The 56,464-nt window shown below is 64.9% G+C and carries 60 protein-coding genes and 1 pseudogene (1 of these 61 cut by a window edge); 10 read left to right on the forward strand and 51 right to left on the reverse strand.

All coding sequences use genetic code 11. From position 1 onward, the window contains the following. Together ACLL97_RS06675 and ggt are read left to right on the forward strand one after the other, a co-directional pair. A pseudogene (locus ACLL97_RS06675) lies at positions 1-832 on the forward strand (hypothetical protein); the annotation flags it as partial. 39 nt (positions 833-871) lie between these two features. After that, entirely contained in the window at positions 872-2,665 is a 1,794-nt protein-coding gene (gene ggt / locus ACLL97_RS06680) for a gamma-glutamyltransferase (protein WP_411279703.1), read from the forward strand. Between the two features lie 268 nt (positions 2,666-2,933). On the opposite strand, the gene ACLL97_RS06685 is transcribed toward ggt, so the two are convergent. After that, complete coding sequence (locus ACLL97_RS06685; RefSeq protein WP_411279704.1) at positions 2,934-3,776, reverse strand: hypothetical protein; 843 nt, start codon at positions 3,774-3,776, stop codon at positions 2,934-2,936. 85 nt (positions 3,777-3,861) lie between these two features. On the opposite strand from ACLL97_RS06685, the gene ACLL97_RS06690 reads away from it, so the two are divergent. The 3 genes from ACLL97_RS06690 (at position 3,862) to ACLL97_RS06700 (ending at position 7,516) form a co-directional block, all read left to right on the forward strand. Further along, the gene (locus ACLL97_RS06690) at positions 3,862-5,805 is read left to right on the forward strand and encodes an ABC transporter ATP-binding protein (protein WP_411279705.1); all 1,944 of its coding nucleotides are present in this window, start codon (positions 3,862-3,864) and stop codon (positions 5,803-5,805) included. Between the two features lie 122 nt (positions 5,806-5,927). After that, complete coding sequence (locus ACLL97_RS06695; protein ID WP_411279706.1) at positions 5,928-6,680, forward strand: ferritin-like domain-containing protein; 753 nt, start codon at positions 5,928-5,930, stop codon at positions 6,678-6,680. 8 nt (positions 6,681-6,688) lie between these two features. Beyond that, on the forward strand, positions 6,689-7,516 hold the full coding sequence (locus tag ACLL97_RS06700) for a ferritin-like domain-containing protein (RefSeq protein WP_411279707.1): 828 nt from the start codon (positions 6,689-6,691) through the stop codon (positions 7,514-7,516). An 18-nt stretch (positions 7,517-7,534) separates the two neighbouring features. Here ACLL97_RS06700 and ACLL97_RS06705 read toward each other — a convergent pair whose 3' ends face one another. Genes ACLL97_RS06705 through ACLL97_RS06720 form a run of 4 tightly spaced genes read right to left on the reverse strand, consistent with a single transcriptional unit; the run spans position 7,535 to position 10,694 of the window. Next, a complete protein-coding gene (locus ACLL97_RS06705) occupies positions 7,535-8,260 on the reverse strand; it encodes a cytochrome c biogenesis CcdA family protein (protein ID WP_411279708.1) in 726 nt (241 codons plus the stop codon). Next, positions 8,250-8,756 carry a Fur family transcriptional regulator gene (locus ACLL97_RS06710; RefSeq protein WP_411279709.1) on the reverse strand — a complete coding sequence of 169 codons (507 nt, stop codon included), beginning with the start codon at positions 8,754-8,756 and terminating at the stop codon, positions 8,250-8,252. The genes ACLL97_RS06705 and ACLL97_RS06710 overlap by 11 nt, the downstream gene beginning before the upstream one ends. A 22-nt stretch (positions 8,757-8,778) precedes the next feature. Beyond that, positions 8,779-9,528: a hypothetical protein gene (locus ACLL97_RS06715; protein WP_411279710.1), complete on the reverse strand. Its 750-nt coding sequence runs from the start codon at positions 9,526-9,528 to the stop codon at positions 8,779-8,781. A gap of 8 nt (positions 9,529-9,536) precedes the next feature. Then, positions 9,537-10,694, reverse strand: a complete 1,158-nt coding sequence (locus ACLL97_RS06720) for a hypothetical protein (RefSeq protein WP_411279711.1) — start codon at positions 10,692-10,694, stop codon at positions 9,537-9,539. 131 nt (positions 10,695-10,825) lie between these two features. Between ACLL97_RS06720 and ACLL97_RS06725 the strand changes: the two genes are divergently transcribed. Further along, entirely contained in the window at positions 10,826-11,446 is a 621-nt protein-coding gene (locus tag ACLL97_RS06725; RefSeq protein WP_411279712.1) for a YceI family protein, read from the forward strand. An 8-nt stretch (positions 11,447-11,454) separates the two neighbouring features. Here ACLL97_RS06725 and ACLL97_RS06730 read toward each other — a convergent pair whose 3' ends face one another. From ACLL97_RS06730 to ACLL97_RS06810, 17 genes are all read right to left on the reverse strand, one after another. After that, entirely contained in the window at positions 11,455-12,621 is a 1,167-nt protein-coding gene (locus ACLL97_RS06730; RefSeq protein ID WP_411279713.1) for an aminotransferase class I/II-fold pyridoxal phosphate-dependent enzyme, read from the reverse strand. A gap of 36 nt (positions 12,622-12,657) precedes the next feature. Then, positions 12,658-14,952: a primosomal protein N' gene (gene priA / locus ACLL97_RS06735; protein ID WP_411279714.1), complete on the reverse strand. Its 2,295-nt coding sequence runs from the start codon at positions 14,950-14,952 to the stop codon at positions 12,658-12,660. An 86-nt stretch (positions 14,953-15,038) separates the two neighbouring features. After that, positions 15,039-16,061: a dipeptide epimerase gene (locus tag ACLL97_RS06740; RefSeq protein ID WP_411279715.1), complete on the reverse strand. Its 1,023-nt coding sequence runs from the start codon at positions 16,059-16,061 to the stop codon at positions 15,039-15,041. 26 nt (positions 16,062-16,087) lie between these two features. After that, positions 16,088-17,023, reverse strand: a complete 936-nt coding sequence (locus tag ACLL97_RS06745) for a serine/threonine-protein kinase (RefSeq protein ID WP_411279716.1) — start codon at positions 17,021-17,023, stop codon at positions 16,088-16,090. A 109-nt stretch (positions 17,024-17,132) separates the two neighbouring features. Then, the gene (gene corA / locus ACLL97_RS06750; protein WP_411279717.1) at positions 17,133-18,158 is read right to left on the reverse strand and encodes a magnesium/cobalt transporter CorA; all 1,026 of its coding nucleotides are present in this window, start codon (positions 18,156-18,158) and stop codon (positions 17,133-17,135) included. 30 nt (positions 18,159-18,188) lie between these two features. Beyond that, complete coding sequence (locus ACLL97_RS06755) at positions 18,189-19,121, reverse strand: histone deacetylase (protein ID WP_411279718.1); 933 nt, start codon at positions 19,119-19,121, stop codon at positions 18,189-18,191. A 25-nt stretch (positions 19,122-19,146) separates the two neighbouring features. After that, positions 19,147-20,574: a hypothetical protein gene (locus tag ACLL97_RS06760; protein WP_411279719.1), complete on the reverse strand. Its 1,428-nt coding sequence runs from the start codon at positions 20,572-20,574 to the stop codon at positions 19,147-19,149. Next, positions 20,571-21,212 carry a DUF4159 domain-containing protein gene (locus ACLL97_RS06765; protein WP_411279720.1) on the reverse strand — a complete coding sequence of 214 codons (642 nt, stop codon included), beginning with the start codon at positions 21,210-21,212 and terminating at the stop codon, positions 20,571-20,573. Before ACLL97_RS06765 ends, ACLL97_RS06760 begins: the two co-directional genes overlap by 4 nt. After that, the gene (locus ACLL97_RS06770; RefSeq protein WP_411279721.1) at positions 21,209-23,410 is read right to left on the reverse strand and encodes a hypothetical protein; all 2,202 of its coding nucleotides are present in this window, start codon (positions 23,408-23,410) and stop codon (positions 21,209-21,211) included. Before ACLL97_RS06770 ends, ACLL97_RS06765 begins: the two co-directional genes overlap by 4 nt. Continuing rightward, positions 23,407-24,777 (reverse strand): hypothetical protein, encoded by a 1,371-nt coding sequence (locus ACLL97_RS06775; RefSeq protein WP_411279722.1) that lies wholly within the window; start codon positions 24,775-24,777, stop codon positions 23,407-23,409. Before ACLL97_RS06775 ends, ACLL97_RS06770 begins: the two co-directional genes overlap by 4 nt. A gap of 19 nt (positions 24,778-24,796) precedes the next feature. Then, entirely contained in the window at positions 24,797-25,663 is an 867-nt protein-coding gene (locus ACLL97_RS06780; RefSeq protein ID WP_411279723.1) for a DUF58 domain-containing protein, read from the reverse strand. 24 nt (positions 25,664-25,687) lie between these two features. Then, on the reverse strand, positions 25,688-26,659 hold the full coding sequence (locus ACLL97_RS06785; protein ID WP_411279724.1) for an AAA family ATPase: 972 nt from the start codon (positions 26,657-26,659) through the stop codon (positions 25,688-25,690). Positions 26,660-26,682: 23 nt separating this feature from the next. After that, positions 26,683-27,021, reverse strand: coding sequence for a hypothetical protein (locus tag ACLL97_RS06790; protein ID WP_411279725.1), 339 nt, complete (start codon positions 27,019-27,021; stop codon positions 26,683-26,685). Beyond that, the gene (locus tag ACLL97_RS06795; protein ID WP_411279726.1) at positions 27,018-27,353 is read right to left on the reverse strand and encodes a hypothetical protein; all 336 of its coding nucleotides are present in this window, start codon (positions 27,351-27,353) and stop codon (positions 27,018-27,020) included. Before ACLL97_RS06795 ends, ACLL97_RS06790 begins: the two co-directional genes overlap by 4 nt. 48 nt (positions 27,354-27,401) lie before the next feature. Next, the gene (locus ACLL97_RS06800; protein ID WP_411279727.1) at positions 27,402-28,658 is read right to left on the reverse strand and encodes a GAF domain-containing protein; all 1,257 of its coding nucleotides are present in this window, start codon (positions 28,656-28,658) and stop codon (positions 27,402-27,404) included. A 1-nt stretch (position 28,659) separates the two neighbouring features. After that, entirely contained in the window at positions 28,660-29,370 is a 711-nt protein-coding gene (locus ACLL97_RS06805; RefSeq protein WP_411279728.1) for an SDR family oxidoreductase, read from the reverse strand. A gap of 715 nt (positions 29,371-30,085) precedes the next feature. After that, on the reverse strand, positions 30,086-33,301 hold the full coding sequence (locus tag ACLL97_RS06810) for a VPS10 domain-containing protein (RefSeq protein WP_411279729.1): 3,216 nt from the start codon (positions 33,299-33,301) through the stop codon (positions 30,086-30,088). 127 nt (positions 33,302-33,428) lie between these two features. Between ACLL97_RS06810 and ACLL97_RS06815 the strand changes: the two genes are divergently transcribed. Next, complete coding sequence (locus tag ACLL97_RS06815; protein WP_411279730.1) at positions 33,429-33,821, forward strand: GxxExxY protein; 393 nt, start codon at positions 33,429-33,431, stop codon at positions 33,819-33,821. 305 nt (positions 33,822-34,126) lie between these two features. On the opposite strand, the gene ACLL97_RS06820 is transcribed toward ACLL97_RS06815, so the two are convergent. The 8 genes from ACLL97_RS06820 to trpS form a co-directional block, all read right to left on the reverse strand. Next, a complete protein-coding gene (locus tag ACLL97_RS06820; RefSeq protein ID WP_411279731.1) occupies positions 34,127-35,473 on the reverse strand; it encodes a glycine--tRNA ligase in 1,347 nt (448 codons plus the stop codon). Positions 35,474-35,494: 21 nt separating this feature from the next. Next, positions 35,495-36,508, reverse strand: a complete 1,014-nt coding sequence (locus tag ACLL97_RS06825) for a YpdA family putative bacillithiol disulfide reductase (protein ID WP_411279732.1) — start codon at positions 36,506-36,508, stop codon at positions 35,495-35,497. Continuing rightward, the gene (locus ACLL97_RS06830; RefSeq protein ID WP_411279733.1) at positions 36,505-37,800 is read right to left on the reverse strand and encodes an adenylosuccinate synthase; all 1,296 of its coding nucleotides are present in this window, start codon (positions 37,798-37,800) and stop codon (positions 36,505-36,507) included. The genes ACLL97_RS06825 and ACLL97_RS06830 overlap by 4 nt, the downstream gene beginning before the upstream one ends. A 76-nt stretch (positions 37,801-37,876) precedes the next feature. Next, positions 37,877-38,380: a DUF456 domain-containing protein gene (locus ACLL97_RS06835; protein ID WP_411279734.1), complete on the reverse strand. Its 504-nt coding sequence runs from the start codon at positions 38,378-38,380 to the stop codon at positions 37,877-37,879. Positions 38,381-38,388: 8 nt separating this feature from the next. Beyond that, complete coding sequence (locus ACLL97_RS06840; protein WP_411279735.1) at positions 38,389-39,288, reverse strand: dihydrodipicolinate synthase family protein; 900 nt, start codon at positions 39,286-39,288, stop codon at positions 38,389-38,391. A gap of 50 nt (positions 39,289-39,338) precedes the next feature. Continuing rightward, entirely contained in the window at positions 39,339-40,649 is a 1,311-nt protein-coding gene (locus ACLL97_RS06845) for a PilT/PilU family type 4a pilus ATPase (RefSeq protein WP_411279736.1), read from the reverse strand. 42 nt (positions 40,650-40,691) lie between these two features. Beyond that, positions 40,692-41,690, reverse strand: coding sequence for a D-2-hydroxyacid dehydrogenase (locus ACLL97_RS06850; RefSeq protein ID WP_411279737.1), 999 nt, complete (start codon positions 41,688-41,690; stop codon positions 40,692-40,694). 56 nt (positions 41,691-41,746) lie between these two features. Further along, positions 41,747-42,754, reverse strand: coding sequence for a tryptophan--tRNA ligase (gene trpS, locus ACLL97_RS06855; RefSeq protein ID WP_411279738.1), 1,008 nt, complete (start codon positions 42,752-42,754; stop codon positions 41,747-41,749). A 50-nt stretch (positions 42,755-42,804) separates the two neighbouring features. Here trpS and ACLL97_RS06860 point away from each other — a divergent pair, with 50 nt between their 5' ends. Genes ACLL97_RS06860 through ACLL97_RS06870 form a run of 3 tightly spaced genes read left to right on the forward strand, consistent with a single transcriptional unit; the run spans position 42,805 to position 45,529 of the window. Further along, the gene (locus tag ACLL97_RS06860) at positions 42,805-43,635 is read left to right on the forward strand and encodes an inositol monophosphatase family protein (protein WP_411279739.1); all 831 of its coding nucleotides are present in this window, start codon (positions 42,805-42,807) and stop codon (positions 43,633-43,635) included. 2 nt (positions 43,636-43,637) lie between these two features. Continuing rightward, a complete protein-coding gene (ftcD, locus tag ACLL97_RS06865; RefSeq protein WP_411279740.1) occupies positions 43,638-45,167 on the forward strand; it encodes a glutamate formimidoyltransferase in 1,530 nt (509 codons plus the stop codon). Then, positions 45,164-45,529, forward strand: coding sequence for a hypothetical protein (locus ACLL97_RS06870; RefSeq protein WP_411279741.1), 366 nt, complete (start codon positions 45,164-45,166; stop codon positions 45,527-45,529). Before ftcD ends, ACLL97_RS06870 begins: the two co-directional genes overlap by 4 nt. An 11-nt stretch (positions 45,530-45,540) precedes the next feature. Here ACLL97_RS06870 and map read toward each other — a convergent pair whose 3' ends face one another. From map to ACLL97_RS06975, 21 genes are all read right to left on the reverse strand, one after another. Next, positions 45,541-46,323 carry a type I methionyl aminopeptidase gene (map, locus tag ACLL97_RS06875; RefSeq protein ID WP_411279742.1) on the reverse strand — a complete coding sequence of 261 codons (783 nt, stop codon included), beginning with the start codon at positions 46,321-46,323 and terminating at the stop codon, positions 45,541-45,543. After that, positions 46,323-46,964, reverse strand: a complete 642-nt coding sequence (locus ACLL97_RS06880; protein ID WP_411279743.1) for an adenylate kinase — start codon at positions 46,962-46,964, stop codon at positions 46,323-46,325. The genes map and ACLL97_RS06880 overlap by 1 nt, the downstream gene beginning before the upstream one ends. A gap of 8 nt (positions 46,965-46,972) precedes the next feature. Continuing rightward, positions 46,973-48,319: a preprotein translocase subunit SecY gene (secY, locus tag ACLL97_RS06885; protein WP_411279744.1), complete on the reverse strand. Its 1,347-nt coding sequence runs from the start codon at positions 48,317-48,319 to the stop codon at positions 46,973-46,975. A gap of 17 nt (positions 48,320-48,336) precedes the next feature. Continuing rightward, complete coding sequence (gene rplO, locus ACLL97_RS06890) at positions 48,337-48,783, reverse strand: 50S ribosomal protein L15 (protein WP_411279765.1); 447 nt, start codon at positions 48,781-48,783, stop codon at positions 48,337-48,339. Between the two features lie 39 nt (positions 48,784-48,822). Further along, the gene (gene rpmD, locus ACLL97_RS06895; RefSeq protein ID WP_411279745.1) at positions 48,823-49,077 is read right to left on the reverse strand and encodes a 50S ribosomal protein L30; all 255 of its coding nucleotides are present in this window, start codon (positions 49,075-49,077) and stop codon (positions 48,823-48,825) included. Further along, positions 49,077-49,634, reverse strand: coding sequence for a 30S ribosomal protein S5 (gene rpsE, locus ACLL97_RS06900; protein ID WP_411279766.1), 558 nt, complete (start codon positions 49,632-49,634; stop codon positions 49,077-49,079). The genes rpmD and rpsE overlap by 1 nt, the downstream gene beginning before the upstream one ends. 272 nt (positions 49,635-49,906) lie before the next feature. Next, on the reverse strand, positions 49,907-50,263 hold the full coding sequence (rplR, locus tag ACLL97_RS06905) for a 50S ribosomal protein L18 (RefSeq protein WP_411279746.1): 357 nt from the start codon (positions 50,261-50,263) through the stop codon (positions 49,907-49,909). Then, on the reverse strand, positions 50,263-50,802 hold the full coding sequence (gene rplF, locus ACLL97_RS06910) for a 50S ribosomal protein L6 (protein ID WP_411279747.1): 540 nt from the start codon (positions 50,800-50,802) through the stop codon (positions 50,263-50,265). The genes rplR and rplF overlap by 1 nt, the downstream gene beginning before the upstream one ends. 12 nt (positions 50,803-50,814) lie before the next feature. Beyond that, positions 50,815-51,216 carry a 30S ribosomal protein S8 gene (rpsH, locus tag ACLL97_RS06915; RefSeq protein WP_411279748.1) on the reverse strand — a complete coding sequence of 134 codons (402 nt, stop codon included), beginning with the start codon at positions 51,214-51,216 and terminating at the stop codon, positions 50,815-50,817. A 154-nt stretch (positions 51,217-51,370) separates the two neighbouring features. Beyond that, positions 51,371-51,676, reverse strand: coding sequence for a 30S ribosomal protein S14 (gene rpsN, locus ACLL97_RS06920; RefSeq protein WP_411279749.1), 306 nt, complete (start codon positions 51,674-51,676; stop codon positions 51,371-51,373). 15 nt (positions 51,677-51,691) lie between these two features. Beyond that, positions 51,692-52,300, reverse strand: a complete 609-nt coding sequence (rplE, locus tag ACLL97_RS06925) for a 50S ribosomal protein L5 (RefSeq protein ID WP_411279767.1) — start codon at positions 52,298-52,300, stop codon at positions 51,692-51,694. Positions 52,301-52,518: 218 nt separating this feature from the next. Next, entirely contained in the window at positions 52,519-52,839 is a 321-nt protein-coding gene (rplX, locus tag ACLL97_RS06930; protein WP_411279768.1) for a 50S ribosomal protein L24, read from the reverse strand. 85 nt (positions 52,840-52,924) lie between these two features. Then, positions 52,925-53,293 (reverse strand): 50S ribosomal protein L14, encoded by a 369-nt coding sequence (gene rplN, locus ACLL97_RS06935; protein ID WP_373062421.1) that lies wholly within the window; start codon positions 53,291-53,293, stop codon positions 52,925-52,927. Between the two features lie 13 nt (positions 53,294-53,306). Then, positions 53,307-53,603 carry a 30S ribosomal protein S17 gene (gene rpsQ, locus ACLL97_RS06940; RefSeq protein ID WP_411279750.1) on the reverse strand — a complete coding sequence of 99 codons (297 nt, stop codon included), beginning with the start codon at positions 53,601-53,603 and terminating at the stop codon, positions 53,307-53,309. A 14-nt stretch (positions 53,604-53,617) separates the two neighbouring features. After that, on the reverse strand, positions 53,618-53,821 hold the full coding sequence (rpmC, locus tag ACLL97_RS06945; protein WP_309672956.1) for a 50S ribosomal protein L29: 204 nt from the start codon (positions 53,819-53,821) through the stop codon (positions 53,618-53,620). Beyond that, on the reverse strand, positions 53,818-54,240 hold the full coding sequence (gene rplP / locus ACLL97_RS06950) for a 50S ribosomal protein L16 (protein ID WP_171225334.1): 423 nt from the start codon (positions 54,238-54,240) through the stop codon (positions 53,818-53,820). Before rplP ends, rpmC begins: the two co-directional genes overlap by 4 nt. 11 nt (positions 54,241-54,251) lie before the next feature. Then, positions 54,252-54,911: a 30S ribosomal protein S3 gene (gene rpsC / locus ACLL97_RS06955; RefSeq protein ID WP_373062417.1), complete on the reverse strand. Its 660-nt coding sequence runs from the start codon at positions 54,909-54,911 to the stop codon at positions 54,252-54,254. Continuing rightward, positions 54,911-55,288, reverse strand: a complete 378-nt coding sequence (gene rplV, locus ACLL97_RS06960) for a 50S ribosomal protein L22 (protein WP_396220428.1) — start codon at positions 55,286-55,288, stop codon at positions 54,911-54,913. Before rplV ends, rpsC begins: the two co-directional genes overlap by 1 nt. Before the next feature lie 3 nt (positions 55,289-55,291). Next, positions 55,292-55,591, reverse strand: a complete 300-nt coding sequence (gene rpsS, locus ACLL97_RS06965) for a 30S ribosomal protein S19 (protein ID WP_411279751.1) — start codon at positions 55,589-55,591, stop codon at positions 55,292-55,294. A 24-nt stretch (positions 55,592-55,615) separates the two neighbouring features. Next, the gene (gene rplB / locus ACLL97_RS06970; RefSeq protein ID WP_411279752.1) at positions 55,616-56,446 is read right to left on the reverse strand and encodes a 50S ribosomal protein L2; all 831 of its coding nucleotides are present in this window, start codon (positions 56,444-56,446) and stop codon (positions 55,616-55,618) included. 5 nt (positions 56,447-56,451) lie between these two features. Continuing rightward, positions 56,452-56,464, reverse strand: the final stretch of a protein-coding gene (locus ACLL97_RS06975) for a 50S ribosomal protein L23 (protein ID WP_373062409.1). It continues 275 nt past the right edge of the window; the window shows 13 of its 288 coding nt (coding positions 276-288); its start codon lies off the right edge, out of view — the gene reads right to left on this strand; it ends in the stop codon at positions 56,452-56,454.

A 56,464-nucleotide genomic window follows, 5' to 3' on the forward strand; every position in this document is an offset into this window, starting at 1 on the left:
ACGGCACGATGGTGCACGGCACGATGGTGCACGGCACGATGGTGCACGGCACGATGGTGCACGGCACGATGGTGCACGGCACGATGGTGCACGGCACGATGGTCGGCGTCGGTTCGCGCGTACCGTTTGCGCGGCCGCGATCGCCACGAGTCTCTGCGCGACCACGCTCGCGGCGCAGATCCGCGGACGCCCGGCGGCGCGAGCTCCCGATGCCGGCTGGTGGTTCTCAGGCGGTGCCGCGGCCGTGATTCTGAACGACATCAGCGATGGCGCGACGCGTTCCACCTGGAAGTTCGGTAGCGATCCGCTGTGGCAGATGCGTGGCACGCTCGAGAAGGCGCTCGACGAGGCTACCACGATCGGCCTTTCGGCTGGCTACGGTGTGGTCGACCTCACGCTCTCGCCATTGATCTACACCGCCGCCACGCCACCCACGTCGCCCGAGTTACCGACGCAGTGCGCGATCGGCTGTGACGCGCAGACGCAGTTGTGGACCCTCATGGGTCAATTCCGCAGCGGCGGCAGCGGCGGCTTTCACACGTTGTTTGAAGCGGCCGGCGGCATGACGGGCTTTCGTGGTCTGCGCGTACGTGCCGACAGCGCCGGTGTTGCCGGCGTCGCCCTCGGACCCAAGAAGGGCCAGTACGACATTTCCGGTACACTCGGCGCCGGCTTCGGCTACGGGCTGTCCAGCAATCTGCACCTTGCGCTCGTGCAGGAGTTCGGCATTGGCTGGCACGCCAAGTCCGATCTCCCCGATGGGGTCGGTCGCACATGGCGCGTGCGCACCACGCGCGCCTCCCTGCGCTTCGGATTCGGATCACATCGCTGACGCATTCGCCGTTACACCATGTCACTTCACCATGCCCGCATGACCGTCATGACCATTTCGAGAGTCGTCTCGCTCCCCGTGGCACTCGCCCTGTTCGGTGCAGGCATTGGCGCGTGCGCACAAAACACGACGCCGGCCGCGATGGCGAACGCCAACACCAGCGCGGAACCCGCCCGACAGTCCGCGCAGTTCCCCGACGGGTGGCGCCTCCCCGCCGGTACGCCGGCAACGTTCGCGTCGCACGCGATGGCGGTCAGCAACAGTCCACATGCGAGCGGCGCGGCCGCGGACATCATGAAGGCCGGGGGCAACGCGGTCGATGCGGCCGTCGCACTCAGCTTTGCGTTGGCCGTCACCTGGCCGGAGGCCGGCAACATCGGCGGCGGCGGATATTCCATCGTACATATGGCTGACGGTCGTTCAGCGGCCATCGACTATCGCGAAGTCGCGCCGCTGGCCGCCACCCGCAACATGTATCTCGACGCAAACGGCAAGGTCACCGACCGCAGCATCGAGGGTCATCTCGCGAGTGGCGTTCCAGGAGCCGTCGCCGGGCTGAAGATGCTGTTGGAGCAGTACGGCACGATGCCGTTGTCACGCGTGATGCAACCCGCCATCACGCTGGCGCGCGAGGGCTTCGTGATCGACACGGCGTTGGCCGGTTCAATGGCTCGCGCTGCCACAATGGTGTCGCGCAACAGCCCGGTCACGCCGTATTTCCCGAATGGTAAGGCGCTTCCCGCGGGCGCACGGCTAGTGCAGCCGGACCTCGCGCGCACGCTGCAAGCGATCGCCGACAACGGTGCGAAGGCGTTCTACGAGGGATGGATCGCCGACTCACTGGTCGCCGAGCAGAAGCGCGGTGGCGGTGTCATCACGCGCGCCGATCTCAAGGCGTACACGCCGGTGTCGCGCAATGCGATCGCCAGCGCGTATCGCGGCTATCGTTTGCTGGCCATGCCGCCCTCGTCATCGGGCGGCGTGACGATGACGGAAGCCCTCAACATTCTCGAGCAGTACAGCACCGTTCCGGCGTATGGCAGCACGCGCTGGTTTCATCTGGTCGGCAGCGCGTTTCAACGCGCGTTCATCGATCGCAACAGCAAGCTGGGCGACCCCGCGTTCGTGAAGGTGCCCATGGAGCAGCTCACGAGCAAAGCCTACGCGAAGTCGCTCGCCGCCACCATCAACGAGTCGCGCGTCACGAGCACGAAGTCGCTCGAGCCACTGATGCAGCAACCCGTACGCGAGCCGGAGCACACCACGCACTATTCCGTGGTTGATGCGAAGGGCAACGCCGTGTCCACCACGACCACGCTCAACAACTCGTGGGGATCGGGCGTGTGGGTGCGCGGCGCTGGCTTCATGTTGAACGACGAGATGGACGACTTCGCCGTGCAGCCGGGAACCGCCAACATGTACGGTCTGGTACAGGGCGAAGCGAACGCGATTCAGCCCGGCAAGCGCATGTTGAGCGCGATGTCACCGACGATCGTGCTCGACAAGTCGGGGCAGGTGTTGCTGGTGGTCGGCGCCGCCGGCGGCCCCACGATCATCACCGGCACGACGCAAGTGATCCTGAACGTGATCGACCATCACATGTCACTCGCCGATGCCATGCGCGCGCCGCGCGTGCACCATCAGGCGCTTCCTGATTCGCTCACGTATGAAGAGGGCGGCATTCGTCCGGCGGTGCTCGACTCGCTCAGGACCATGGGATACTCCATGCGAAAGCTTCGCGCCCTGGTGAACATCAACGCAATCATGCGCGTAAAAGGAGGATGGGAAGGAGTACCGGAGCCTCGGCGGAGTGGAGGCGTGGTTGGGTATTGAACGGATGAGGGGCGCCAGGAATAAGGGGCGCTAGGAATAAGGGGCGCTAGGAATAAAGGGCGCCAGTAATAGACGGCGTGGAAACGGCATCGGAATGTGCGAGCGCCCCGTGACCTTGGGTCACGAGGCGCTCGTTCCTTAGCGGTCTCCTGAGAACTAAAATCGCTTCTCAGTTCTTAGCGCCCCTCATTCCTAGCGCCCCTCATTCCTAGCGCCCCTCGTTCCTAAGCGCCCCTCGTTCCTAAGCGCCCCTCGTTCCTAGCGCCGCCTACGGCGTCGCGGTCGGCCGCACCGTCACCGGCGCGTCCAGTGTCGCACTGATGCCCGCGCCCGCGTTGATACACGTGTCGAAGTTCGCCGTGGCAGCAGCGGCCGCCGTACCGGCGGCAGCACCGGCGGCGGCACCGATCACGGTGCCCTTCGTGTTCTTCCCGATGATCTGACCGGCGATCGCTCCAAGGATCGCGCCACCGGCGACCTTCTTCGCATCCGTGCCCTTCGACGCGCTGCGCACGCGCTCGGCCGTCGCCGACTGCACCGTCGCTTCCAGCGGATAGGTGCGGCCACCGTACGTCACCGACACCAACTTCACCGTGAGCGACGTCTGATCGTTCGAGTTCTTCGCGGTCCTTGCTTCGATCACTTCGAACGTGCCCGTGGCCCCCTCCGGAATCACCACGCCGTTCGTGGCGGTCACCGACTGCTCCAGCGACGCGGTGAACTTCTCACCGGCGGTTACCGTGTTGCTGCACACCTTGTTGTTCGCGGCAAAGCGGAACGACGTACCCGATGCCACGACACCCGTAACGGCGGCCGGCGTAGCCTTCGGTGTCGACGGCCTGGGAGCGGTCGTGGTCGGACGAGGCCTCGGGGCCGCTGGCCGCGGCGCCGGGGCCGGCGCCGCGGCGGCCGGAGCAGGCGGCGGCGTAACTGGAACGTCCTCCAGCTTCGGCTGCACCGAGTCGGTCGCCATGGCCAGATCGCGGCCCAGCGTGCTGTCGGCATTCAAGGACGCATTGTCAGCACCCTTATCGCCGCAGGCCGCGAGCGCGACCAGCGACATCGTCGCCAGAATCATCGTGGGACGTGACGAGCGAATATATTCACGCATAGAGAAACTCCTGAGAAAGGGACGCGGGACACTCCCGCGAGATGAAGATAAGTTGAACGCGTCGCCGTGCGAAATTCGGAGTGCGATGAACGGAAATACACGCGAACAGCCGCCGAGGCCAGCGCGACGCGCCCTGCGACGCCTGCTCCCCTACTACCACCCGTACCGCTGGCAAGTTGCGTGCGGGCTGGCGGCCGTGGTCGTCGCCGCGTTCCTCGCCAGTGTCATTCCGTCCCTGTTGCAACGAGGAGTGGATGACATTCGCTCCGGCGTAGAGGTTAACGCGGTCGTTCGTCTTGGCGGTGTGATGTTGATCACAGCCATTGCAAGTGGCGTGCTACGCTTCACCATGCGCTTGCTGCTCAATGGGATCAGCCGCCGCATCGAGACCGACCTCCGCCGCGACGTGTTCGCTCGCCTCAGCACCCTCGATGCCAGTTGGTACGCCCGCTGGCGCACCGGGGATCTCATGGCCCGGCTCTCCAACGATCTTGGGGCCGTTCGCATGGCGGCAGGGCCGGCCGTCATGTACCTCGTGAACACCATCTTCGGTGGACTGTTCGCGATGATCATGATGGCCCGCATCAGCCCGTTGCTTACGCTAGTGGCACTGCTCCCCATGATCGGCCTGCCCGTGCTGATGCTGCGTCTTGGACGCCTCGTGCACGACCGGTTCGAAGCGGTGCAGTCGCAGTTCAGCCAGCTCACCACCCGCGCCCAAGAGAACTTGTCCGGCGTGCGCGTCGTCCGGGCGTATCGGCAGGAGGCGGCGGAAACGGCGCGCTTCGTGACCCTCGGCGACAAATACCTCACCGCCAACATGCGACTCGCCAAGCTGAATGGCCTCATGAATCCCGGCTTCGGTCTATTGGCCGGTCTGGGCAGCGCAGTCACGATCGGTGTCGGTGGACGCCTGCTGATTCAGGGACAGGTCACGGTGGGCGGCTACGTCGCCTTCGGCATCTATCTCGCGCAGCTCACATGGCCGCTGATTGCGCTCGGCTGGACCACCAACCTCTTTCAGCGCGCCGCCGCGTCGATGACCCGCGTGCTGGAGCTGCTCGACGCCGTGCCGTTGTCGGTGCACGATACGGGCACCGCGACCCTCCCGAGCGCCATCGGTGACCCCTTCGGTGACCCCTTCGGTGACCCCGGCGGTGACCCCGGCGGTGACCCCGGCGGTGACCCCGGCGCGCAGCAGGGTGGACGCACGGTAGAATTCCGTCACGTGTCATTCCGGTATCCGCGCCCGGTGATCGTGAGCGAAGACGGCGCCGCGCGCGATGCGAACTACGAGCAGACGCCCGACGGCGAGGCCCCTGCCGATGCGCGTTGGATCCTGCACGATCTCTCGTTCCGCATCCGGGCAGGCGGCACCTTGGCCATCGTTGGAGCCACGGGCTCGGGCAAAAGCGCGCTCATGGATCTCATCCCGCGCTTCTACGATCCGCAGGAAGGGCAAATACTGCTCGACGGCGTGGACATTCGTGAACTGCCCATCGGCGCGCTTCGCGCCGAGTTGGGCTACGTGCCGCAGGAAGCCCTCCTCTTCAGCGAGACGGTCGGCGAGAACATCGGCTATGGACTCGAAGCACCCGATCGCGCGCGCCTCGAGCACGCCGCCGGTATCGCGCAGTTGCGTGAGACGATTGCCGGCCTATCCAACGGATTCGACACACGTCTCGGCGAACGCGGAATCAACCTGTCGGGTGGACAGAAGCAGCGGACGGCCTTGGCGCGTGCGCTGGCACGCGCGCCGCGTGTCGTGCTGCTTGATGACGCGCTGTCCGCGGTCGACACGCAGACGGAAGCTGCCATTCTCTTCAAGCTTCGCACGGCGATGCGTGGTCGCACCGCGCTGATTACCTCGCATCGCGTGAGTGCGGTTCGCGATGCCGATCATATTCTCGTACTCGAGGATGGTCGCATCGTCGAGCAGGGGACGCACGAAGACCTCGTGCGTGCCAGTGGACGATACACGCAGCTGCTGCAACGCCAGCAGCTACTTGAAGCGATCGAAGCGGCCTAGCGAAGTCGACTGTGTTCGCCTCTGGCTCCTGATTTGCAATCTGACTGTCGCATGGGCGGCGTAGCCCATCCGCCAACTCGCGCACAGGCGCGATATCGGTTTGCTCTTCTCGAGGAGTTTGCATGTCTCAACGACCGAACGTCACGATTCCCGACGCCGGGATGCTCGCCACGCCTCGCACGCGCCGAGACATTCTAAAGCTCATTGCCGTTGGTGGCACCTTGGTGCTCCTACCCGCAGCGCTCGCCGCCTGCTCCGACGACAATGGCGTCAAGCCGCCGACGCAGCCGCTGCCCAACTCGGGCTCGGCGCTGACGATCGATTTCGCCAAGGGCGATATCGCGGTGCTGCAGTTCGCGTACGCGCTCGAGCAGCTGGAAGCGGATTTCTATACCAAAGCCGTCAATGCCTTCGGCAGCTCCAATCTCACGGCAGCCGAGAAGGCGGTGCTGCAGGACATCAAGTACCACGAAGTGCTGCATCGCGAATTCTTGAAGGCGGCGCTTGGCCCGACCAATGACTTCACCGTCGTCGCGACGTATCCAAGCGTGAACTTCAACGATCGAACCTCCGTGCTCACGGCCGCGAAGACCTTCGAGGATCTCGGGGTCGCTGCTTACAACGGTGCGGCTCAGTACATCACCTCGGCAGTGAATCTCACGCTCGCCGGTAAGATCGTGAGTGTTGAAGCGCGTCACGCCTCAGCCATCAGCGACCTCCTGAGTCCGAAGACGTCGGCCTTTGCTCCGAAGGCATTTGATGATGTATTCCGGCCGTCGATGGTCGCTACCGCTGCCCAAGGCTTCATCGTGAACAAGCTCGGTTTCGCCAACGCGCCCAGCACGTTTGTGCAGGGCCCGAACAACAACGGTTGAGGAACGATATGATCATCGAACAGCGTCCAATCCTCGAGTCGATCGATCCCGAGATCCTCGACACGCTCGCCGCCCGCGAAAACGAAATCGCGCAGGGCGCCAGCATGAGCAGCAGCACCGCTGCCCTGCTGGCACTTGGCTCGATCCCCATTGCCCTCGGCGCGCTTGCGAAAGACGCGTATGCCCAGACGCCGAGCGACGTGCTCGACGTGCTGCAGTTTGCGCTGTTGCTCGAGTATCTCGAGGCCGAGTTCTATCAGCGCGGCGTGGCCGCATCAGGACTGATCGATGCGGCCGACCGCACGATTTTCACGACCATCAGCGGACATGAAACCATTCACGTGACGGCGCTACAGTCGCTCATCACGGCGAAGGGTGCCACACCGATCGCAAAACCCGCCTTCGACTTCACGGCGAAGGGCAATGTGGCCGGGTTCAACTTTTCGGCCGGTCAGTACGAAACGTTCAAGGTGCTCGCGATGGCATTCGAAGATACCGGCGTGCGCGCGTACAAGGGTCAGGCACCGCGCTTGATGGGCGATAAGGCAGCCCTCAACGCCGCGCTGTCCATTCACTCCGTCGAAGCTCGTCACGCGGCGGAAATTCGCCGCCTGCGGGGCAAGAAGGCGTGGATCAGCGGGTCGAGCCGTGACGATCTGCCCGCGTTCACGCAGGGCATCTATGCCGGCGAAGCGAACGAGTCGCAGGGCGGCGTCATGCTGTCCACCTTGCCCGGCTACAGCGCCAACGGCGGCTCGACGGCTGGCACGGAAGCCTTCGACGAGCCGCTTACGAAGGCCGAAGTCACCGCGATCGTGACGCCGTTCCTGGCGTAGTCTTCGCGGCACAACACATCAAAGCCGCTCCACCAGAAAGGCGGGTGTGAGCGGCTGCAGAATGGCGGCCAGTCGCTCAAACCAGCCGGTGAACATCAGCACACCGACGATGATGAGAAGCACGCCGGCAATGCGATTGACGAGTCCCAGATTCTTCTTGAACTTCTGGAAGAAGCCAAGGAAATGCTCCAACGCAAGCGCGCTCACCAGGAACGGCACCGCCAAACCGAGCGAGTAGAACGAGAGCAGCGTGATCCCTTTGCCCAGCTCCGACTCGTTGGCCGCCAGCAACAGAATCGCGCCAAGGGTGGGACCGAGACAAGGTGTCCAGCCCGCGCCGAAAGCGATGCCGACTAGCACCGTGCCCAAAAAGCCGATCGGCTTGTCGCTGAGATGCACGCGGCGTTCCTGCTGCAGGGCACCGATGTTGAGCACACCGATCATCCAGAGCCCCATCAGCACCATCAGCGCACCACCCACACGCGCGATCCACACTCGGTAGGCGAGCATCAATTGGCCGAACGCCGTCGCACCCGCGCCGAGCGCCACGAAAATGAAAGAAAAACCAAGAACGAATAGTACCGCGTGCGTGAGCGCGGCACGGCGGGAGCGCGACACATCGTCGAGCCCCATCCCGGTGATGAACGTGATATAGCTCGGCACCAGAGGCAGCACGCAGGGACTGAGAAAGCTCAGCAACCCCGCCGTGAAGGCAACTAGGACAGTCAGTGAATCAGGAGCCACGATGCGTCCTCGCAGAGCTGGAGGGAAGTCCGCGACGACAGGTGCCGCACAGACCATAGATCACGAGCCGGTGACGCTGCCGCGAGAAGTCATGCGCCTCGGCCAACAGGGTCGTCATGCGTTCCAACCGTTCGTCGCGAAACTCGGTAACCTTCCCGCACACGGTACACAACAGATGCTCGTGATGCGGTATGCCACGTGAGGCCTCGTATCGCTTGAAGCCTTCCCCGAAGTCGCGTTCAACCACCAGTCCGCTCCGCACGAGCACTTCGAGGGTGCGATACACGGTCGCGGTGCCGGCGCTGGCGCCCTGTTCGCGCAGCTCGCGCGCCACGTCTTCGGCCGACAGATGCCGGTCGGTACCCAGCACCACGTCGGCGATGGCCAATCGTTGCGCCGTGGCCGGGAGATTATGATCGCGCAGATACGCGCGAAAGGCTTCCCGGTCCGCCGCAATGGCCGCGGCACTGGTGGTTGCATCGTGCGAATCGCTCATGCGAACGCGCTCACGGTGAGAATCAGACCGCAGGATACGGAACGCGAAGTGCTCGCGCCAACTGCGGCGCCGAGTATCGCACGATCTCCGATTCTTCACCGGCGCGGCGCTGCACCCCACGCACCACCAGATCGACGGTGATCAGCGGCGCTTCGGCTTCCGCCACCACGTCGGCTTCCCACTTGCCACGGTCCGGACCCTTCTGCACGAGCCGGTAGCGCGCCGTGTAGACCGTATGCCGAATTCGCAACACCGGAGTAATCACGATGACAGTCTCGTCGTCGGTATCGGTCAACAGCTCGCCTTCGACGAGCTCGTCATCGGAGGAATGGTCCGGGATCACCGCAACGTCGAGCGCATCGTCCGCTGGGTCGATCGCGATCTCGTCGTCGGCTACCGCGTCCCCCGCCTCGACATCCTCCGCCGTTACCTCGACCGGAGTAATCGCGTCGTCGAACGGCAGCTCCGGGGCGGCCGACTGTTCGACGACTGCCAGCGGCACCCGCGCCGCGATCACGGCGATACCGGTTTCCACACCACCCTGCCGCAGCGGCGTAAATAGATGCAATTCCTCGATGCGATCGAGCGGCACGTGCGCGATCACAACCTTGAGAAATCGCTCCGTGATCTCGGACACCGGCGCGTCGGCGCGATCGGGCACTCCGAGCGCAGCCTTTTCCGGGGCGAGGATGCCGGCCGCGGTCGTCTGCTCGATCGACTCGGCCTGCAGTGCGTCGTCATCTGGAATCGTCGTGTCGATGGAAAGCGTCATCAGGTGAATCAAGTGATCGGAAGGAACGGATAGGGCGACTTACCGGCACGCGGCGCGTGATCACGGTTGATCGGATTGCGATCGCGCGCATCCATCTCGCGCGCAATGAAGAGTCGCAGGATGTGCAGGAAATCCTGCGCGTTGGTGACCACGCCGAACGCCTGGCGCGTGCCGCGGTCCTTGAGTTTACTCACGACAAACTCCGACGTGTCGACGCAGATCGTGGGGAGCTCGTGCAGCACGCCGTCGCAGTCCATCGTGAACGACGGCAGCATATTGCCGGTGGCGATCGCATGCAGCGCGGTGGCGATCATGATGGCCATCGTCGCCTTCGTCGCGTGCGCGCGCATGGCATCCTGTGCGTCGATCGCATCGGTGATGACGTCAGGCAACGGACCGTCATCGCGAATCGAGCCGCAGAGCACGAACGGCACTCCACGCGTCACCAGCGCGTGCATGATGCCGTCTCTCACGATCCCTTGCTCCACGGCGGCCGCGATCGACCCCGCGCCGCGCACCGCATTGATCGCGCGCATATGCAGGCCGTGTCCGCCCGTGCTCGCCTGTCCGGTACCGGTCATGCCGAGCGTCGTGCCGAACATCGACGCTTCGATGTCATGCACCGCCACCGCGTTGCCAGCGAGCAACACCTGCACGAACCCGTGATCCACAAACCACGTCATGTCGGCGCGCGCGCGCGAGTGCACGAGGGCCGGCCCCGCCACCCAGGCGATATAGCCACCGGCGTCACGCTGCTCGAGTAACAGCACCGCCATCTGGCGGTAGTCAATCGGCTTTTCACGCGACACTTCACTAGTCATGAAGCGGAACTCGCCGCCGTCATCGGGCGCCACGAACGCGTGCGCGTGCACGAACACGCCTTCGCTGCCCTCCTCGGCATCACCGACCACCACGAGGTCGCCCTCCGCTACCCGACGTCCCTCGCGGATCCGGAGTACGCCGTCCGTGCCGAGCACGATAGCCGAGTCCATCCGCGGCTCCAGCGGCAGCCGCCACGCACCGCCGACCTTCACGTACGTGGGAAGATTCGTCGTCGAAAAAAAACCGTCGGGGAGCACGCCGTCGGCTGGGGCAGGCACAAACCGGGCGTCCGGCGCCGTGGAAAGCGGCGCCGCGTCGAAAGCAGGCGGTCGGAAGCGAGTCACGCGTGAAAGATCATTGGGCGCGGCACCGCCGAACAAGCTAAAAAGCGGATTGAGCTACTTGCCTTCTCCGTGAGATCATTTATCTTATTACTATACTATTGCTTAGCCAAACATAGTACACAGCCATAGAGATGCCCGGTTACCGCAAACCTGAGAGACAGCGTATGATAAAAGCTTCACGGTTCCTCGCCGTCGCCGCGCTTTTGCCGGCGATGATGGCTGCGCGGCCCTTCGTCGAAACCAAGCCGCACGTCGTCGACAAGGCCCACAGCCAGATCAACTTCGTCGCCGATTCGCGCCTTCTGAGCGCCCACGGCTTCTTCGGAAAATGGGACGCCGATATCGCGCTGGATGCGACCAACTGGTCGGCGTCCACCGTCGCCATTTCAATCGACGCGACCAGCCTGAGCACCCGCGTGGACATGCGTGACAATCACCTCCGTAGCCCTGAGTTCTTCGACGTCGTCAAGTTTCCGACGATCACGTTTAAGTCGGTCAGCGTGGCGCAGGTTGCCGACGGCAAGCTCAACATTATCGGAGATCTCACGATCCGTGGCGTCACCAGGCGCATCGTCGTGCCGGCCACCGCGGTGTTCTACGAAAAGGGCGCCGGTCGCTTCCGCGGCCAATTCGCCATCAACCGCAAGGACTACGGCGTGGCGTACGACTCGTCGATCAACCCGATCGAAAATGAAGTGCAGGTCCAGTGGGACATGGCCATCAGCGAGCCCAAGCCCGCGCCGGCCAAGTAGCACCCACTTTACGACGAAGCCATGGCCGCTGCGATCACCGTGATTGCAGCGGCCGCTTTCGTCAGCACGCGTGCCGGCTGCACCAATGACACACGAAAGCGCCCACGTCCCGCCTCGCCGAACGCGATGCCAGGCGTGACGACCACGCCCGGCCCGTCCAGAAGTGCGTCCACCCAGCCCCAGTCGTCGTAGCCGGCAGGTACGGGGAGCCAGAGATACATCGTGGCCTTCGGCGCGTGCACGTCCCATCCACCGGCCTGCATGGCGCTCACCAACGCGTCACGTCGCGCCCGGTACTCAGCCACGATCGGCGGCACGATCGACTCGTGATGCGTGAAGGCGGCCGCCCCGGCCATCTGGGCCATGGTGCTCACGCCATAGCCGATGTTCGAGCGGTACGCATCAAGCTGAGCGATCGCTTCACGTTTCCCGGCCACGAATGCGATGCGCACACCGGCCATGTTGAAGCTCTTGCTGCACGTATGCATCTCGACGGCCACGCGCGACGCGCCCGGCACCTGCAGCACACTCGGCACGCGATAGCCGTCGAACGACAGTTCACTGTAGGCGAGGTCACTGATCAACAGCAGCTGGTGTTGCTCAGCGTACGACACGAGCGACGCGAAGTCGTCGAGCGTGATCGTGGACGTCGTGGGATTGCCGGGATAGTTCACGATGAGCACCCGCGCGCGTACGACGTCGGCTGGTGCCACGGCATCCAGATCGAGACGGCCGTCGGCCAGCAACGGCACGAACACCGGAACAGCACCCGCCAACAGCGTCGCGCGTGCGTACACGGGGTAATACACCTCGGGTACCAGTACCACGTCGCCGGGATTCGTGTGCGAAAGAATCAGCTCCGCGATGCCTTCCTTCGAACCAGCCAGTGCCAGCACCTCCGCCACCGGATCGACCGTCACGCCGAAACGCGTATCCAAGTAGGCCGCCACGGCGGCGGTATACGCGGGATGCGCACGGAAGTATGGATAGCCGCTCAATGCGCGATCCGCCGCCGTGCGCTGCATCGCGTCGATCACGACGTCGGGGATCGGCCCATCGGGGCTGCCGATCCCGACATCGATCAGGGACTTACCGGCGGCGCGCTGCCGATTGCGACGCGCATCGAGTTCGTAGAACACGTACGGCGGAATCGCCGCGAGGCTGTTGAGCGACATACCGGTAAGCTAACGAGTGGCCGCCGAGGGAGCAGTCTAAAGCAGTGACACCGGATCACGGTCGACCGTGAGCCGCAGCTCGTGTAGCTTGGGCACGGGACACCGTTCGGCGATGTAGCGCGCCACGCGCGTCATCAGCCTCGGCTGCGACGACTTGAGCAGAAAGTGCCAGCGCCAGCGGTCCTTGATACGATCGATCGGGCACGGCGCGGGGCCGACAAACACCAGGTCACGCAGCCCCTGCCGCTCGACGAGGCGCTGAACCCAACTGGCCGCCGCCATCGCCGTCGCGGCCGTCGCGGCCTGATCGAGGCCACTCACCATCACGTTGGCAATGCTCACAAATGGGGGATAGGCCGGCATTCTGCGCGCCCCGAGCTCCTCTTGCACGAAGCCGGTGACGTCATGCGTGATCGCATGACGGATCGCGTGACTGCCGGGCATGCGCGTCTGAATAATCACGTCGCCGCCTTTCGGCCCGCGCCCCGCGCGACCCGCTACCTGACTCACCAGTTGAAACGTTCGTTCGGACGCGCGAAAATCGGGAAGATTGAGCCCGGTGTCCGCATCGACGACGCCGACGAGCGTGACGTTGGGGAAGTCGAGTCCCTTGGCAATCATCTGCGTACCAAGAAGGATGTCGACCTCACCACGTCCCACACGATCGAGGATCTGCGTGTGAGCCCACTTGCCACTCGTGGTATCGACATCCATCCGCGCGATCCGCGCCTCTGGAAAGCGCTCAGAAAGTACGCGTTCCACCTGCTGCGTACCGAGCCCACGTCGGCGCATCGTCTCGGCCGCACACTGCGGGCAGACGGCCGGCACCGGCTGCTGATGCTGACAATAGTGACACACGAGAATCTCGGGCACACGATGGTAGGTGAGCGAGATGCTGCAATGCGGACACACCGGCACGGTACCGCAGGCGTTGCACTGCATGAACGACGAATAGCCACGGCGATTGAGCAGTAGCAAGCTTTGCTCGCCGCGCACAAGCCGCTGCTCGAGGGCCACCAGCAGCGACTTACTGAACACGCCCAGCGTTTCGTCGAAAGGCGCGTTGGGGTTGCGCTCCTTCACGGCCTGTTTCAGCTCCACGCGCATGTCCACGACGGTGACCGGCGGCAGCTGCGCGCCGGCGGCACGATCGGGCAGCGTGAGGCGGATGGCCTGACCGCGATCGGCGCGCTCCCACGTTTCCAGACTCGGTGTGGCGCTGCCGAGGACCACCACCGCGCCCTCGGCCCGGGCGCGTACGATCGCCGCTTCACGCGCGTGGTAGCGTGGCGTTTCCGACTGCTTGTAGCTGCTCTCGTGTTCTTCGTCCACGATCACGACGCCCACACGCTCGAGTGGCGCGAACAACGCCGAGCGCGCACCGACGGCGATACGCCGTTCACCGCGACGCAGCGACTGCCATGCGTCGAGTCGCTCGCCGTCGCTCAACCCCGAGTGCAGCACGGCCACATCGTTGCCGAACGCACCACGGAAGCGATCAACGGTCTGCGACGTGAGCGCGATTTCCGGCACCAACACAATGGCCGTCTGCTCTCGTTGCTCGAGGATGGCGCGAAGCACTTCGATGTACACCAGCGTCTTGCCGCTACCGGTTACGCCGTGCAGCAGGAATACCTGCCCCGGATCACCGGCGAGAATGGCGCGCACTGCATCCTTTTGCGCGTCGCTCGGATTGGGTGGCGGCAACGTGCCCGCGCGATCGGCGAACGGATCGCGCTGATGCGCTTCGTCGCGGATTTCCACCAAGCCGCGCTTGGCCATGGCCGTGAACACCCCGGCACTGCAATGGGCTTGGATGCGCAGCGACTCGAGCGGTGCCGTGCCGCCCTGGGCTTCGAGCAGGTCGTACACCACGCGTTGCTGCTTGGCACGCGCGAACGTCTGTTCACGCTGAAGCAATGACGGCAAATCCATGGCGATGCGCACCAGGCGCTGCGTACGCGATGCCGGCGCCGGCGCCTTGGCCGATGTGAGCGCCGTGGGAAGCATGGCGCGCAGCGTCAGTCCGAGCGGGGCGGCATACCAGGCGGCAATCCACTTGCCGGTGTGAAGTAACGAGGACGGCAGCGACGGTACATCGTCGACAACGGCCTGAATCGGCTTCAGCGTGATGCCCTCGGGTGGCACGGCGGCGCCGAGACAGATCCCGATTTCCGGCCGATTGCGAAACGACACCAGCACCCGGGTGCCGGGCGCGACTGGCATCGCAATGCCATCAGGCACGTGATACGTGAACGTGCGGAAGAGCGGCGCCGCTAGGGCCACCTCGATACAGCGGGAAGCAATCGCGGACGCCGGCGGCGGCGACATGGCCAGCGGCGTGATCAGCGGCGTGATCAGCGGCGTGATCAGCGGCGTGGTCAGCGGCGTGGTCAGCGGCGTGGTCAGCGGCGTGGTCAGCGGCGCTGCACGCCGAGCCCCGGCGCGTCGCTGAGCGTGATCTGTCCGTTTGGTATGGACGGACCGGTGAAGGGATCGTCGGACAGCAACGCGGCCCCGTCGAGGTCGGCGTCGTCGAGCAGCGGTGAAAGGTGCGCGGCCGCGGCGATCCCGAGTGTCGTTTCGATCATGCAGCCGCACATCACTCGCATGCCATGAGCGCGCGCCACAGCGATCATGCGCATCGCTTCGCGGAGCGAGCCGCACTTGGCCAGCTTGATGTTGACGCCGTCTACCGCGCCCACGAGTTTCGGAATATCTGTGGCCACGATGCACGACTCGTCGGCCACCACCGGAATCGGCGAGCGCTCACGCACGAAGCGAAGCCCTTCGATATCGTGCGGTGCCAGCGGCTGCTCCAGCATGTCCACACCCACGTCGGTGAGCGGCTGCAGCATGGCCAGCGCCTGCTTCGGCGTCCAGGCCGCGTTGGCGTCCACGCGTAGCGTGGCATGCGGCGCTTCCTCGCGCACAATGCGCAACACCTCGCGGTCCCAACTCGAGCCCAGCTTGATCTTCAGAATAGGATACGCCGCCGCCTCGCGCACGCGGGCCCGCAACGTTTCGGCATCGGGGGCGATTCCGATGGTGAACGTGGAACGCGGCGCCGCTTTGGCATCGAGCCCCCACAGCTTCCAAAGCGGCACGCCCAGCCGCTTGGCGGCCAGATCATGCAGCGCCGAACTGATCGCGCAGCGTGCCGCGGCGTTCCAGCGCAGTGTCTTCTCGAGCTCGCGCTCGATGGCGTCGATCGACCAGCCGTTGGCGCGCTCCAGCACCGGAGCGAACTGCGCCATCGCCGCCATCACGCTGTCCGCGGTCTCCCCGTAGAAGCGGCTTGGCGCGGCTTCACCCCAGCCTTCCGCGCCGTCGGCATCACGGAGTCGCACCCACACCACGCGATATTCGCTGAAACCACCACGCGCAATGATGAACGGGTGCGTCGTGTGGACCGTCAGGATTTCGGCGTGTAGTTGCATAGCGCAAGCAGTGTCGGTGGTGGAGATCAGAATGGCGTGAGTCCCGACGGACGTGACGAACGCGCAGCGCGCAACTCAGCTCCCGGTGCCTGCCCCAGAAACGCAATCAGCGCGTCGGCCAGCTCGAAGCCGCGGTCGTACCGATCGACGGCCTGCTTGGACAAACACTTCATGGTGATCGCGCTCAATGCAGCCGGGACGCGCGTATCCACCTGATCCGGTGCCACCGGCACCTCGTGTACGTGTTTGTAGCCCACCGCGTACGAGTCTTCGCCGTCGAATGGCGGATGGCCCAGCAGCATCTCGTACAGCAGCAGCCCCACCGCGTACAAGTCACTGCGGCCGTCCACCAGTTTGCCCATCGCCTGTTCAGGAGACATGTAATGGGGCGTCCCCATCGCGCGGCCGCTGGCGGTGAGACGGCCGTGGAAACGCGCGGTCGCGATCCCGAAGTCGGTGAGCGCCACGTTGCCGTCTTCGTCAAACAGAATGTTGTCCGGCTTGATGTCACGATGCACCACGCCATGCCGATGTGCGTAGTCGAGCGCGCAGGCGACCTGCACTGCGATCGAGGCCGCCGAGCTGGCCGACACGGTCTTGCGCCGCGACAACATATCGGCCAGCGAACCGCCCGCGTAGTACGGCATCGCGAGATATTCGATGTCACCCGCGGTACCCATGTCGGCGATTGCGCAGATGTACGGATGAATCAGTCGCGCCGCGGCTTCGGCCTCTCGTCGGAAACGCTCGCGCATTTCCGGCTCCTGCGCCAGCGTCCGGTGCAGCACCTTGATGACCAAGGGCCGCGCCAGCACGGCATGCTTCGCAAGATACACGTGCGCCATACCGCCGCTCCCCAGCCGCTTCATGACCGTGTAGCGATTACCCGTGGCAACGCGCAATTCACGCAGCTCGTCATCGGGGATATCGATCGGCGGGGCCGAGACGTCCGGAAGCGGCACGCCGCAGCGCGTGCATCGCGCGGCCGCGGCCCGGTTCCAAGTCCCGCATTCAGGGCAGAACATCTGGCGAGGGGAGAGAGAGTGGAAGCCAGGCAGGCGAGCGGGCGCGTTAGATCAGCCCGCGGCGCCTCAGATACAAAAGTAGCAAGCCGCCCAACCCGAGCTGCACGACCAGCAGCACCCAGAAGCCGTGTGGCCACCCCGACATCGGAATCGTTGAAAAATTCATGCCCCACATGCCGCTCACGACCACGAAGGGCAGTGACATCGTGGCTACCACCGACAACGCCTTGGTCGTCGCGCCCAATCGATTCGACACCTGCGTGAGATACGAGTCCATCGTGCTGCTGAGCAGATCACGATACGTGTCAAGCGAATCGTTGATACGCAGCACGTGATCGTAAATGTCCCGGAAGTACAGCTGTACATCGACCGTCAGCAGTGAGCTCGGGCGGTTCGTGAGCACGTTCATCACTTCGCGCGACGGCTGCAGATACCGTCGCAATGACAGTACCAGCCGCTTCACATGGAAGAGATCGCGCAGCGCCGTCTCGTCGAAGGTCACGAACACGCGTTCCTCGAGTCCGTCGATGAATTCGTCGATCTGCTGCAGGATCGGGAAATAGCTGTCGATCGTGTCGTCGAGAATCGCGTGCAGCGCGCGCTCAACGCCACGCGACAGCAGATCAGGCGATCGGCGAAGCTGCTCCGACACGCGATCGATCGACGCCATCGGTCCGGCGTGCACCGTGACCAGATAGTGTGGACCAAGAAAGCAGTACAGGTCCTTCGTTTCCAGATCGTACGGATCGTCGGTGTCGGCCGCCAGCGCGACCCCACGGATGATCACGAACAAGAAGCCCTCGTACTCCTCGAGCTTGACGCGCGAGTTCGGGTTGAGCGTATCCTCCACCGCCAACGGATGGAAGCGAAACACCTTCTCCAGCATCGCATGTTGCGAGCGCACGGTCGAATCGATGTCGACCCACAGCGGGCCACCCTCGGCCAGCAACTGCGCCACATCACGCGGATGACAATCCATGACGTCCTCACCCGACAACGACCGGTAAATGGTGCGCGGCGGCGGATCGTGAGGCTGGTCGATGGAGGGGAGGACGGCGGGTAGTTTGGTCATGAGCAGCGAATCATGGTGGGAAGCGAGCCGTCAGGCCAGCGCTGCCAAGTGGACGAGTACGGCCTGTGCCACCGAATCGGGGGCGTACCCCCCCTCCATGGCGCTCACCAGCCGACCGCCGCACCAGCGTTCGGCGCGTTTCACGAGCCCGCGCGTGAGTGTGCCGATATCGTCGAGCGTGAGGGTGAAGGCGCCCAGCGGATCGCCGTCGAGACAGTCGAATCCGGCACTCAGCAGCATTAGGTCGGGAATGAACCCTTCGGCGGCCGCATCCACGGCGCGGAACAGCGCCTCCACGTACCGCGCTGACGGCAGCGACGGGGCCATCGGCACGTTCCACACCGTGCCATGCGGTCCACAGTCGTCGGCCGCGCCGGTGCCGGGATACCAAGGCCACTGATGCATCGACACGAAGTGAATCCGCGGCTCGTGCTCCACCAGCGCCTGCGTGCCGTTCCCGTGATGGACATCCCAATCCACGATCAACACCCGCTCGCACGACTTGGTCGCCAGCGCGTAGTGCGCCGCAATCGCCACGTTACCGAACAGGCAGAATCCCATTGCGCGATCGCGCAGGGCGTGATGGCCGGGCGGACGCACGGCCGAAAAGCTGCGCGGTGCGCGGCCATCGAACGCCATGTCCACGCCGTCGAGCACACAGCCGGTGCCGGCGGTCGCGGCGTCCCACGACCCTTCACTCACCACCGTATCCGGATCGAGGCGGCCCCCACCCAACTGCGCCATGTCGCGCACCTTCGCGATGTAGTCACGGTCGTGCGCCAGCGCGAGTTCGTCCTCCGTGGCGTGCCGTCCCTCGTGATGCTGCAGCGCCTCGAACAGCGCCTGATCGTAGCGCAGTGCCCGCGGAATGGCGCGCAGTCGCCCCACATGCTCGGGGTGATCCCACCCCGTATCGTGGCGTCCACAATCGGAGTGCGAGAGGAACGCGACCTGTTGCTTCATGCCGTGCATCCGGACGTGAGAAAACTCATCGATTGCCGCGCAGGCGTCGCGAGGCCCACTCACCCAGCAGCGCCAAAACGATCAACGTGAACAATAGGCCGGGAGTCAGGCGCAGTCGATCCAGCAGCTGGTCGAACGCCGAGCGCCCGCTCGCCGGCGGTGCGGTGGTGCGATCGAACGACACCGGCAGACCGGCGCGGGCGACCAGGTCGGCATACGGGGCAGCATTGCCAGGATAGGCGTCAGCGTGGTCGTCGCTGAGGGGATCGCCCGCCGTGGTCGGCACACCGGCCGCCAGCGTCAGCACGCTGCTCCACCAGCCACGATGCGCAGCGACACCGTCATCGGTCCCTTCCATGCGCCAGCGCCAACTGTTGCGATACGCGCTAGCCACCACCCGCCCGGCGCCGAGCCGCCGCGCGACCAGCACCGGCTCCTCGTGTGCGTGGCCCGAGCCGTCCGACCGCATTACCGTCGCACCGCGATTCGCCACGAGCTCCCAGGCCTCGAGACCGCGCTGCGGAGTATCGGTCAGCAGTGCACCAGCGACCCCACCACGAACCGTCGTCGCGCGCGCGGGGCTGATCGGTGCCAACACTGGAATGCGAAGCGCATCGCCGCCGAGCACCAATCCTCCACCCTGCTGCACGAAGCGACGAAGTGTCGCGGCGTCAACCGCCATGCTGTCGAGCACGACGACCACGGCGTAGCGCGCGGTGTCGAGACGCTCCGGCGAGCCCACGATAATCGATGTGTGCGGCGAGACGCGATAGCGACCGTCCACGTGCCACCCCGATTCCTCGAGGGCCGCCGTGACAAATTTTGATTCCCATCCCGGTTGCGCGATGAGCATCACCCGTCGCGTGAACCCCGGCGCTCGAATGGGGACGCGCGCCTCCGATGCGCCAAGCGACGCCCGCAGTGGCGTCGACACACTGGCCAGCCGCCAGGCCGCCCGACGCGTGTTCGGGATCGAATCGAGCGTACCACCGGCATCGCGCAGGACCAGCGATGCCATCGCGCGTTCGGCCGCCGGAGCGCCGGCCACGCGGACATCGACGGCGCCGGAAGGACCGGCAACGGCCGTCGCCGAGAGTGCAAGACCGGACGCCTGTGTACGATCGATCCAGCGCACGACCACGTCGGCGCCCTTCACGGCGCCAAGCATGGCACGGCCGCGCTGGCTGGGCACGGCAATCATCTCGACACTCACGCCGCGAGGCAGCGAGTCGACGGCCGCGGCAACGAGTTCGCGTACAAGTGTCGTTGTCATGGCCGTCGCGGTGCTGTCGGCAAGTTCGCGCACCGTCCATCGCAGCAGGGTGGCCGGTCGGTCGCGCGGCGCGGCCGATCGGCTGGCGAGATAGAGCGCCGCCGCCAGGCCGAGCAGCGCGACGGTTCGCAGCGCGCGTTCGAGCATCGACCGCACGCGGTTCGCTGTCGTCGCCGTCATCGGGTGAGTGCGTAGACCACCAGATTCACTGCAAACTTGGTATTGTCGACGGACAGAAAGCGTTTGTTGTCGGGGTGGAAGCTCCACTCCGAGCTGTAGTCTTTGCTGCTGTACAACACGGAAATGCGGCCATTGCGCAACACCGCGTGGAGCTGCTCGTGCACGAGGTTGTCACCCCACCCGTTCATCTCGTGCGACGTGGTGGGCGGCCCGTTCTCGAAGACGAAGAAGCTTCGATAGAGCTCGTGCGTATTCGGCAGCAGCACCAGTGGACCGGCCACCCGCCGGATCTCTTCACCCACCGTCTTGTGAAAAGCGCCATCCACATCGTGGTTGTGATCGTCCACGAAAAGCAATCCACCGCGCACGAGATACTGGCGTAGAACAGCGGCCTCACGCGTCGTGAAGCGCACCGGAAGATGGCCCGTGAGAAAGAGCAACGGATACGCGAATACGGCCTCCGACGACACCGGCACGGTCACGCCCTGCGGCCGCACCGGCAGCGACGTATAGCGCGCAATTGAATCGATCACGTTGGCGGGAAGCATCGGCGCCGAATCCCAGTCACCCGACGCGTACTGCGCCGTCGCAAACACGAACGGCTCCGTGCGCGTGACGTCGTTCATCGCCGCGTTCATCGCGGTACACCGCGTGACCACGGGCCAGCATCGGTGCGAACAACACCGCCCAGCACTCGACGGGCACGCATGAAAGGCTCAGTGGCGTCCCCATCGCGGCCCAGCGCATCAAGTACCGCACCGACGGCCGCGGCAAAGGCCGGCGAATCACCGAGCGCCTCCACGCGCAGCACGGCGAGCGAATCGCGAGCGGCCAACAGGTTGCCCACCACCAACTGCGCGGCAACAACCAAGCGGGCCGCGCGCCGCGCCGCACGCGGCGGCAGCGCCTCGCGCTCGCGACGAGGGTTCGTGGTACCGGTGTCCTTGCCGGCAAGTCGCACCTTGGCAAGGTCGACAATCACCGTGGGCGGTTTACCGCGCAGATACAGCCGTTCGGCCGAACGCGCCCGTTCTATGGCCGCCAAGGCGAGGCGCATGTGCGGAATGGCCGCCTTCGGAACGCCCTGCTCGAGCTCACGACCAGCGTCCCACATGGCGTTGTACGCTTCCAACAGCGGTTGATTGATCGCGATGATCGGCGAATCGTCGCCTTCCGCGAGCACGCCGCCGGCATTCCCCCCAGACAGCGCCAGCTTGCCCTGTTGCTGCTCCACGCCGTGATCGTGCCCGTCGCCCACCGTGTGCGAGTGCTCGCCACTCACGTCACCGCTCAATCGCTGAAACACGACATCGCCAACTGCCTGCCGCAATCGCGCCTGATCGCGCCCGATCTTGCTCGACTCGTTCATCAGCGTCGTGCGCTCCAGCATAGGTCGCTGCTTTTCGAGCTTTTCGGTCAACAGCAACAGCATGCGCTGACTGAGCAACGAGTTATCGACATCGGGTGGCGGCGCGGGCTCGACCGCCACCGAGTCGTACTCGGCGGCACGCGCGATACGGAACGAACGCGTCTCACTACTGCCGTACTCACGGTTCGACGACGGATGCGCATCGCGCGCGATCGCGCGTAGATGGACGATGTCACCTGAGACCAGCTTGAGCGCGGCGATATCCATCGTGGCGCGAATCGTTCCCGCCCTGTCGCCGGCAAAGGTACCGGCACCCAGCTGCACCGTGCGCGCCGTGAAGCGCTCACCCTCGCCCGAGCTCACGATAAGCTCGAAGCGCGCATTCGCGAGTCCGATATCGTCGCGTACGTCGGCCACTAACGCAAGCGCCCCCTCGGGCCGACGGAAGACGCTGTCGCGAGCCGGCCGCCGTAGCACCACGGCCGGTATCGAGTCGGCACGCCCTTCGATAACCAGCAACCGTGCGCGACCGCCGCGGGTGAGCTGAATGGTGACCGGACCGGCCGTCGCCACGGTCTGCACCTGCCAATCATCGCCCGTCGCCGTGGAGCGCAGGGCGCGCGCGCGACGTGCCGTCGGCAGCGCGTCGGCGGCGTCACCAACGATACGCTCGATCACCTGGTCGGGAACCGGCCCGGTACCGTGCAGCTGTACCGAGCTGCCACTCACAGCCGCGATGCTTTGTACGTCCCCGAACAGCTGCGGAGCCCGACGCATATATGTCGGTGCTTCAACGCGCACGTGCCACGCGCCGAGGGGCGGGATGGGCGTGGCGATGGCGCTGCCGCCATTCATGACGCGAAATACGCGGACTGCCTGGCTGTTGGCGCTGGAGCGTACGAGCGCGCCGACCACCAGCACAGCGAGCGCGCCCGCGGCGAATAGCGCGGGCCCGAGCAACTGATTCCTTGCCGAACGCCGCAACGCACGGGGCACATCCGTGCGCGACAGTACCGAACTCGCCGAGGCCCGCCACTGCGGACTCGGCGCCATCGCGAGCACCGACGGGTTGGCGGTGGACGCATCGGCCGACGACGCAGCGACACTGGAAGATCGCAGTCCGACGAGCGCCTCGATCAGTGTCACCAACGCGAAGCTTGCGAGACGCCCGTCGGCATCGCGTTCTTCAATCCACAGCGCCGCGCGAACATCGTTGATGTCACGCGTGCGGCGTCGCGCCAGCAGCCAAGCCACCAGAAGCAGCCCAAAGAGAACGATTCCAAGCGCGATACCGACACTACGTCCTGCCGCGAACGGCTCACGACCTCGCGCCAACCGTACAACGTCAACCACCAGCCAGGCCGACAGCGCCACGCCACATGCGAGCAACGTCGCCCGCGCATACACCAATCGCGCGAGCGCACGGCGAACGCCGGACACCGCATCGAGGAGCATCGAATCGTTCATGATGTCGTCGCGCCTGCCGACGCGCCCGTCGCTGCCGACTCACGTCGAACGAGTTGCTCCGCCAGCAGCGCCACCAGTGCGAGTACCAGCAGCACCGTCGCCAACCACTGGGGTCGCGTGGCGCGCGACAGCGCGCCGGCCTCGCGAAAATGACTGGCCGATGCATACCCATTCGCATTCGAACCTCGTGCGACGACATCCGGCCGCCGCATCGCTGCGGTTGCGTTCTCGCGCGGTGCTGGAATACCGCGCTCACCGCACGGGGCTCGCAGCGCGCGCAGCAGCCCATCAGCTGCCGGCGAGAGCAACAGGTCACTGCCCTCCGCCACGGCGAGCGCGACCTCGCGCACACACGACGAACCGCGCGTTCGCTCGACCGCGGCCGCCACGCCATCGCTCCACCACGCAATCGCCCGCACGCTGTCCGAGAGCACAGGCGGCAATGCGGTGCGCGCCCAGGGTGCCACCAACGCGACTCCGGCGGCGGTCACGGCACCAACGGAGTCCATCACCGTCGCCGCCTGCCAGCCAATGGGCACTCCACTCACCGGCCAGTGCACGACGACACCCGCACGTTCCACACCGCCGGCGCCACCGCGCTGTACGACGACGGCACCGTCGATTGTGGAGCCTCGTGGCGCGATCGCGCCGCGCAACGCGAACGCGGCTTCCACTGCGTCCAGTCCGCTTGACGGTCCTATCACCGGACGAGCACCAACCACCCGGACCATCCCCGGAGCCGTCGGCAGCACCGCGCGCGTATCGGACGCGGTGGCGTGCCCATACGGCAACATGCGAATACTCGCCGGCCACTGGCCACGCCATGCATCCCAGCCTTCGCGTGAACGCACGAACTCCGGCATTGCCACCGCGAGTGACAGTGCGGCCAATCTCCGATTCGCCTTCACTTGGTGCGCCGATTCACGGATCGCCGCCACGATCGCGACCCCCGGATCAGTCGCGACGCCATTCACCCACAGCACGGTCGGCGGCGCTGCATCGGAAACATCCGCGACGTCGGTCGCCGCGCTCGCCCTCACCGCGCGCGCGACCACTGCGATAGAGTCCGCACGGAGCGTCTCATCGAGTACGATGATCGACGAGTGCGTGGCGCCTGACTGAACGCATCGCGCACCCGCCAGTGCGCCGCCGGCCGCCAGCAACGCGATCACGCGTAAGACCAGCAACGGAACGTCACTCGGCTTCGCCTGACGCGCAACGGCGCGCGCATCGCGCTCCGGAACAAATCGTGCTGTGGGCAACAGCAGGATGCGCGGCTGTCGCACCGAAAGAAAGTGCAGTGCGGTGATCGCCAGCGCGGCGGCCACCGCGACGCCAAAGATCCACGGAATCGCGAACCCGATCATGACGTGATCCTGCAGAGACTCACGAGAGTCCGAGCCCCGCTACGATGGCACGCACGGCGCGCGCCGGCGCCACGTCGGTCGACACCTCCGTGTAGCCCGCGCCGAGCGCGCGCCATTGATCGCGCACCTGCGCCCGGAATGCCTCGAAGCGTGTGGCGTAGGCGCTCCGCACATCGGTGCTGGTGACTCGCCACACGGCGATATCTTCCGGATCCTGCGCCCGAAAGATCCCCTCAGGTAGCGCGAGCTCCTCGCGCGCCACGATGTGCACGCATTCGAGCATCGCGCCGCCAGCCGCCAGCGCCGAGGCAGTCCTGATCGTCGTCTCGTGATCGCCCAGGCAATCGGTCACCAGCACGCAGCGCGCGGCCACCGGCATCTGCATCAGCGGCGACGACAGCACATTCGTACCACCGGCACGCAGCGCATCCAGCGAACGTGCGATCTCGCGCACGGTTCCACGCCGTGTGCGCGGCGGCAGGCGTAACACGCCGTCGGCGTGCAACGCCAGCACGCCGACCGGATCACCCGACGCGTGCGCGACCGCGGCCAGTCCGACGGCCACGGCGCACGCCATCCGCCACTTGCTCAACCCACCCGTTTCGGGGAAGTCCATGCTGGCACTCCCGTCGAGCACGAACCACGTGGGTAGCAACGCACGGTCGTCGCTCAGCCGCACGAAGGCGCGATCGCTGCGCGCGAGCAGTTTCCAGTCGAGCGCGCGCGGATCATCACCCTGGCGGTACAGTCGATACTCCGTGAACTCCCCCGCCGTTCCGCGCTGTCGCGAGCGGTGGGCACCTGATGGCGCCGCCGCGACGGCACGGCGTGCCGGCCAGCGCACTCCGCGCAGGGCATCGAGCAGCGGTCCGTAATCCCCGCTCATCGGGCGGTCATCGCTGCCGCGCGATCAGGCTGGCAGCGCGCTGCCTGGCGCTGCCACGTGCGACAACAGCGCCTCGATGATCGGTTCCGCCGATACGCCGTCCGCCTCGGCCGCGAAGTTCGGCAGAATACGATGGCGCAGCACCGGCATCGCGACACGCTGGATGTCCGCGGGCGAAACAACCGCCCGTCCGGCCAAGAGCGCCGAGGCCTTCGCCCCGAGAATCAGCGCCTGCCCCGCACGTGGTCCGGCGCCCCATCGAACGTACTGACGCACGATGTCCGGAGCCGTAGCCTCCTGCGGGCGCGTGGCCCGCACGAGCTTGGCCGCATAGGTGAGCACCAGCTCACTGCATGGCAGTTCACGCACGAGGCGCTGCAATGCCAACGCATCCTCGGCGGAGAACACGGCTTCGATCGGCGCGCCTCGTTTGCCGGTGGTCGTGCGCAGAATCGCAATCTCTTCGGCCTCGGTGGGATACCCTACACGGATGTCGAACAAAAACCGGTCCAGCTGCGCTTCCGGCAGCGGATACGTCCCTTCCTGTTCGATCGGATTCTGGGTGGCGAGTACGAAGAACGGTTCCGGCAGCTTCATGGTTTTGCCGGCGGCCGTGACGCTGTGCTCCTGCATGGCTTCCAGTAGCGCCGCTTGGGTACGTGGAGGCGCGCGATTGATCTCGTCGGCGAGCACGATATTCGCAAACACTGGACCGTGCACGAACCGAAACGTGCGTGAACCGCCGCCGCTCTCTTCCAGAATTTCCGTGCCCGTGATGTCGCTCGGCACGAGATCGGGCGTGAACTGAATGCGGCGAAACTCGAGCTGCATGGCGTTCGAAAGCGACTTGATCATCAGCGTTTTCGCGAGCCCTGGCACGCCAACGAGCAGGGCGTGACCACCGGCCACCAGCGCCATCAGAATTTCATCGACCACCGCATCCTGTCCTACGATGCGCTTGGCGATCTCGCCACGCAGCCGCTGAACGGCCGCCATCAACGACTCAGGCGACCGTTCGCTCACCGAACCGGCCGACGCCGACGCGACGTGACGAACAACGTCGACGCATCACGCGCGCCCGTCGACTGCAATGACTGCGCCTCGTTCGGCACGTCGGCGCCATACAGCTTCACCACATAGCTGTCGATCTGCTCGACGTCAGGGAGCAGGAGTGCCATAGCGGCCTGCTTCACATCGCGCACCGGCGTTTCCGGTGTTGCTTCGACCCGCACCGCATCCCACACCTCGGCCGCCTGCACCCGCACGGTCCACAGTACCGGTGCCTGCTCACTCGCGAGGCGGATGATCTCCGGCCGTACGCGGAGCGAATTCACGAAGTGCGTCGTGCTCACCGTCATGCCACACGCTCCGGCAACGCCGCCGCGGCGGCGGCGACCAGCACTGGCAGCACGGGCGCCGGTGGTAGAGAATCGAGAAAGCGCGCCACTTGCTGATCGAACATGTACGTCGAACCAGATACCGCCGTTCCGGCGTCCGTGAGGCGCGCCGCGATCACCAGCTCTTCGCCACCCTGCCCGCGGAGCACGAGGTGCGAGGGACCCTGCTTTTCGATGAACGCCGCGTACACGCCACTTCGGCGCGTGAAATAGCGCGCCGCCAACGCGATGACCTCCGCGATGGGCAGCGACGTGAGACGATCCTGCAACTGGCGATTTGACTGCTGGTGCATACGGGCGATCCGGAGTGAACAGGAGAACAGACAGACGACGACCGCGTGTCAGAGATCTGCTTCGACGGGAAAGACCAACGTCCATCCGCCCTCGGCCTCGGACCCACTGGCCGATTCTTCGACACGCATCTGGCCACCAAGACGTCCCGCGAGGACGGTGGCCAGCGGCTGATCGAGCGCCGTCACCGCCCCGCGCACGCCCGCAAACGGGTCATGCCCCAGACGACGAGGTATGTCCTGAAGTATACGTGGAGTCGCCGAAGGAGGTTGATCCGCAGCGTCAACCGTCGAGGCGTCGCGCCACCCCACCTGGAGGGCGATAAAGCCACGTCCCAGTCGCACCCCCGTATTCACCGTCCCGCCCTCGAGACACGCCGACCGTACCGCGAGCCCCACCACGAGTTCCAGAAGACGGGACAGCCAGTGAAGGTCACCACGGATCATTGGCAGGAGGACCGTCGGCTCATCCACATGGATGGGCACCATGGGCGCACGTGCCCTCCAAAGGGCGACCGCTGAGAGCAGCGGCTCGCGCGGGTCCACATCCGCCGCCGCTGCCGTGAAATCATCGCGGGTGACCACGTCGTAATCCCGGGCCGCCACCGCCAGCGCGTGCACCGCGGACAGCCGAAGCGCGGCGTCGCTGGTGTCGTCGGGCGAGGCCAACGCGAGTAGCGCCGTCACCACGCCGTGCACCGTCTGGTCGCGCGCGCGCTCGGCGTTGTTCCATACTGCCGCCTGTCGCTCGAGCTGCGCATTCGCCTCGGCCAGCGCCGCGTTCGCGCGGCGCAAGGCATCGGTGCGACGTGATTTGTCCGTCGCCGCGGCCAGCTGATCGGCCACCACCCGCACCAGCGCACGCTGCTCGTCGCGAACGTGCGTGGCGTCGGCGAAATAGAATGCGACGGCGCCGATCGGTCCGTCTGCGGTTTCCATCGGTGCTGCGATGATCGATCGAAATCCGAGCTCTTCAGCAACATCGTGCCATACACCGAGCGACTCATCGGCGAAAAGATCTGCAACTTCCACCAACCGTCGTTCGGCGACCGCGACACCACTGGGTCCGTCGCCAACGCGCACGCGCAGTGCGCCGATCCAGTGACGATGCTTCGCCGGCCATTCGTGCTGCGCCACCGGCCGCAGTAACTCGCCGTCATCGCCGAGTTCCATCACCAACGAAAACGTGGCACCGAGAATCGGCGTCACCCGATCGAGCGCGAACTGTTGCACGTCACTCGGACGATCAGCCAGCAGAAAGGCGTGCGCGATTTCGCGCACCGCCAGCAATTCGCGCGCGTCACTCACGTCAAGACGCTCGCGGGCGCTTGGGCGAGAGCGGCCGCACCTCGAGCCGATGCACGAGCATATGCGGGGGAGCCTCGATCGCGAATCCGACGGCGTCGGCCACGTTGCTGGGCTCGAGCATCCACGTGCGATTCGTGCCGGCGGGGAACAGGTCGGTATCCACCGAGCCCGGAGTGATCACCGACACGCCGACACCGGAATCACGGACTTCCAGCATCAGCGACTCCGCGAAGCCCATCACGAAATGCTTGGTGCCGGTGTAGCACGTGCCGCCGACGAATGTGTTGCGGCCTGCCGTGCTGCCGATGATGCACACGTGGCCGTGACCACGCGCCACCATGCCGGGCAGCACCGCGCGTGTGACGTGATAGAGCGCGTTCACATTGACGTCCACCTGCCGATGCCACTCCTCAGCAGTCATTTCGAGAAACGGCTTCATGACGGCAACACCCGCGTTGTTGACCAGCACGTCAACGTGCAGTCCGGTGAGTCGCTGCGCCGTGACCAGCGCGTTCCGCACATCGGTCGAGATGCACTGCACGGACGCGCCACGTGCCTCGCACTCACTGGCGACCGCCGCCAACAGCGACTCGTCGCGTGCCACGAGAATCAGATCGTGCCTTGGCGCGAGCCGGAGCGCGATGGCATGCCCGATACCTCGCGACGCGCCGGTGATGAGCGCCACGGGACGGGGGTTGGCAGAGGGTGTCATCTTCGAAAGCTACGCACGAACTGCGCACAGGAAAGCCACCTTGCGGAGGAACGCCAAGACACGACCGTGACCAAACCGTCGCCGCCACGCGACCCCCCCATCGCCGTTCCGTGGCCGAGTCCTCGTAAACTTTGCCACTTGAGCCTGCCGGCATTCGGCCGACTGGCCGGCCTCTCGGTCTATGCCCGTGCTAACTAACGGCGGCCGTACCACGCGGCATGAATCTGCCGCAGTGCCAATGATTCATTGAGTGCAAATCGACGGGCCCCGTGCCGGCATAACATCGCCGTCCGGGGCCCGTCTTCCTTGATGAACCCGTCGCGACACGGCTGATGATCGACGGATCTTCGTCAAGCCGACGCGTCTTCAGGCGAGTGTTTCATGCGCCGCGCAGTCTTTCTCGCCGCACTACTCGCCTCGCTTTCGTACCGCGATCCCAGTTGGAGGGCGCAGGTCACCTCGGCTTGAGTCTTCGCTTCGTCGGCGGCGTCCTGACACACGATCAAGCCGCACGTGTACGCGGTGCCGCTGGCTAATGAATCGACGACAGCCGGCAATGGCATCGACAGCGCCCGCTCGCCCTCACCGCGCACGAATGCCGGATGGCGCACGGCGAGTCAGCCCTGCATAGCGTTCGCCACGCGAGTGCGCATGCTCGGCCCGCACCCGGTGCTCAGCGCGATGGCGCTGAGCACCGACACCATCAGGCCCGTCTTCACGGTGTCGCTGTGCATCCGGCGACCACCATGCACTTCGGATCGAGCGCCGGCAAATTGAGCCGCTTCAGCTCGGCGTTCACGGCCACGAGATCGACCTTCCAGACCGTCTCGAGTTTCGTGGTATAGCCACCGAGTTCCTTGGTAAGGATGCCCAGGATCTCCGGCATGTACGTGCCCGGCGGGCCGTCACCGCGCTCGGACATCGACAGCAGGTTCGCGAGACGGTTGTTCACGCGGATCGGATAGTTGAGCGGGTCCTGGCCACTCTGATTCTTCACCTGATAGACCTGCTCTTCCACCGCCGATGCGTTGGTCGTGAGCGCGCCACCCTTCTCCGCCAGCGCCGCGTCCTGACTGCGCGTGAGGCGGTCGGCCAGCTGTTCTTTCACGCGGCGAATCTCGATTACCGCCTTCTGCGCTTCGTTCGTCTTGTCACGCACCTGCTTGCCGAATGCATACTGCGCGCGGAGGTCGGCATCGCTGACTTCGGGCAACAGGGGGCTGCGCGTGATGGTCATCGGCGCGGTCAACGTCTTGCCGTCGGCCGCCAAACGCACCGTGTAGCGACCTGGCGGAAGCGCTGGGCCAGCGGTACCGGCGCCCCAGAGAATCATCCCCGGGAAACTCTCGATACCCGTGGCACGCATGTCGTACGTGACGCGCGACAGTCCAGCGGTCAGCGGGAACGATGACGACGTGCCACGACGGCGACCTGGACCGGCGGCCGCGGCGGTCGACGCGGTATCACCCGTGAGTTCACGCAGCACGGCGCCCGTGGAATCCAGAATCGACAACGTCGCACGCTTCGGCGCCGCCTTGAACATCCAGCTCATCGGCACACCGGCGCTCGAGCGGATGCCGACCGGCGGCGCGAACAGGTGCGCATCAGCCGTCAGCATCGCCGGCGTAGCCTGACGCAGTGGCGCCACGTTGTCGAGCACCCAAAAGCCGCGGCCGTGCGTCGCGATCACGAGATCGTTCGCTTCCACCACCAGATCCGCGATCGGCGTGTCGGGCATGTTGAGCTTGAGGCTCTGCCAGTTGGCACCGTCATCGTACGAGAGGTAGACACCGTGCTGCGTGGCCGCGTAGAGCAGTCCTCGGCGCGTCGGATCTTCGCGGACCGCGTGGACATAGTCTTCGGCGCCAAGTCCGTTCACGATCTTCGCCCACGTCTTGCCGAAGTCGGTCGTGCGGAAGATGTACGGCGCGCGATCGTTCAGCAACGGACGACGCACCGACATGTACATCGTGCCCGCATCGAACGCCGACGCGTCGATCTGCGACACGCGACCGAAATCCGGCATGTCCTTGGGGGTCACATTCGTCCACGTCAGACCGCCGTTGCGCGTGATGTGGACGAGACCGTCGTCGGAACCGGTCCAAATCACGTTCACATCTTTCTTGCTCGGCCCGACCGAGAAGATCACGCCGTAAACCTCCGGACCGTTCATATCGCCGGTGATCGGTCCGCCCGACTTCTCCTGAGTTTCCGGGGCGTGACGCGTGAGGTCGCCGCTCAGCACCTTCCACGTGCGGCCACCATCGAGCGTACGCCAGAGTCGCTGCGACGACACGAACAGCATCTTCGGGTTGATCGGCGAGTACAGGATCGGGAATGTCCACTGCCACCGTTCCTTGATGTCCTTCGACGGCTCACCCGAGTAGAACCAGGGATAGGGATTCACTTCGCGCGACAGGCCCGTCTTCTTGTTGAACTTGTCGACATAGCCGCCATTGTTCGTCCCGGCGTAGAAGATGTCCGGATCGAGCGGATCAGCCGCGATGTAGCCGGGCTCACCACCACCCACCTGGTACGACACCGCCATACCGCCCGCCGCCTGCTGCGGACCGTTCGGCCGGCCGACATTCCACTGCGACGGTGTGCACAGCGTGCTGTTGTCCTGCTGCGATCCGCATACGTGATACGGGATGTGCTTGGTCGTGGTGACGTGATACCACTGCTCCGTCGGGAACTCCTGATCAGTCCACGTGCCGCCGGTGTTCGTCGTCACCGCGCCACCGCCGTCGTTGGCGCCGACCAAGTGCGTCGGATCGTTCGGATCGACCCACAGGTCATGGTGGTCGCCGTGCGTACCGTTGCCGATGCTCACAAGCGTCTTGCCCGCGTCAGCCGAGCGAAACAGCGACGTATTCTGCGCGTACACCACGTCGGCGTTCTTGTGATCGGCGAACAGGTGCGTGTAGTAGAACGCGCGTTGACGGATGTTGCGGTCGCTGTTCACCAGCGTCCAGGTGGCACCGGCATCGTCGCTCTTGAACAGGCCTCCATGGTCGTTCTCGATCAACGCGTACACGCGATTCGAGTTCGCCGCGGTCAGCGCGACGCCGATCCGGCCAACGAGACCGGAGGGCAGTCCCTTGTTGCGCGTGATCTCGCTCCACGTCTCACCACCGTCGGTGCTTTTGAACAGTCCCGACCCCGGACCGCCCGACGACATCTGATATTCCTTGCGGTACGCTTCCCACATGGCCGCGTACATCACACGCGGATTATTGCGGTCGAGCGCGATATCGATCGCGCCGGACTTGTCGTCGCGGAACAGTACCTTACGCCACGACTTGCCACCGTCGGTGCTCTTGAATACGCCACGCTCCGCGCTGGGCACGCTGTACTTGCCGAACACGGCGGCGTACACGATGTCGGGGTTCGTAGGATGGATGCGGATCTTCGAGATCGCGTCCACCGTTCTGAAGCCGATATGCGCCCACGTCTTGCCGGCGTCGGTGCTCTTGTAGATGCCGTCGCCGGGCATGATGTTGCCGCGGATCGCCGACTCGCCCATCCCGATGTACACGATGTCAGGATTGCTCTCGCTCACCGCCACCGCGCCGACTGACGCACTCGTGATCTGGCCGTCTGTGACGGGCCCCCAGTTCTCGCCACCGTCGGTGGTCTTCCACAGGCCGCCGCCGGTCGCGCCAAAATACGCCTCGTTCTTCCGACCGACGACGCCACTGGCCGCGATCGAGCGACCGCCACGATCAGGACCGATATTGCGCCACCGAAACGACTTGAGCAGCGTGGAATCGAGCGTCACCGGCGCCAACGGCACCACGCGGGCGGCGGATATCGCCGGCTTGGCCGTCACCTTGGCCGTCACCTTGGCCGGGAGCTTAGCCGGCGGCTGCATGAGCGCCGCCGGAATGGACAGCACCGAGAGGAATAGGAAGGGTCGAAGTAGCAGCATGGTCGGGAATGAGGAGGCGGAGCACCGCGGGGCCGCTCGCATGCGGACGGCACCCCTACGTTGCAGGCTACGTCCTGAGATGGCAACTCGCTGACGACTCCGTGACGGCCCGACCGAATGATCTCGCATGCCACCGATCAATCAGATCACCGCCGACATCATCGACGCGTCGATCCACATCCACGCCGACCTGGGCCCGGGCCTCTTCGAGTCGGCCTACGAGGAGCTGCTCGCCGCCGAGCTCAAACGCCGCGGCCTGCACGTCCAGCGTCAGCTCGTCATCCCGTTCGAGTACAAAGGCACGAAAGTTGACTTCGGCTTCCGCCTCGACCTCTTGGTCGAAGGTCGGGTTCCCGTTGAGCTCAAATGCACCGAACGCCCGGCGCCCATTCACCAGCGACAGCTGCTGACCTATCTCCGGCTCTTGAGGCTGCCGGTGGGCCTTCTCATCAATTTCGGAGGCGAACGCCTCATCGACGGCGTGCAGCGCGTTATGAACGGCTACCTCGACGAGCATTAGCGCCTCGACTCGCCTCGTCGAACCGATCACACAGAGAACAAGAGAACAAGAGAACAAGAGCCTCCTATCCTCTTTTTCTCCTGTTCTCTGTGTGATCGGTTCCGAGAAACACGTCGCACAAAACAGGGACCCCGCCGACTCCGCCGCCAAGGCAGCTCAATATGAACCACGGGTGAAGCGCGCCTCGACTCGCCTCGTCGAACCGATCACACAGAGAACAAGAGAACAAGAGAACAAGAGCCTCCTATCCTCTTTTTCTCCTGTTCTCTGTGTAGTCTGATCCTACGAACGTTGAGAGGCTGATCTCACCCCACCAACTTCGCCGCTAAGTACCCCTTAAGCTGGCTCACGTCCACGCGATCCTGCGCCAGCGTATCGCGATCACGCACCGTGACCGTCTGGTCGGAGGTGCTCTGCCCATCGACCGTAATGCAGAATGGCGTGCCGACTTCGTCCTGACGACGATAGCGCTTGCCGATCGAGCCCGACTCGTCGTAGTCCATCGGGAACACCATCCGCAGGTCGTTCATGAGGTTCTTCGCCATCTCCGGCTGACCGTCCTTCTTGGTGAGCGGGAAGATCGCAGCCTTGATCGGCGCGATGGCCGGATGCAGCCCCAGTACCACGCGGCCTTCGTCCTCGCCTTCCACCGATTCTTCACGGTACGCGTTGACCAGCGCCGCGAGGGTCACGCGGTCGGCGCCGACCGACGTCTCGATCACGTAGGGCACGTAGCGCTTGTTGTTGAGCTGGTCGTAATACTCGAGCTTCTTGCTCGAAAACTGCTGGTGCTGCGTGAGATCGAAGTCGCCACGATTGTGCACGCCTTCGATTTCCTGAAAGCCGAGTGTACCGCCGAAGTCGAACGTCACGTCGAAGGCCGCGCGCGCATAATGCGCGAGCTCACCGGCGCCGTGCTGATGGAACTTCAGACGCTCCGGCGAGAGGCCGAGTGCGAGGTGCCACTCCATGCGGAGCTGCTTCCACTGCTCGAACCACTCCATGTCCGTGCCCGGCGCGACGAAGAACTGCATCTCCATCTGCTCGAACTCGCGCGTGCGGAAAATGAAATTTCCCGGCGTGATCTCGTTGCGGAACGCCTTGCCGATCTGCGCGATGCCGAATGGCACCTTCTGGCGCATGCTCTGCTGTACGTTCAGAAAGTTCACGAAGATGCCCTGCGCCGTTTCCGGGCGCAGATAGACGACGCTCGCGCTCTCCTCGAGCGCGCCCATGTACGTCTTGAACATGAGGTTGAAGTTGCGCGCGTCCGTGAGCTGACAGGCGTCATGCTGGCCCGGCTGCTTGCTCGGCTTCTGGGGGCAGCGCGCGTCTTCCAGTTTGTCGGCGCGGAAACGGCCCTTGCACGTCTTGCAGTCGACGAGCGGGTCCACAAAGCCGGCCACGTGGCCGCTGGCCTCCCACGTGCGGGGGTGCATCAGGATCGCCGCATCGAGCCCTTCGATGTCGTCGCGCGAACGCACCATCGCGTTCCACCAGCGATCCTTGATGTTCTTCTTGAGTTCGACGCCGAGCGGACCGTAGTCCCACACCGAGCCCGTGCCACCGTAGATCTCGGAGGACTGGAAGATGAAGCCGCGTCGCTTGCAGAGCGACACCAGCTTGTCCATCACGTCGGGTTGGGAAGCCATCGGAACCGAAGAGTTGAAAAGTCAGGAAAGGATGTGCCGCACGATCGTGTCACCGTGATCGCGGCCGTTTTCGATGAAAATGCGATTCGCCGACAGTCCCGACGCGATCACTCCCGCAAGGTAGACACCCATGACCGGCGTTGCCATCGTGAGCGGGTTGTGCGCCGGGATGCCACTCACCGGCTCGATGGGTACGCCCACCGCCTCCAGCAGTCCGATTTCCGGCAGATACCCCGTCATCGTGTACACCTGCGTGGCCGGCACGCGCGCCTCACCGTCAGGGCCGACCACCACCACGACATCGGGCTCGATCGCGAGCACGCGACTCTCGTAGTGTGCCTGAATGCTGCCCTCGTGAATGCGCGCCTCGATGTCGGGACGCACCCACGGCTTCACGCCGTTGTCGAGCGTCGCACCCACGTGCACGATGGTCACGTGCGCGCCGGCTCGGTACATATCGAGCGCCGCATCCACCGCCGAGTTACCGCCGCCCACGATGACGACCGGCTCTCGCCACGCCTCGTGCCCTTCCACGTACCCGTGGCGCACATGCGGCAACGACTCACCCGGCACCTGCAGCAAATTCGGACGGCCGAAGTAGCCGGTCGCGATGATCACCGCATGGGCCGCCGTTTCCAGCACTTCACCGCTGCGTTTCACGCTGCGCAACAGCCACTGCGCCGCCCGTTCCGGGGCCGGCTCGCCGGCCGGTGGATCAAATCGCACGGGGCGCATCGATTCCACCGTTTCATACTGCCGCACCGGCACATCATACATCGACGCCACACCACGGTAGTACGCCAGGGCATCACGACGGTTCGGTTTCGGCGCCGCGATCAGGAACGGCACACCGCCGATCGCAATGCGCTCGGCGGTGCTGAAAAACGTCATGTACGTGGGGTAGCTCGCGATGCCGTTCACGAGGCAGCCGCGATCGAACACCGCCACCGACAGTCCGCCACGAATCGCCGCCACGGCCGCCGCCAAGCCGCACGGACCCGCTCCGACGATCGCGACATCCACGAACGTCGTCATGCGACGACCGCGTGAACTCCAATGATCTGGTCGCGACGGGTGCCCACGCTCACATACGCAATGGGCGTTTCACACAACTGCTCGAGACGATCCAGATACGCCCGCGCCGCCGCCGGCAGGTCTTCCAGCTTCCGCGCGTCTTGCGTGGATTGGTTCCAGCCCCGCATCGTCTCGTACACCGGCTCGGCGTGCTCCAACAACTGGAGATCGGCCGGGAATTCGGTGTGCACTTCCCCGTTGATACGATAGCCCGTACACACCATCAACTCGTCGAGCGTATCCAGCACGTCGAGCTTGGTGATCGCCAACGCGGTAAGACCATTCACGCGCGCCGCGTACCGCACGACGACGCCGTCGAACCAACCGCAGCGACGGGCACGGCCCGTCGTGGCACCGAACTCGTGACCGAGGGTGCGGACCTCGGTCTGCAGCGGTTCCGCAAACTCCGTCGGCAGCGGGCCGTGGCCCACGCGCGTCGTGTACGCCTTCACCACGCCGAGCGCGCACTGCAACGACATCGGCGAAATGCCGACGCCGGTGGCCGCACCACCCACCGTCGTGTTGCTCGACGTCACGAACGGATACGTGCCGTGGTCGATGTCGAGCATCGACCCCTGCGCCCCTTCAAGGAGCACCGCCGCACCGCTCTTGATCGCGCGATGCACGCACAGCCCGACATCTTCGGCCAGCCCGAGCAGGCGCGGCGACAACGCGTCAAGCGCGATGATCGTCTCGTCGACCGACGCCCGCAGGTCGGAGCCCGAACGCTCCAGCTGCGCATTGGCCCGCTCCACACCCAAGGTCACGAGCTCACGCAGCCGCGCGGGATTGCGGAGATCGAGCACGCGCACACCGCGTCGCGCCACTTTGTCCTCGTAAGCCGGACCAATGCCGCGACCGGTCGTACCGATGGCCTTGCTGGCCGCGCTCGCCTTGTCCACAAGCTTGTGGTACGGCATGACGAGATGAGCGCGCTCACTCACGTACAGCCGCCCCTCCACGTCCACGCCGTCGGCGATCAGCTCATCGACTTCCGTGAACAACGTCTCCGGATCCATGACCACGCCATTCCCGATAGCACACCGCACCCCGGGGTGCAAAATGCCGCTGGGGATCTGGTGCAGAATGAAGGACTTATCGCCGATGTGCACGGTGTGACCCGCATTGGCGCCGCCCTGATAGCGGACAACCCAATCGGCCTTCTCGGCCAGGACGTCCACCAGCTTGCCCTTCCCTTCATCGCCCCACTGCGCGCCCACCACTACGACGGTGCGCGTCGTCGAATCGAACATGCGTGTCGGTCTCCGGCGGCCCTGCGGCCGCGCACAAAAAACGCCCCGCGGACGATCCGCAGGGCGTTGAGAAAATCTAGCTTCCGACCACCGCCGCCGCCATGACCAACACGGCCACGACGACTCCAATTCCCACTTTCGCGGCGGCGGCGACCACTCGTCCCACCAACGCACCCCGGGCCACCTGTACCGGCGCACCGCGCGCTCCTTTCGACACCGACAGCTCGGCCACCAGCGCCCCCAGGAACGCACCGGCGAAGGCGCCGATGAGTGAACCCACCACCGGCACCGGAATGCCCACCATGGCCCCGACCAGGCCTCCGATGACGGCTCCCCACGACGCCCGGCGCGACCCGCCATACTTCCGGGTGTAACGCGCCGAGATCGTGAATTCGAGCCCCTCGGCCACCACCACCAGCGCGCCCGCGCCCGCCATCGTCCAGAGCCCGATGCCGCCCATCGGCACCAGCACCCAGTGGAGCAGCGCCGCGCCCAGCATCACCCACAATCCGGGCAGGCCGAACGGAATCAGCACGAGTCCGAACGCCAGCGCGACGCCAAGCAGCAGGAAGGTTGCCATACCCCGGACTACGCCGGCAGCAGCCCCGCTGTTTCGAGACGGGCCCGCACGATCGCCTGCTCGGCGGCGCTAGCGACCAGCAGCGGACTCCGCGGTGCACCGCCATGCAGTCCCACCAGGTCTAGTGCTGCCTTGATGCCAGCGGGGCCCATGGCGCCCGCAATGTCGGTCGCCAGCGGCGCCAAGCGCGCCTGCAACGCCGTTGCGCCGTCCACGTCGCCCGCCCGGAAGGCGTCCACCATTTGGCGCACCAATGGACCGGCATACAGCGCGATGGCCAGAATGGCGCCCGCGGCGCCCGCCGCCAGCGCCGGCACCACCGTCGCGCCGCTTCCGGTCAGCACGCGAAAGTGCGGCCCCTGTGACTCGAGATACTGCGTGAACACCGGCATGTTGCCCGCGCTGTCCTTCAGGCCGATCACATTCTCGTGCTGCGCCATCTCGTGCACGAACGCCGGGCTCAGCACCAGATGCGCATACGCCGGCATGTTGTACAACAGCACCGGCAGCGGACTCGCGTCAGCAACCGCGCGGAAATGCGCCAGCAACGCCGGCTCCGTCATCCGCTTCAGGAAGTAGTGCGGCGAAATCACCAACGCCGCCGTCGCGCCCACGGCCTGCGCATCATGCGCCCGCGAAATCGTTTGACGTGTGCTCTCGCTGCCGACACCGGCCAGCAGCCACTGGTCTCCGGACAGCCGCTCGCGGGCCCACGTGAGCAGCTGACGACGATCGGCGTCGTCCAGGAGCGCGGATTCACCACTTGAACCGGCGACGAGTACACCGTCGACACCATGGCCAATGTACGCGTCGATGTTGGACTGGAACGCGGCGCGGTCAAGGTCACCCGTCGCGGTAAAACAGGAGACGGCGGGCACCATAAGCCCACCAAGAGGAGTGTTCGGCATCCGGAAAATCTAATCCGCTGCCAGCCCGCCGGGGTCCGACGCTCGCCGGCTCAGCCCCCGAACAGGCTCTCGAATCCGCTGCCGAACACCGCGTCGTTCCCCAGCGGATTCGGGCTCGACACCGCCGAGTGGCCACTCGGGCTGGTGGCGATCGGCGGCATCGTGGGTCCGGTGCCCAGCGGGTTGGCACCGTAGCCACTTGGCGTCGCCACGGCACCCATGCCTTGTGTGACCGACTTCGTGCTGCCCGTTGGACGCGACGCAATGCCGCGCACACCCGCCGGAGGCGACTCACGGTTCTTGCCCATGCGGAAGGTGAGTTCGAAGTCCGCCGGGTTCGTCGCCGCCGCCTTCGCCACCTCGAACGTCACTTCATTGTCGTTCACCAGTTCGGTGAGATGTTGATCGAATGTCCGCATGCCATACTGTGCGCCATCGGCGATGTAGTCGCGGATTTCGACCACGTTTCCCTCGGCGATCAGATCGCGGATCGTCGACGTCACGATCATCACTTCACACGCCACCACGCGGCCCTGTCCGTTCGCGCGCGGCAGCAGACGCTGCGACACCACCGCATGCAACGACTCGGCGAGACGCCTGCGTACCACGGTCTGCTCGTCGGGCGGGAACATGGCCACGATCCGCATGATGGTGCTCTGTGCATCGGGCGTGTGCAACGTCGAAATCAGCAAGTGACCCGTCTCCGCCGCCTTCATCGCGGTGTCGATCGTTTCCGGATCGCGCATTTCGCCGATCAGAATCACGTCGGGATCCTGACGCAGCGCCGCCCGGAGTCCCATGCGGAAACTCTCGGTATCGATCCCCACTTCACGTTGCGTGACCGAGCTCTTGAGATCGGCGTGAATGAACTCGATCGGATTCTCGAGCGTGAGAATGTGCTTCTCGTACGACGCGTTGATCGCATTCACCAGCGCCGCCATCGTGCTCGACTTGCCGGAACCCGTCACGCCGGTGACCAACACCATGCCGCGCTCCGTATGCGCGATACGATCGAGCACCGGCGGCAACTTGAGCGTCTGAAACGTCGGCACAGTCTCGGGAATCACGCGCATCACGATGGAATGGGCCGCGCGCTGCCGCATGATGTTCACGCGGAACCGTCCCACGCCCGGCGAATGCCACGAGCAGTCATGGTCCTTCAGCGTATCGATCGCGGCGCGGTCGGTATCCGACATCATGAAATGTAAGGCGATCGCGCGCGTCTGTTCCGCGGTGAGCGCCTGCTTGGTCAGCACCACGAGGCGGCCGTCGATGCGCGCACGCACGACGTCGCCCGCCTTGATGTGCACGTCGGACGCACCCCGTTCGACTGCCGCCTTGATGATTCGCTCGATCGCCACGATGCCTGCTTGGAAGAGCTACGGGAGGTGTGCGGCCCCCGATCAATAACCCGCATCGAGGTCCACGACGTTGCGCAGCGGTGTGCCCGCGTGCCAACGCCGCCAGTTGTCTATGAACAGCTCGAGCCCACGCCGCCAATGCCGCGGCGAAACGCCGGATACATGCGGGGTCACCAGAACCTTCGGATGCGGCCAATATGGATTGTCGGCCGGTAACGGCTCCGTGTTGAACACATCCAGCACGGCCCCGCGAACATGATTCCGGTTTAACGAATCCAGCAGGTCCACGTCGGACACCAGCGCGCCCCGCGCTACGTTCACGACGATTGCCCCGGCGGGGAGCAACGCCAGCCGACGCGCATCCAACAGCGAGGCGCTCCCATCGGTCAGCGGCGCGGCCAACACCATCACGTCCGCCTCGGGCAACTCCGCGTCGAGGCCGTCCGCTCCCACCACGCGCGAAAAGCCATCGGGGGCGCCCAGTGCCGGCCGACGCCGGATCCCCACGCATCGGCACCCCAACGCCGAAAACCGGCGGGCCACCGCCGAACCGATACCGCCCACCCCCACCACCAGAACGCGAAGCTCCGACAGTTCACGCACGTCGGCGGGACCGTCAGTAGTGCGGTGAATAAAGGAGCGCTGATCCCAGGCGGAGACCGTCTGCTGCCGCACCGCGAAGTCCAGCCCGCGCACGAAATGCAGCACGCCGGCCAGTACCGTGTCCGCGATCGGTTCGCCGTACACGCCGGCGCTGTTGGTGAACATCACCCCGGAGCGCTGCAGGGCCGGCGTGACCGACGCTCCAACCCCCGCCGATGCACTGTGCCCCCATCGGAGCAGCGAAGCCGCCTGAAGCAACGCCACCGGCATCCCGTAGCCGAAATACGCTTCCGCCTGTCTGATGGCCGCCATCGCTTCGTCGCTCACGAGATTCGTGCCGCTCCCCACCGACTCCGACGCCGAGGCGATGTGTATCACTTCCCAGCCATCCGGTGCGACCGCCGTGAGCCTCTCAGCCGCCCAGGGAGGCAGTCGCATATGCGGCGACGTACTCTGCAGATCCACCACCAATCGACGGTGGCCACCAGCGCCTATCACGCGGTGGCGTCGGTGGGAATCGTGACCGCATCGAGGCCCATGTAACCGCGCACCTCACGCATCGTTTCTCGCGCGATGCCTCGCGCCGTATCGGCACCGGTGGCCAGTGCATCGAGCACGCGCTGCGGCTCGGCGTCCAACGCTTCCGCGCGACGACGAATTGGCGTGAGCGCTTGCACCATGCTCTCTGCCAGCACCTTCTTGCAATCCATGCAGCCCCACCCGGCGGTACGACACTGCCCATCGACGTGCACGACCGTCTCCGCGCTGCTGAACGCCTTGTGTAGTTGGAAGACGTTGCACACCTCAGGGCGCCCGACATCCGTTTTGCGGACACGCTGTGGATCGGTCATCGCCGGACGCAGCTTCGCCCAGATCTCGTCGTCGGTTTCCATCAACCCGATCGTGTTGCCCAGCGACTTCGACATCTTCGACTGCCCGTCGAGCCCCATGATGCGACGCGTCGGCGTGAGCAAAGGCTTCGGCTCCGGGAAGTACTCCTGCCCGAACTTGGCATTCCATTTGCGCGCGGTATCGCGCGCCAGTTCGAGATGTTGGATCTGGTCTTCACCGACCGGCACCGAATCGGCCCGGTAGAGCAGGATGTCGGCACTCTGCAGCACGGGATACATCAGCAGTCCTGCCGGAATGCTCTCGACCTTCGACGACTTGTCCTTGAACTGCGTCTGCCGCTCAAGATCGCCGAGCGGGGTCAGTGTGGTGAAGATCCACGACAGTTCGGTGTGTTCGGGCACCTCGCTTTGCACGAACAGCGCAGCCTTCGCGGGATCGATTCCGGCGGCCAGCAGGGACTTTGCCATCCCCCAGCGCCGCGCGCGAAGGACCGCCGGATCGTACGTGCCCGTGATCGCGTGATAATCAACGACGCAGAACAGAGCGCCAGGATGCGTCTCCTGAAGCTCAACCCAGTTCTTGACGGCGCCGAGGTAATTGCCGATATGGAGTTCGCCCGAAGGCTGGATGCCGCTGAAGATGCGTGCCATCCTTCAAACGTACCCACCCTGTTTTTCTCCAGCAACGCAGATCTCTCCGAATGACCTTGTCCCCACACCCGAAGCGTCAGGATTGGCGCGACGCCGCGATCGCGGCCGCCGATGTGGCGGCGCGGTTCATCACGCATGAAGCGAGGTCGCACCGCACACTGGCGTGGGGGGAGAAGAGCGCGACGGACTTCGTAAGTCGGGTCGATGTCGGGGCCGAGGAGCGCATCCGTGACATGCTCACGGCGCGCATGCCGGGTATCCGCATCGTCGGCGAAGAATTGAGCGCCGATGCGCACCCCGACGACGGACTAGTCGCGATCGTCGATCCGCTGGACGGCACCACCAATTTCCTTCACGGATTTCCGAACTACTGCGTTTCGATCTGTATCGCGCTCGATGGCGTGGCGCAGGCGGGTGTCGTGCACGATGTCGCCCGCGGCGGCGTCCTGCACGCCACAACCGGTGACGGTGCCTTCGTGGACAGCAGCCGGCTACGGGTGTCGACCACCGATACCCCTGCCCGCGCCCTGATCGGCACCGGAATCCCGTTCAAGGATGTCTCTCAGGCCGACCTGTACCTTCGTCAGCTCCGGCGCCTCATGCCGATTATCTCGGGCGTGCGCCGCGCCGGCTCCGCCGCGCTCGACCTGTCCGACGTGGCCCGCGGACGCTTCGACGGCTTCTGGGAACTCTTCCTGAATCCCTGGGATCTGGCCGCCGGCGTCCTGTTGGTGCGCGAGGCCGGCGGACGCGTGACCGACCTCGACGGTCGCGATGCGCGCCTTACGGGCGGACCAATCGTCGCCAGCAACGGTATCCTTCACGACTGGTTCCTCGACCTGCTGACCGATGGTGCCGTCCCCGCCCCCAACCCCGCCTGATCGTGCCTCTCGTCGAATGTGTCCCCAATTTCTCTGAAGGTCGCGACCCTGCCGTGATCGCCGCGATTCGCGATGCCATTGCGGGCACGCCCGGCGCGCATGTGCTCGATGTGTCCAGCGATCCGTCCCATCATCGCACCGTGATCACCTTCGTGGCCGCGCTCGAGTCGGCGGTCCCGGCGGCCTTCGCCGCGATGAAGGTCGCGCAGGAGCGCATCGATCTCACCACGCATCAGGGCGAGCATCCGCGCATCGGCGCCACCGATGTCGTTCCGTTCATTCCGCTCGAAGGCACGACCATGGAGCAGTGCGTCGCCCTCGCCCGCGAGCTCGGCGCGCTCGCGGCGGCCGAGTTGGGCATTCCCGTTTATCTGTACGAGCGCGCCGCCACCACGCCCGCCCGCGAGAATCTTGCCGATGTGCGACGTGGCGAGTTCGAGGGACTGCGGGGCGACATCCGCACCAATCCGGCGCGGAAACCCGACTTCGGAGCGAACGAAATCCATCCCACCGCCGGCGCCACGGCGATCGGTGCCCGTCCGTTTCTCGTGGCGTATAACGTCTACCTCGGCGACGCGAAGAATCTGCCCGTCGCCAAAGAGGTCGCGAAGGCGATTCGTGGGTCGTCCGGTGGACTGCGCTACGTGAAGGGCCTCGGCATGGAAGTCGACGGTCAGGCGCAGGTCTCCATGAATCTCGTCGACACCGAGAAGACCCCGCTCCATCGCGTCTTCGAGATCGTGAAGCTGGAAGCGGCCGCGCACGGCGTGTCGCCCACGTGGAGCGAGATCGTCGGGTTGGTCCCCCAGCGCGTGCTGCTCGAAGCCGGTGCCCGACACGTGCAACTGCGCGGGTTCTCCAACGCGATGCTGCTGGAGACGAAGGTGCGCGAGGTCATCGCCGGCGGTGAAGCGGTCGAGAGCTTCATGGCTCGCATCGCCGATGCGTCGCCGACACCAGGTGGCGGCAGTGTGGCCGCACACGTCGGCGCGCTTGGTGCGGCACTCGCCCAGATGGTAGCGGGACTCACCATTGGCAAAAAGAAGTACGCCGCGGTCGACGAGCAGATGAAGCAGCTCACCGTAGATGCGCACACGCTGGGCCGCCAACTCGCCGAACTCGTGCAGCGCGACGCCGATGCGTACGAACGGGTGCGAACGGCCTATACGATGTCGAAGGCGCCGGAGCACGCCACGGCGCGCGCCGATGCCATTCGTGACGCGCTGGTGTTCGCCTCACGAGTGCCCCTCGAAACGGCGCACCTGGCCATGCAGGTGGCCGCCATCGCGGCCACGGTGGCCGTGCAAGGCAACAGCAACGCCGTCACCGACGCGTGCGTGGCGGCCCTCATGGCCGAAGCGGCTTGCAAGGGCGCCGTGCTCAACGTGCGCATCAACGTGGCATCACTGGATGAACAGGGCACGGAAACCGGCGCACAGCTCGCCGCCGAGGCCCGCGCCCTCGTCGACGCGGTATCGGTGCACGCACGCGTGGCCGAAGCCGCCGCTGAGCGCGCGATGGTGCCGTCGTGACGCCCGTCTCTGCCGCGCTGCTGCTGGGAGGCCTGCTGCTCTCCGCCTGTCACGCGCGCGGTCAAGCAGCGGCTGCCGCGCCCTCGGTCTGTGCGGCATCGAACGGGGTCGGCCGCCTCACGCTGCAGCTCAACACCACGCCGCCGGTTCCCGAAACGAGTGAAGCGCTCGTTCGCCTTGAAAGCGAAACCGAGCGCTCCACGGTGCGCGTGAATGCCGTACTTGGCACCACATTCGAACTCCGTCCGGGCCGCTATCAGCTCTCAATCTCGCTGCCCGGCTTCAACAGCGCGGAGCGATCGGCCAGCATCGAGTGCGGATCCGCGCGAACGCTGATCGTACCGCTGGCCCGGAAGCGTTGAACGCCGCGAGGCTATCCGAGCGGCTGCGTGAGGATGCGCGGTCCGTGCTCCGTGATCGCCACCGTGTGCTCGAAGTGCGCCGAACGCTTAGCGTCGGCGGTCACCACCGTCCACTTGTCGCTGAGCGTCTTGGTCTTGGCCGTTCCGACGTTCACCATCGGCTCGATGGCAATCGTGAGGCCGACGCCGAGTTTCTTCCCGCGTTTCGGCTTGCCGTAATTCGGGATCTGCAGTTCCTCGTGTGGCGAAAAGCCGACGCCATGCCCCACCAGCTCGCGCACCACGGAAAAGCCGGCCGCTTCGACGACCGCCTGTACGGCGGCACCGATGTCGCCGACGTGGTTGTCGGCCGTGGCCGCCGCAATTCCGGCGTCCAGCGAGCGCTTCGTCACGTCCAGCAGGCGCTGCGTCTGTTCGTCGATGTCACCAACGGACACGGTAATGGCGGAGTCGGTGTACATGCCCTCGAGCTTCACGCCGAAATCGAGCTTCACGATGTCGCCATCGTGCAGCACGCGCTTCCGCGAGGGGATGCCGTGCACGACCTCCTCGTTGATCGAGATGCAGGCACTTCCAGGAAATCCGTAGAGTCCCTTGAAGGCCGGCTCAGCACCCGCGTGTGAGCGGATGAACGCCTCGCACAGCGCGTCGAGTTCTCCCGTGCTGACGCCCGGGCGAACATGGGCCTTCATGTGCTGCAGCGTGGCGTAAAGCAACGCCCCGCCGCGTGCCATGATGTCGATCTCGCGCGGTGACTTGAGCAACGTGGCAGGAGCAGATCCGCCGATCGCCATCAGTACCCGAGCACGTGCAAGGCGCGAGCCTCGACTTCTTCGAGTGATCCGATCGCATCGATGCGCACGACGCGTGGGCCGTGCTCCTCGTACCAGCTGATCACAGGAGACGTCTGGTCGCGATACACCTGAAGGCGCTTGCGCACGGCATCGGGCTCGTCATCCTTGCGGCGCACGAGTGTGCCGACCTTTCCGTCGGATTCACAGGTTTCTCCGGGCTGACGACCGAAAAACGGACGTTGACACACATCGCACGTGGTACGACCGCTGAGGCGGCGCACCAGTTCATCCTCGGCGATGTCGAAGAGCAACACCGCATCCACCTTTCGGCCGAGATCCGACAGCATGACGGCCACACCATCTGCCTGCGGCGTGGTGCGAACAACACCATCGAGGATGGCGCCGTTTGCTGCTGACGGAGCCGCCAGTGCTTCCTTCATGATCCCCATGATGACCTCATCGGGGACCAGATCTCCGCGATCCATGGCGGCTTTCGCTTCGAGACCGAGCGGAGTGCCGTCACGCACGGCGGCGCGGAGCACGTCGCCGGTGGCGATCTTAGGAACGTCAAGGCGAGCGGCAAGCCGCTCGCCTTGAGTCCCCTTGCCCGCGCCCGGCGGTCCAAGCAGGACAATGATCATGATCTTCCTTAGAAGCCCTGAGTCGCCTGACGGCCGCGGAAGCGCACGCGCCCCTTCTTCATGAAGCCGTCATACTTGCGGAGTAGCAAGTGCTGTTGCATCTGCGCCATCGTATCCAGCGCCACACCGACCACGATCAGCAGTGATGTTCCACCAAAGGCGAACGGCACGTTGATCAAGCGCGCAATCACGATCGGCATTAGCGCGATGGCCGTGAGAAAAATCGCGCCGGGGAGCGTAATGCGCTCCACCACCTGCTCGATGTATTCAGCGGTCTTGGCGCCAGGCTTGATCCCGGGGACGAAGCCGCCTTGCTTCTTCAGATTCTCCGCCAGATCCACCGGATTGAAGATGATGGACGTGTAGAAGTACGTGAACAGCAGAATGAGCACCGCGGAGAGCACGAAATACATCCACGGATTCGGACCCTGCGGATTGAACATCTCCGCAATTTCCTGCGCCTTGGCATTACCGCTGAACTGCGCGATCGCGCCTGGAATCACGATCACCGACTGCGCGAAGATGATTGGCATCACGCCCGCGGTGTTGATGCGGAGCGGAATGAAATTTCGGGCCGCCTCCCGCTGACGTCCTCGGGCCATCGTACGCTGCGGGATCTGAATGAGTATGCGACGCGCCGCCACCGTGATCGCCACGACACCAGCGACCACGCCGACCATCAAAATCGCCAGCACCACCAGCGAGAGCACGGGCAACGTACCCGTGGTCACGAAGTTGAACGACTGGAAGATCGACGGCCACATACGTTCGACGATCGAGAAGAAAATGATCAGCGACGCACCGTTGCCAAGGCCACGCTCGGTGATCTGCTCGCCCAACCACATAACGAAGATCGCGCCCGTGGTGAGGAAGAGCATCATCTGCACCGTGAACCACGGCCCTGGACGCGACACCGCGGCCGGAAGCGACGCGGTGAACAGCGCGAATCCGTACGCCTGAATTAGCGCCAGTACGACCGTGAGGTAACGCGTGTACTGCGTCAACTTCTTCCGGCCTTCCTCGTCCTTCTGCATCTTGTCCACGTTCGGCATTACGGCCCCGGCAATCTGGACGAAGATACTCGCCGAGATGTAGGGCATGATGCCGAGCGCGAAGACGGTCGCGCGGGAAAGACCACCACCCACGAACATGTCGTAGAGGCCGAGAAGGCCACCGCCCTGCTGGCGGGCGAAGTAGTCTGACAGCGCTTGGACATCGATACCGGGCGCCGTGATGTGTGCACCGATTCGATAGATCACCATACACAGGAACGTGAAGGTAATCTTCGACCAGAGCTCAGGCGTCCGGTAGATATTCGAGACGGCTTGCGCCGCCGGATTGGGTTGCTGCGCCATGCGCTGGATTGTCTCCGTCAGCCGTCGATGCGGCCACCGGCCGCTTCGATCTTCGCCTTGGCACCGGCACTGATCTTCACGCCGCGCACCGTGAACGCGCGAGACACTTCACCGTTGTTGAGCAGCTTCGCCGGGCCGTGGCCCGATCGAATGAGCCCAGCCGCCACCAGCGTCTCTACCGTCACTTCGTCCCCGGCGACGCCGGTCAGCGAATTGAGGCGCACGACCTGCGCCTCTTCACGGAACGGATTCGTAAACCCGCGCTTCGGGATCCGACGGGTGATCGGCATCTGGCCGCCTTCGAAGTGCGGCTTGCCGCCACCAGGACCGCCATGGCCAGAACGCGCCATGGAGCCCTTGTGACCCTTACCGGACGTCTTGCCCAGGCCAGAGCCCGGACCGCGACCCACGCGACGACGGCCACGGTGCGAACCCGGCGCCGGCTGCAAGTTGTGCAGGCCGATCTTCTCGACGCCTTCGGCGCCTGAATTGTGAGCCATGTCTTACTCCTCCACCGGAGTCACCAACACCAGGTGACGAACCTGCTTGAGCTGGCCGCGCAGCGAGGCGGAATCCTGCTGCACGACGCTGGCCTGATGATGACGAAGACCGAGCGCCTCAAGAGTGCGTCGCATCCGCCACGAATGGCCGATCCCACTGCGCACCTGCTTGATATGAAGCTTGCCGGTGCCCGGCGCCTCAAGCTTCGGCGTTTTCGCCGGACCCTTCGACGGATGCCATACAAATGTACGCGGCATTATGCGACCTCTACGGCGTTAGGTGAGGCGCCAACGACGGCCGCCTTGCGAGCATCGTGCGTTTCGGTACGTGACTTCGCGCGCGACCGGTAGCCGATCTGCGACACGTCCACACCGCGCTCCTTGGCCGCCTGTTCGACCGTGATCAGATGCGTCAGGCCGTCGAGCGCCGCAAGCACCATGTTATGCGGATTGGTAGAACCCAGCGACTTCGTGAGAATATCGTGGATGCCCGCGCACTCCAGCACCGCGCGCACAGCACCACCGGCAATCACACCAGCGCCCGGCGCCGCCGGCTTCATGAGCACCTTACCCGCGCCATGCTTACCGACGACTTCGTGCGGGATGGTCGACCCGGTCAACGGGATCTGCACCATCTTGCGACGGGCGGCTTCCACGGCCTTGCGGACCGCTTCCGACACTTCATTCGCCTTCCCGGTGGCAAAACCGACCTTGCCCTGTCCATCGCCCACCGCGACCAGCGCGTTGAACGAAAACCGACGACCACCCTTCACGACCTTCGCCACGCGGTTGATCGCAATCACGTTCTCGACCAGATCGCTCTGCTCGCGGTCCTGTGACGGACCACGGCCTCCATCGCGACCACGGCCATCACGGCCCGCGCCCGGTCCCCCTTCACCACCGGGACCACGACCACGTCCGGCGGGCGCGCCGCCACCGGGGCCGCCACCGGGGCCGCCACGTCCACGTCCGCCACCTGGGCCCCCGCGACCGCCGCCCGGGCCACCACGGCCACGACCGCCAGGTCCACCACCACTGCGGGCGCTGCCACCAGGCGCGCCACCGGTTCCTGCTGCGTTAGCCATGATCAGAACTCCAGGCCGCCCTCTCGGGCGCCATCTGCCACGGCCTTGACGCGGCCGTGATACTGGTAACCGGCACGGTCGAAGACGACCTTCGCGATGCCGGCCGCCTTCGCCCGCTCAGCAACCTGCTTGCCGACGGCGAGCGCACGCTCCGACTTCGTGCCGTTCATCCCTTCGTCGCCAACGGTCATCAGCGTACGCTGCGTGACGTCGTCCACGATCTGGGCGTAGATGTGCTTCAGCGAACGGAACACCACGAGACGCGGACGCTCCGCCGACCCGCTCACTGCCTTGCGCACGCGCAGATGGCGGCGTTTACGCCGCTCTGCGTTGGTGCGCGGAATCGCGATCTTGGCCATTACTTGCCTCCCGCCTTACCGGCCTTACGCCGGACAACTTCACCCTGATACTTCACGCCCTTGCCCTTGTACGGCTCGGGTTTGCGGAAGCTGCGAATTTCGGCGGCACTCTGGCCCACGAGTTCCTTGCTGGCGCCTTCGATAACAACCGTCGTCGGATTCGTCGCGCTGATCTTGACCCCATCCGGCGCCTTGTATTCGATCTGGTGTGAGAAGCCGAGTGACAACAGCGCGCCGTACGGCTTCATCTCGGCCTTGTAGCCGACACCAGTGATCTCGAGAACCTTCTTGAAGCCCGTCGTGACCCCTTCCACCATGTTCGCGACCAGCGTGCGCGTCAGTCCATGTAGCGCCTTGTGGCGCTCTTCATCGGACGGACGCTTCACGAGCAGTTCGCTGCCTTCCTGCGAGATGATCATGTCCGTGGGGAGCACCCGCGTGAGCTCACCCTTCGGACCCTTCACACTCACCTTGCTGCCATCGATCGCCACTGTGACCCCGGCCGGAACCGGGATGGGGCGCTTGCCGATACGTGACATCGTTGCGTCTCCTTACCAGATGAGGGCGAGTAGCTCGCCCCCTGTGTTCGAGGAGCGCGCATCACGGTCGGACATGATGCCCTTCGACGTGCTGAGGATCGAGATGCCGAGTCCGTTCCGGACCCGCGGAATCTCCTGCGCACCAACGTATTTGCGAAGGCCAGGCGTGGACACGCGCTTTGTCTGTCGGATAACCGACTGTCCACCGTGCGCGTACTTGAGGATCACTCGAAGCAAATGCTTCCCGTCTTCATTCTCGACGGTGCGATAATCCTGGATGAAGTTGCTTTCCTTCAAGATCCGCGCAATCTCGATCTTGATCTTTGACAACGGCATATCCACGCGGCGGTGCTTGGAGGCACAGGCGTTGCGAATGCGCGTCAGCATGTCGGCAATAGGGTCGTTGAGGCTCATGCTCTCTGAGTTCTCCTAGGGTATCCGCCGGCCGCGCCGGGGACCTGTAGGAAGTGAATAAAAAAGCCGCGACGGGTGCAGCGTTCAAGGTAGCGGGTTGGGGCTCACCCACAACTCACTACCCGGACGCTACACCACGACTGATCAGATCCTGCTACCAGCTCGCCTTGCGCACACCGGGAATAAAGCCGTTCAAGGCCATATCACGGAGGGCGATGCGACTGAGGCCGAATTGGCGGAGAAACCCGCGCGGACGGCCGCTCATGTTGCAGCGGTTCCGCACGCGGGTCGCCGATGAATCGCGCGGCAACTTGTGCAGCGCGTTCACGGCCGCGAGCTTCTCTTCGCCCGTGCTCTTCGGATTTTGGATGATGGCCTTGAGGGCAGCGCGCTTGGTGGCGTATCGGCCCACCAGTTCCTTGCGCTGCGCGTTGCGGGCCAGCTTACTCGTCTTTGCCATGTCGTTATATCCGGATTAGGCGGCGGCCGCAGTGGCCGCCGGCTGCGCCACCTTGGGAATGACCGGCTTGTCGTCGCCGCGGAACGGCATACCCAGCTGATGCAGAAGCGCCATCGCGTGCGCGTCTTTCTCCGCCGTCGTCACGAACGTGATGTCCATGCCGTGAATCTGCTCCACCATGTCGTAGTTGATCTCCGGGAAGATCATCTGCTCCTTGATGCCGATCGTGTAATTGCCACGACCGTCGAACGACTTCGTGCCGAGGCCGCGGAAATCGCGGATACGCGGGCAGGCCACCGACACAAATCGGTCGAGGAACTCCCACATCTTCGAGCCACGGAGCGTCACCGACGCACCGATTTCCTGCCCTTCACGCAGACCGAAATTCGAGATCGACTTCTTCGCCTTGCGACGCACCGGCTTCTGACCCGTGATCAGCGCCAGCTCCTCGACCACCACGTCGAGCAGCTTCGGCTGCTTCACCGCTTCACCGACACCGCAGTTCACCACGATCTTCGAGAGCGACGGAATCTGATGTCCGTTCGTGAAGCCGAACTGCGTGGCTAATACCTCGCGTACGACGTTCACGTAATGCGCCTGCAGACGCGGCGCCGCCACCGGCAGTCCCGCACCCGCATGGTCGCGCTTGGTGAAATCGACGGCCTGGCGCGGCTGTCCAGCCTTGCCCGACTTGCCGCCCTTCCCCTTCGCGGCCGCGCCGCCACCTTTGGCTCCCGCTCCGCCCTTGGCTCCCGCTCCGCCCTTCGCGGAACCCTTGCCACCTGCCTTCGCGCCGGCCTTTCCGCCGGCCTTTTCCTTGGTCGCCATATGCTATGCTCCGGTCAGCGCGCGCGGGGGATTACTTCACCGCTCTTGACGCCGACGCGCTCCTTCGTACCGTCGGTGTCGAGGCGCTTCTTCATGCGCGTCGGCTTGCCGGTTTTCGAATCGAGCAGCATCACGTTCGACGCGTGGAAGGGCGCGGCCATCTCGATGATGCCGCTCGTCTCTTCCGCCGTGCGCGCCTTGCGGTGCTTCTTCACGATATTGATACCTTCCACCTTGATGCGGCCGGTCTTGGGGTATACCAGAAGGACCTTCCCTTCTTTCCCCTTGTCGTCGCCGCGCATCACGCGGACGGTATCACCCTTCGTCACGTGGATCACCTCGCGCGAGGCCTTCAGCGCGTGGCGGCCAGCGCCGAGGCGCTGCCCACGGTCCGTCTTGTAGTACACGTTCTTACGCATCTCAGATCACCTCAGGCGCCAGCGACACAATCTTCATGTACCGCTTCTCGCGGAGCTCGCGCGCCACGGGACCGAAGATACGGGTTGCCTTTGGCTCGCCGTTGTCGTTGATGATGACGACCGCATTCTCATCGAAACGGATGTAGCTGCCGTCCTTGCGACGCGTTTCCTTGACCGTACGAACCACCACGGCCTTGGCCACGTCGGACTTCTTCACGGTGCCGTTCGGCAGCGCGTCTTTCACCGCCACGATGACCCGGTCACCCAGGCCCGCATAGCGACGGCGCGTGCCGCCCAGCACACGGATCACCAGGGCACGCTTGGCGCCACTGTTGTCCGCGACCTTCACGACCGATTCCTGCTGAATCATGGTTTAATTCCCCTTAGCGCGCGCGTTCGACGATCTCGACCACGCGCCACCGCTTGTCCTTCGACAAGGGCCGGGTCTCCATGATGCGGACCAGATCGCCGAGCTTCGCCGAGTTCTCCTCGTCGTGTGCTTTCAGCTTGCGGGTCCGCGTCACCATCTTGCCATACTGGGGGTGAGGCATGCGTCGGTCGATGCGCACCACCACCGTCTTGTCCATCTTATCGCTCACGACCAACCCCGTACGCAGCTTGCGTGCGGTCCGGTCGGAGGCGCCATTCTGCGTGGCGCTCGTGTTATTCATCTCAGCCATCGATCGGATTCCGGTTAGCGGCCACGCGTCGCGAGCTGACGCTCGCGCTGCACCGTCTTGAGGCGCGCAATGTCCCTGCGGATGCTGCGCAACCGCAGCGGCTCTTCCAGCGCTTCGGTGCCGCTCCGGAACTTGAGGCGGAAACGCTCCTCCTCGAGTTCAGCGATACGGGCCACCAGGTCGTTTTCCGCCAGCGCGCGGATCTCTTCACTCTTCATTCGGTCACCGCCTCCTCACGGGCAACGAACTTGGTCTTCACGCCGAGCTTCGCGGCGGCCAGGCCCATCGCCGTCTCGGCGAGTTCCCGCGTCACACCTTCGATCTCGAACATCACTCGGCCCGGCTTCACCACCGCCACCCACATTTCGGGCGATCCTTTGCCCTTACCCATGCGCGTTTCGGCCGGCTTCTTCGTGATCGGCTTATCCGGGAAAATCCGGATCCACACTTTACCGCCACGCTTGATGTGACGCGTCATCGCGACGCGGCACGCTTCGATCTGACGGCTCGTGACCCAAGCCGGCTCCAGCGCCTGCAACCCGAAGGTGCCAAACGACACCTCCGACCCACGGTGCGCGAGCCCGGTCATGCGGCCCTTGAACATCTTGCGGAACTTGACCCGCTTCGGACTCAGCATCTCTTAGTTCCTCAGTTGCCGGTCGAGTAGGTCTTGCCGCGACGATCTTCCACGATCTCACCCTTGAAGATCCACACCTTGACACCAATGGTGCCATACGTGGTCTTCGCCGTGCTCGTGGCGTAATTGATGTCGGCGCGCAGTGTGTGAAGGGGCACCCGGCCTTCCATGTACCCTTCCGTTCGCGCGATTTCGGCACCGCCCAGACGGCCACCGGCCTTCACCTTGATGCCCAGCGCGCCCATCCGCATCGCGCTCTGCACCGCGCGTTTCATGGCGCGACGGAACGAGATACGCTGCGACAGCTGTGCCGCGATGTTGTCGGCCACCAGTTGCGCCTCGACCTCAGGACGCTTGATCTCTTCGACGTTGATACCGACTTCCTTGCCCGTGAGCTGTCCCAGCTCGTCACGCAGCTTGTCGACTTCCGCGCCCTTCTTACCGATCACCACGCCCGGACGACCGGTGTGAATCGTCACCACCACCTTGCCCGGCTTGCGCTCGATCGTCACGTCCGAAATGGCCGCATTCTCGAGACGAGCCTTCAGGTACTTCCGCAGCAGCGCGTCTTCCTTCAGCAGCGCCGGCATCTCTTTGTTCGCGTACCAGGTCGAGCGCCAGTTCTTCGTGACACCGAGGCGAAACCCGATCGGATTGGTCTTTTGTCCCATTAGCGCACCGCCTCCGCCACGATAATCTCGATGTGGCTCGTCCGCTTCAGCATCGGCGTCGCACGACCCATGGCCGCCGGCGTCCAACGCTTCAGCTTCGGACCCTCGTTCACGATAGCCTTCGTGATCACCAGCGCGTCGACGTCCAGCGACGTGTTGGCGGCACGGGCCGCCTGCTCAGCGTTCGCGACGGCACTAGCCAGCGTCTTCTCGATCTGCTTGGCCGCGCCCTTCTTCGAGAACTTGAGAATCGCCAACGCGTCGTTCACGCGCTGACCGCGGATCTGGTCGATGACCAGCCGCATCTTATACGGAGACTGACGCGCCGTGCGCTGAATCGCACGGGCCTCAGTGCCGGTCTTCAAAGCCTTGGCCATGGATTACTTGCCTCCCTTGCCAGCGGGCTTCTTGGAGTCGGTCTTCTGTCCCGCGTGTCCACGGAACAACCGCGTCGGCGAGAATTCGCCGAGCTTATGACCGACCATGTTTTCCGTCACGTACACCGGAATGAACTTGTTTCCGTTGTGCACCGCGAACGTGTGGCCGACGAACTCCGGCAGAATCGTGCTCGCCCGAGACCACGTCTTCACCACTTTCTTCTCGTTGCGCGCGCTCATGGCGATCACCTTAGCTTCGAGGCGCTCAGCGACGAACGGACCCTTCTTAATGCTTCTGGACATATAGGTTCTCGATTCGCCTGGCGGTTACTGCGTCGCCCGGCCGCGCTTGCGGCCGCGCACGATGAGACGCGTTGAAGCCTTCTTCTTATTGCGCGTCTTGACGCCCTCGGGCTTGCCCCACGGGCTGACCACGTTCCGGCCGCCGCGCGTGCGTCCACCGTGCGGGTGATCCACCGGGTTCATCACTTCACCACGGACCTTCGGACGCTTGCCGAGCCAGCGGCTCTTACCCGCCTTGCCATGCGACTGCAGCTCATGCGACGCGTTGCCGACTTCGCCGATTGTCGCGCTGCAGTTGCCGTGCACCAAGCGCATTTCGGTGCTGCCCATACGAAGGGTCACATAGTCGCCTTCCTTCGCCACCACTTGGGCAAAGGCGCCGGCCGAGCGCGACATCTGGCCGCCCTTGCCGATCTTCAGCTCGATGTTGTGCACCTGCGTCCCGAGCGGCACTTCCTTCAGCGGCATCGCGTTGCCGACGCGGAAATCGCTTCCCGGACCCGACACGATCGTGTCACCCTGCTTGAGCCCCTTCGGATGCAAAATGTACCGCTTCTCGCCGTCCGTGTACTCGACCAGCGCAATACGCGCCGAGCGATTCGGATCGTACTCGATTTCCTTCACAACCGCCGGCATGCCGTGCTTGTTGCGCTTGAAATCGATAATGCGGTACATCCGCTTGTGTCCACCGCCGATGCGGCGCATGGAGATGTGACCGTGATTGTCGCGGCCACCCGACCTCGGGAGAGGCTCGACCAGCGACTTCTCAGGCGTCGAACGCGTGATCTCGGCAAAATCCGAGACCGAGCGGAAGCGCGAGCCCTTGCTGACCGGCTTGAATTGACGAATACCCATGCGAATCAGCCCTCGAAA

Origin of the sequence: Gemmatimonas sp. (genome assembly GCF_046594945.1) — a bacterium.
Taxonomy (GTDB): Bacteria; Gemmatimonadota; Gemmatimonadetes; order Gemmatimonadales; family Gemmatimonadaceae; genus Gemmatimonas.

Bases quoted from the DNA above. Each gene is read 5' to 3' on its own strand.
- ggt (WP_411279703.1), top strand. From the start codon at position 872: ATGACCGTCATGACCATTTCGAGAGTCGTCTCGCTCCCCGTGGCACTC.
- ACLL97_RS06685 (WP_411279704.1), bottom strand. From the start codon at position 3,776: ATGCGTGAATATATTCGCTCGTCACGTCCCACGATGATTCTGGCGACG.
- ACLL97_RS06690 (WP_411279705.1), top strand. From the start codon at position 3,862: ATGAACGGAAATACACGCGAACAGCCGCCGAGGCCAGCGCGACGCGCC.
- ACLL97_RS06695 (WP_411279706.1), top strand. From the start codon at position 5,928: ATGTCTCAACGACCGAACGTCACGATTCCCGACGCCGGGATGCTCGCC.
- ACLL97_RS06700 (WP_411279707.1), top strand. From the start codon at position 6,689: ATGATCATCGAACAGCGTCCAATCCTCGAGTCGATCGATCCCGAGATC.
- ACLL97_RS06710 (WP_411279709.1), bottom strand. From the start codon at position 8,756: ATGAGCGATTCGCACGATGCAACCACCAGTGCCGCGGCCATTGCGGCG.
- ACLL97_RS06715 (WP_411279710.1), bottom strand. From the start codon at position 9,528: ATGACGCTTTCCATCGACACGACGATTCCAGATGACGACGCACTGCAG.
- ACLL97_RS06725 (WP_411279712.1), top strand. From the start codon at position 10,826: ATGCCCGGTTACCGCAAACCTGAGAGACAGCGTATGATAAAAGCTTCA.
- ACLL97_RS06730 (WP_411279713.1), bottom strand. From the start codon at position 12,621: ATGTCGCTCAACAGCCTCGCGGCGATTCCGCCGTACGTGTTCTACGAA.
- priA (WP_411279714.1), bottom strand. From the start codon at position 14,952: ATGTCGCCGCCGCCGGCGTCCGCGATTGCTTCCCGCTGTATCGAGGTG.
- ACLL97_RS06740 (WP_411279715.1), bottom strand. From the start codon at position 16,061: ATGCAACTACACGCCGAAATCCTGACGGTCCACACGACGCACCCGTTC.
- corA (WP_411279717.1), bottom strand. From the start codon at position 18,158: ATGACCAAACTACCCGCCGTCCTCCCCTCCATCGACCAGCCTCACGAT.
- ACLL97_RS06755 (WP_411279718.1), bottom strand. From the start codon at position 19,121: ATGAAGCAACAGGTCGCGTTCCTCTCGCACTCCGATTGTGGACGCCAC.
- ACLL97_RS06760 (WP_411279719.1), bottom strand. From the start codon at position 20,574: ATGACGGCGACGACAGCGAACCGCGTGCGGTCGATGCTCGAACGCGCG.
- ACLL97_RS06765 (WP_411279720.1), bottom strand. From the start codon at position 21,212: ATGAACGCGGCGATGAACGACGTCACGCGCACGGAGCCGTTCGTGTTT.
- ACLL97_RS06770 (WP_411279721.1), bottom strand. From the start codon at position 23,410: ATGAACGATTCGATGCTCCTCGATGCGGTGTCCGGCGTTCGCCGTGCG.
- ACLL97_RS06775 (WP_411279722.1), bottom strand. From the start codon at position 24,777: ATGATCGGGTTCGCGATTCCGTGGATCTTTGGCGTCGCGGTGGCCGCC.
- ACLL97_RS06780 (WP_411279723.1), bottom strand. From the start codon at position 25,663: ATGAGCGGGGATTACGGACCGCTGCTCGATGCCCTGCGCGGAGTGCGC.
- ACLL97_RS06785 (WP_411279724.1), bottom strand. From the start codon at position 26,659: ATGGCGGCCGTTCAGCGGCTGCGTGGCGAGATCGCCAAGCGCATCGTA.
- ACLL97_RS06790 (WP_411279725.1), bottom strand. From the start codon at position 27,021: ATGACGGTGAGCACGACGCACTTCGTGAATTCGCTCCGCGTACGGCCG.
- ACLL97_RS06795 (WP_411279726.1), bottom strand. From the start codon at position 27,353: ATGCACCAGCAGTCAAATCGCCAGTTGCAGGATCGTCTCACGTCGCTG.
- ACLL97_RS06805 (WP_411279728.1), bottom strand. From the start codon at position 29,370: ATGACACCCTCTGCCAACCCCCGTCCCGTGGCGCTCATCACCGGCGCG.
- ACLL97_RS06810 (WP_411279729.1), bottom strand. From the start codon at position 33,301: ATGCTGCTACTTCGACCCTTCCTATTCCTCTCGGTGCTGTCCATTCCG.
- ACLL97_RS06815 (WP_411279730.1), top strand. From the start codon at position 33,429: ATGCCACCGATCAATCAGATCACCGCCGACATCATCGACGCGTCGATC.
- ACLL97_RS06820 (WP_411279731.1), bottom strand. From the start codon at position 35,473: ATGGCTTCCCAACCCGACGTGATGGACAAGCTGGTGTCGCTCTGCAAG.
- ACLL97_RS06825 (WP_411279732.1), bottom strand. From the start codon at position 36,508: ATGACGACGTTCGTGGATGTCGCGATCGTCGGAGCGGGTCCGTGCGGC.
- ACLL97_RS06830 (WP_411279733.1), bottom strand. From the start codon at position 37,800: ATGTTCGATTCGACGACGCGCACCGTCGTAGTGGTGGGCGCGCAGTGG.
- ACLL97_RS06835 (WP_411279734.1), bottom strand. From the start codon at position 38,380: ATGGCAACCTTCCTGCTGCTTGGCGTCGCGCTGGCGTTCGGACTCGTG.
- ACLL97_RS06840 (WP_411279735.1), bottom strand. From the start codon at position 39,288: ATGCCGAACACTCCTCTTGGTGGGCTTATGGTGCCCGCCGTCTCCTGT.
- ACLL97_RS06850 (WP_411279737.1), bottom strand. From the start codon at position 41,690: ATGCGACTGCCTCCCTGGGCGGCTGAGAGGCTCACGGCGGTCGCACCG.
- trpS (WP_411279738.1), bottom strand. From the start codon at position 42,754: ATGGCACGCATCTTCAGCGGCATCCAGCCTTCGGGCGAACTCCATATC.
- ACLL97_RS06860 (WP_411279739.1), top strand. From the start codon at position 42,805: ATGACCTTGTCCCCACACCCGAAGCGTCAGGATTGGCGCGACGCCGCG.
- map (WP_411279742.1), bottom strand. From the start codon at position 46,323: ATGGCGATCGGCGGATCTGCTCCTGCCACGTTGCTCAAGTCACCGCGC.
- ACLL97_RS06880 (WP_411279743.1), bottom strand. From the start codon at position 46,964: ATGATCATTGTCCTGCTTGGACCGCCGGGCGCGGGCAAGGGGACTCAA.
- secY (WP_411279744.1), bottom strand. From the start codon at position 48,319: ATGGCGCAGCAACCCAATCCGGCGGCGCAAGCCGTCTCGAATATCTAC.
- rpmD (WP_411279745.1), bottom strand. From the start codon at position 49,077: ATGCCGCGTACATTTGTATGGCATCCGTCGAAGGGTCCGGCGAAAACG.
- rplR (WP_411279746.1), bottom strand. From the start codon at position 50,263: ATGGCCAAGATCGCGATTCCGCGCACCAACGCAGAGCGGCGTAAACGC.
- rplF (WP_411279747.1), bottom strand. From the start codon at position 50,802: ATGTCACGTATCGGCAAGCGCCCCATCCCGGTTCCGGCCGGGGTCACA.
- rpsH (WP_411279748.1), bottom strand. From the start codon at position 51,216: ATGAGCCTCAACGACCCTATTGCCGACATGCTGACGCGCATTCGCAAC.
- rpsN (WP_411279749.1), bottom strand. From the start codon at position 51,676: ATGGCAAAGACGAGTAAGCTGGCCCGCAACGCGCAGCGCAAGGAACTG.
- rplN (WP_373062421.1), bottom strand. From the start codon at position 53,293: ATGATTCAGCAGGAATCGGTCGTGAAGGTCGCGGACAACAGTGGCGCC.
- rpsQ (WP_411279750.1), bottom strand. From the start codon at position 53,603: ATGGCTGAGATGAATAACACGAGCGCCACGCAGAATGGCGCCTCCGAC.
- rpmC (WP_309672956.1), bottom strand. From the start codon at position 53,821: ATGAAGAGTGAAGAGATCCGCGCGCTGGCGGAAAACGACCTGGTGGCC.
- rplP (WP_171225334.1), bottom strand. From the start codon at position 54,240: ATGCTGAGTCCGAAGCGGGTCAAGTTCCGCAAGATGTTCAAGGGCCGC.
- rpsC (WP_373062417.1), bottom strand. From the start codon at position 54,911: ATGGGACAAAAGACCAATCCGATCGGGTTTCGCCTCGGTGTCACGAAG.
- rplV (WP_396220428.1), bottom strand. From the start codon at position 55,288: ATGGCCAAGGCTTTGAAGACCGGCACTGAGGCCCGTGCGATTCAGCGC.
- rpsS (WP_411279751.1), bottom strand. From the start codon at position 55,591: ATGTCCAGAAGCATTAAGAAGGGTCCGTTCGTCGCTGAGCGCCTCGAA.
- rplB (WP_411279752.1), bottom strand. From the start codon at position 56,446: ATGGGTATTCGTCAATTCAAGCCGGTCAGCAAGGGCTCGCGCTTCCGC.